Origin of the sequence: Paenibacillus sp. MER 99-2, from assembly GCF_023714095.1 — a bacterium.
GTDB lineage: Bacteria > Bacillota > Bacilli > Paenibacillales > Paenibacillaceae > Paenibacillus.
In genome coordinates this window covers 1,153,432-1,211,102 of the sequence record NZ_JAMAUZ010000001.1, presented here as the reverse complement: position 1 = coordinate 1,211,102, position 57,671 = coordinate 1,153,432, and the positions used below count along the sequence as shown (strand labels likewise).

Annotated in this window: 50 protein-coding genes and 1 other annotated feature (1 of these 51 running past the window's edge); of the genes, 12 read left to right on the top strand and 38 right to left on the bottom strand. The window is 43.8% G+C overall.

Translation table 11 applies throughout. The annotated features are described in order from the left end of the window. Positions 1-144: 144 nt before the first annotated feature. The 12 genes from M3636_RS05505 to M3636_RS05450 all read right to left on the bottom strand — a co-directional run bounded on the left by M3636_RS05505 (position 145) and on the right by M3636_RS05450 (position 15,422). Positions 145-381 carry a hypothetical protein gene (locus tag M3636_RS05505; RefSeq protein ID WP_251381498.1) on the bottom strand — a complete coding sequence of 79 codons (237 nt, stop codon included), beginning with the start codon at positions 379-381 and terminating at the stop codon, positions 145-147. 201 nt (positions 382-582) lie between these two features. Then, positions 583-1,533 (bottom strand): tRNA (adenosine(37)-N6)-dimethylallyltransferase MiaA, encoded by a 951-nt coding sequence (miaA, locus tag M3636_RS05500; RefSeq protein ID WP_483311500.1) that lies wholly within the window; start codon positions 1,531-1,533, stop codon positions 583-585. Continuing rightward, a complete protein-coding gene (locus M3636_RS05495) occupies positions 1,514-2,299 on the bottom strand; it encodes a class I SAM-dependent methyltransferase (RefSeq protein WP_251381497.1) in 786 nt (261 codons plus the stop codon). The genes miaA and M3636_RS05495 overlap by 20 nt, the downstream gene beginning before the upstream one ends. 17 nt (positions 2,300-2,316) lie before the next feature. Then, positions 2,317-4,500: a DNA mismatch repair endonuclease MutL gene (gene mutL / locus M3636_RS05490; protein ID WP_251381496.1), complete on the bottom strand. Its 2,184-nt coding sequence runs from the start codon at positions 4,498-4,500 to the stop codon at positions 2,317-2,319. A gap of 22 nt (positions 4,501-4,522) precedes the next feature. Continuing rightward, on the bottom strand, positions 4,523-7,315 hold the full coding sequence (mutS, locus tag M3636_RS05485; protein ID WP_251381495.1) for a DNA mismatch repair protein MutS: 2,793 nt from the start codon (positions 7,313-7,315) through the stop codon (positions 4,523-4,525). 234 nt (positions 7,316-7,549) lie between these two features. Then, on the bottom strand, positions 7,550-8,806 hold the full coding sequence (locus M3636_RS05480; RefSeq protein ID WP_251381494.1) for a putative amidoligase domain-containing protein: 1,257 nt from the start codon (positions 8,804-8,806) through the stop codon (positions 7,550-7,552). A 194-nt stretch (positions 8,807-9,000) separates the two neighbouring features. Then, positions 9,001-9,561 carry an outer spore coat protein CotE gene (locus M3636_RS05475; RefSeq protein ID WP_145411226.1) on the bottom strand — a complete coding sequence of 187 codons (561 nt, stop codon included), beginning with the start codon at positions 9,559-9,561 and terminating at the stop codon, positions 9,001-9,003. Positions 9,562-9,636: 75 nt separating this feature from the next. Beyond that, on the bottom strand, positions 9,637-10,614 hold the full coding sequence (locus tag M3636_RS05470) for an aromatic acid exporter family protein (protein WP_145411227.1): 978 nt from the start codon (positions 10,612-10,614) through the stop codon (positions 9,637-9,639). Between the two features lie 471 nt (positions 10,615-11,085). Beyond that, positions 11,086-11,883 (bottom strand): ABC transporter permease, encoded by a 798-nt coding sequence (locus M3636_RS05465; protein ID WP_128104433.1) that lies wholly within the window; start codon positions 11,881-11,883, stop codon positions 11,086-11,088. Positions 11,884-11,921: 38 nt separating this feature from the next. Beyond that, entirely contained in the window at positions 11,922-12,716 is a 795-nt protein-coding gene (locus tag M3636_RS05460) for an ABC transporter ATP-binding protein (RefSeq protein WP_251381493.1), read from the bottom strand. A gap of 30 nt (positions 12,717-12,746) precedes the next feature. Beyond that, positions 12,747-13,751: an ABC transporter substrate-binding protein gene (locus tag M3636_RS05455; RefSeq protein ID WP_251382490.1), complete on the bottom strand. Its 1,005-nt coding sequence runs from the start codon at positions 13,749-13,751 to the stop codon at positions 12,747-12,749. Between the two features lie 156 nt (positions 13,752-13,907). After that, positions 13,908-15,422, bottom strand: a complete 1,515-nt coding sequence (locus M3636_RS05450) for a carboxypeptidase M32 (protein ID WP_251381492.1) — start codon at positions 15,420-15,422, stop codon at positions 13,908-13,910. A 236-nt stretch (positions 15,423-15,658) separates the two neighbouring features. Between M3636_RS05450 and M3636_RS05445 the strand changes: the two genes are divergently transcribed. From M3636_RS05445 to M3636_RS05430, 4 genes are all read left to right on the top strand, one after another. Further along, positions 15,659-16,222 (top strand): beta-class carbonic anhydrase, encoded by a 564-nt coding sequence (locus M3636_RS05445; RefSeq protein ID WP_251381491.1) that lies wholly within the window; start codon positions 15,659-15,661, stop codon positions 16,220-16,222. Between the two features lie 187 nt (positions 16,223-16,409). After that, positions 16,410-16,976: a PadR family transcriptional regulator gene (locus M3636_RS05440; protein ID WP_145411232.1), complete on the top strand. Its 567-nt coding sequence runs from the start codon at positions 16,410-16,412 to the stop codon at positions 16,974-16,976. A gap of 102 nt (positions 16,977-17,078) precedes the next feature. Then, positions 17,079-17,579: a hypothetical protein gene (locus M3636_RS05435; protein ID WP_128101708.1), complete on the top strand. Its 501-nt coding sequence runs from the start codon at positions 17,079-17,081 to the stop codon at positions 17,577-17,579. A gap of 5 nt (positions 17,580-17,584) precedes the next feature. Beyond that, on the top strand, positions 17,585-17,866 hold the full coding sequence (locus M3636_RS05430; protein WP_128101707.1) for a YxcD family protein: 282 nt from the start codon (positions 17,585-17,587) through the stop codon (positions 17,864-17,866). Between the two features lie 77 nt (positions 17,867-17,943). Here the strand turns inward: M3636_RS05430 and tyrS are convergent, their stop codons facing one another. The 4 genes from tyrS to M3636_RS05410 form a co-directional block, all read right to left on the bottom strand. Beyond that, on the bottom strand, positions 17,944-19,203 hold the full coding sequence (gene tyrS / locus M3636_RS05425) for a tyrosine--tRNA ligase (protein WP_251381490.1): 1,260 nt from the start codon (positions 19,201-19,203) through the stop codon (positions 17,944-17,946). A 121-nt stretch (positions 19,204-19,324) separates the two neighbouring features. Continuing rightward, positions 19,325-19,546, bottom strand: a binding site (T-box leader). A 185-nt stretch (positions 19,547-19,731) separates the two neighbouring features. After that, on the bottom strand, positions 19,732-20,172 hold the full coding sequence (locus tag M3636_RS05420) for an Imm63 family immunity protein (protein ID WP_128101705.1): 441 nt from the start codon (positions 20,170-20,172) through the stop codon (positions 19,732-19,734). A gap of 210 nt (positions 20,173-20,382) precedes the next feature. After that, positions 20,383-21,852 (bottom strand): protein adenylyltransferase SelO, encoded by a 1,470-nt coding sequence (locus M3636_RS05415; RefSeq protein ID WP_145411236.1) that lies wholly within the window; start codon positions 21,850-21,852, stop codon positions 20,383-20,385. A gap of 336 nt (positions 21,853-22,188) precedes the next feature. Continuing rightward, complete coding sequence (locus tag M3636_RS05410) at positions 22,189-22,494, bottom strand: Dabb family protein (protein WP_145411237.1); 306 nt, start codon at positions 22,492-22,494, stop codon at positions 22,189-22,191. 161 nt (positions 22,495-22,655) lie between these two features. Between M3636_RS05410 and M3636_RS05405 the strand changes: the two genes are divergently transcribed. Next, positions 22,656-23,504 (top strand): AraC family ligand binding domain-containing protein, encoded by an 849-nt coding sequence (locus M3636_RS05405; protein ID WP_251381489.1) that lies wholly within the window; start codon positions 22,656-22,658, stop codon positions 23,502-23,504. Next, a complete protein-coding gene (locus M3636_RS05400; protein WP_251382489.1) occupies positions 23,504-24,445 on the top strand; it encodes a DMT family transporter in 942 nt (313 codons plus the stop codon). Before M3636_RS05405 ends, M3636_RS05400 begins: the two co-directional genes overlap by 1 nt. On the opposite strand, the gene M3636_RS05395 is transcribed toward M3636_RS05400, so the two are convergent. Next, the gene (locus tag M3636_RS05395) at positions 24,437-25,129 is read right to left on the bottom strand and encodes a pseudouridine synthase (RefSeq protein WP_128101701.1); all 693 of its coding nucleotides are present in this window, start codon (positions 25,127-25,129) and stop codon (positions 24,437-24,439) included. The two genes, M3636_RS05400 and M3636_RS05395, sit on opposite strands and share 9 nt — an antisense overlap. Before the next feature lie 162 nt (positions 25,130-25,291). On the opposite strand from M3636_RS05395, the gene M3636_RS05390 reads away from it, so the two are divergent. Next, complete coding sequence (locus tag M3636_RS05390) at positions 25,292-26,176, top strand: hypothetical protein (RefSeq protein WP_251381488.1); 885 nt, start codon at positions 25,292-25,294, stop codon at positions 26,174-26,176. Positions 26,177-26,247: 71 nt separating this feature from the next. Next, positions 26,248-26,883, top strand: coding sequence for a YwqG family protein (locus M3636_RS05385; RefSeq protein WP_251381487.1), 636 nt, complete (start codon positions 26,248-26,250; stop codon positions 26,881-26,883). A 148-nt stretch (positions 26,884-27,031) separates the two neighbouring features. Here M3636_RS05385 and M3636_RS05380 read toward each other — a convergent pair whose 3' ends face one another. Further along, complete coding sequence (locus M3636_RS05380; protein WP_251381486.1) at positions 27,032-27,211, bottom strand: YjfB family protein; 180 nt, start codon at positions 27,209-27,211, stop codon at positions 27,032-27,034. 172 nt (positions 27,212-27,383) lie between these two features. On the opposite strand from M3636_RS05380, the gene M3636_RS05375 reads away from it, so the two are divergent. Next, positions 27,384-28,484 carry a hypothetical protein gene (locus tag M3636_RS05375; protein WP_251381485.1) on the top strand — a complete coding sequence of 367 codons (1,101 nt, stop codon included), beginning with the start codon at positions 27,384-27,386 and terminating at the stop codon, positions 28,482-28,484. A 213-nt stretch (positions 28,485-28,697) separates the two neighbouring features. Here the strand turns inward: M3636_RS05375 and M3636_RS05370 are convergent, their stop codons facing one another. From M3636_RS05370 to M3636_RS05355, 4 genes are all read right to left on the bottom strand, one after another. After that, entirely contained in the window at positions 28,698-28,961 is a 264-nt protein-coding gene (locus M3636_RS05370; protein WP_251381484.1) for a hypothetical protein, read from the bottom strand. Between the two features lie 84 nt (positions 28,962-29,045). Further along, the gene (locus M3636_RS05365) at positions 29,046-29,921 is read right to left on the bottom strand and encodes a Cof-type HAD-IIB family hydrolase (RefSeq protein WP_251381483.1); all 876 of its coding nucleotides are present in this window, start codon (positions 29,919-29,921) and stop codon (positions 29,046-29,048) included. Positions 29,922-29,971: 50 nt separating this feature from the next. Continuing rightward, a complete protein-coding gene (locus M3636_RS05360) occupies positions 29,972-30,424 on the bottom strand; it encodes an SMI1/KNR4 family protein (protein ID WP_128101695.1) in 453 nt (150 codons plus the stop codon). 51 nt (positions 30,425-30,475) lie between these two features. Further along, positions 30,476-31,009, bottom strand: a complete 534-nt coding sequence (locus tag M3636_RS05355; RefSeq protein ID WP_251381482.1) for a GNAT family N-acetyltransferase — start codon at positions 31,007-31,009, stop codon at positions 30,476-30,478. A gap of 217 nt (positions 31,010-31,226) precedes the next feature. Between M3636_RS05355 and M3636_RS05350 the strand changes: the two genes are divergently transcribed. Next, on the top strand, positions 31,227-32,387 hold the full coding sequence (locus M3636_RS05350) for a S8 family peptidase (protein ID WP_251381481.1): 1,161 nt from the start codon (positions 31,227-31,229) through the stop codon (positions 32,385-32,387). Between the two features lie 139 nt (positions 32,388-32,526). Here the strand turns inward: M3636_RS05350 and M3636_RS05345 are convergent, their stop codons facing one another. From M3636_RS05345 to M3636_RS05310, 8 genes are all read right to left on the bottom strand, one after another. Beyond that, positions 32,527-32,925: a RidA family protein gene (locus M3636_RS05345; protein ID WP_251381480.1), complete on the bottom strand. Its 399-nt coding sequence runs from the start codon at positions 32,923-32,925 to the stop codon at positions 32,527-32,529. Between the two features lie 343 nt (positions 32,926-33,268). Next, complete coding sequence (locus tag M3636_RS05340) at positions 33,269-34,711, bottom strand: 6-phospho-beta-glucosidase (protein WP_251381479.1); 1,443 nt, start codon at positions 34,709-34,711, stop codon at positions 33,269-33,271. 49 nt (positions 34,712-34,760) lie between these two features. Then, the gene (locus tag M3636_RS05335; protein ID WP_251381478.1) at positions 34,761-36,674 is read right to left on the bottom strand and encodes a beta-glucoside-specific PTS transporter subunit IIABC; all 1,914 of its coding nucleotides are present in this window, start codon (positions 36,672-36,674) and stop codon (positions 34,761-34,763) included. 443 nt (positions 36,675-37,117) lie between these two features. Next, a complete protein-coding gene (locus M3636_RS05330) occupies positions 37,118-39,058 on the bottom strand; it encodes a beta-glucoside-specific PTS transporter subunit IIABC (protein WP_145408954.1) in 1,941 nt (646 codons plus the stop codon). A 168-nt stretch (positions 39,059-39,226) separates the two neighbouring features. Further along, entirely contained in the window at positions 39,227-40,066 is an 840-nt protein-coding gene (licT, locus tag M3636_RS05325; RefSeq protein ID WP_056689838.1) for a BglG family transcription antiterminator LicT, read from the bottom strand. A 404-nt stretch (positions 40,067-40,470) separates the two neighbouring features. Beyond that, the gene (locus tag M3636_RS05320) at positions 40,471-40,773 is read right to left on the bottom strand and encodes a hypothetical protein (protein WP_251381477.1); all 303 of its coding nucleotides are present in this window, start codon (positions 40,771-40,773) and stop codon (positions 40,471-40,473) included. Between the two features lie 227 nt (positions 40,774-41,000). Continuing rightward, entirely contained in the window at positions 41,001-42,095 is a 1,095-nt protein-coding gene (locus M3636_RS05315; protein ID WP_251381476.1) for an acyltransferase, read from the bottom strand. A 176-nt stretch (positions 42,096-42,271) separates the two neighbouring features. Then, positions 42,272-44,962 carry a glycoside hydrolase family 78 protein gene (locus M3636_RS05310; RefSeq protein WP_251381475.1) on the bottom strand — a complete coding sequence of 897 codons (2,691 nt, stop codon included), beginning with the start codon at positions 44,960-44,962 and terminating at the stop codon, positions 42,272-42,274. A 133-nt stretch (positions 44,963-45,095) separates the two neighbouring features. Between M3636_RS05310 and M3636_RS05305 the strand changes: the two genes are divergently transcribed. After that, positions 45,096-45,968: an AraC family transcriptional regulator gene (locus M3636_RS05305; RefSeq protein ID WP_251381474.1), complete on the top strand. Its 873-nt coding sequence runs from the start codon at positions 45,096-45,098 to the stop codon at positions 45,966-45,968. 74 nt (positions 45,969-46,042) lie between these two features. Here the strand turns inward: M3636_RS05305 and M3636_RS05300 are convergent, their stop codons facing one another. From M3636_RS05300 to zwf, 8 genes are all read right to left on the bottom strand, one after another. Continuing rightward, positions 46,043-46,609 (bottom strand): 5' nucleotidase, NT5C type, encoded by a 567-nt coding sequence (locus M3636_RS05300; RefSeq protein ID WP_145408949.1) that lies wholly within the window; start codon positions 46,607-46,609, stop codon positions 46,043-46,045. A 122-nt stretch (positions 46,610-46,731) separates the two neighbouring features. Next, complete coding sequence (gene ascB, locus M3636_RS05295) at positions 46,732-48,195, bottom strand: 6-phospho-beta-glucosidase (RefSeq protein WP_251381473.1); 1,464 nt, start codon at positions 48,193-48,195, stop codon at positions 46,732-46,734. Positions 48,196-48,215: 20 nt separating this feature from the next. Beyond that, a complete protein-coding gene (locus M3636_RS05290; RefSeq protein WP_251381472.1) occupies positions 48,216-50,132 on the bottom strand; it encodes a beta-glucoside-specific PTS transporter subunit IIABC in 1,917 nt (638 codons plus the stop codon). Between the two features lie 163 nt (positions 50,133-50,295). Beyond that, positions 50,296-51,138 (bottom strand): BglG family transcription antiterminator LicT, encoded by an 843-nt coding sequence (licT, locus tag M3636_RS05285; protein ID WP_145408946.1) that lies wholly within the window; start codon positions 51,136-51,138, stop codon positions 50,296-50,298. 413 nt (positions 51,139-51,551) lie between these two features. Then, positions 51,552-52,655 carry a metallophosphoesterase gene (locus M3636_RS05280; protein ID WP_251381471.1) on the bottom strand — a complete coding sequence of 368 codons (1,104 nt, stop codon included), beginning with the start codon at positions 52,653-52,655 and terminating at the stop codon, positions 51,552-51,554. Between the two features lie 302 nt (positions 52,656-52,957). Beyond that, the gene (gene gndA / locus M3636_RS05275; protein WP_056689810.1) at positions 52,958-54,376 is read right to left on the bottom strand and encodes an NADP-dependent phosphogluconate dehydrogenase; all 1,419 of its coding nucleotides are present in this window, start codon (positions 54,374-54,376) and stop codon (positions 52,958-52,960) included. A 59-nt stretch (positions 54,377-54,435) separates the two neighbouring features. Beyond that, positions 54,436-55,101: a fructose-6-phosphate aldolase gene (gene fsa, locus M3636_RS05270; RefSeq protein WP_056689807.1), complete on the bottom strand. Its 666-nt coding sequence runs from the start codon at positions 55,099-55,101 to the stop codon at positions 54,436-54,438. Between the two features lie 98 nt (positions 55,102-55,199). Next, positions 55,200-56,723, bottom strand: a complete 1,524-nt coding sequence (gene zwf / locus M3636_RS05265; RefSeq protein WP_251381470.1) for a glucose-6-phosphate dehydrogenase — start codon at positions 56,721-56,723, stop codon at positions 55,200-55,202. Positions 56,724-56,834: 111 nt separating this feature from the next. Between zwf and M3636_RS05260 the strand changes: the two genes are divergently transcribed. Beyond that, positions 56,835-57,671: the 5' portion of a LysR family transcriptional regulator gene (locus M3636_RS05260; protein ID WP_128101682.1), read on the top strand. 48 nt of this gene lie beyond the right edge of the window; only the first 837 of its 885 coding nucleotides appear in the window; it begins with the start codon at positions 56,835-56,837; its stop codon lies beyond the right edge, outside the window.

Genomic DNA, 57,671 nt, shown 5'->3' with positions numbered 1-57,671 from the left:
TTATATCATGAACAGTTTCATATAATCCACAAAAACCCCTTGTCTGCTATTTTGCACCTTGTTACAAGCACATTAATAACTAGAAGACTTATCCATTATACACCGCTTGTCAGTTTTACAAAAGAGGGACAAATCCTTCGATTATTAACGCTTTTCTTCTGGATTCCAATGTTCTTCTTTCAAACTTGTCGCATGCTGATTCTGCGAACTATCATCTCGCTTTCTTCGATCCTCAATAAGTAGTTTCAAATATGTATTGGTCTTGGATAACACAATAATTGCCCAGATTAGAGCAACCAAGCCTGCTATTGCAAAGCTAATCCCAAATAAACCTGAGAAAAATATATATAAGGTTGTCACATCAGATGGCTCAAAATCCATTCGAATCATTCCTTTCACACCGGAGGAAAAAGCACCTCATTTAATTGTAAACTATGTCCATTTTATTATTTATGTTATTATTTTACAACCAATTTAATAATTACATCTCGTTATTAATCATAAAAATAATAAAACCTCCCTCTTTTTATCAAAAGAGAGAGGTTCAAAAGCCCTACTTAAAAACCCGTAATTTTCCAAAAATCAACTAAATCTCTGCTTAATCAATCCAGACACTTGCTCAAGATTACCTGCAAAATTTTCAGTATCTGTCACATCGACCCACTCGATATCTTTCATGTGACGGAACCAGGACAATTGGCGTTTGGCGAATCGACGGGTGTCCCTTTTCAACCATTCCACCGCTGCTTCCCAGCTCACTTCACCTTGCAGATATGCAGCAATTTCCTTATAGCCAAGCCCCTGCATGGAAATATGCCCTCTGGCAACACCACGATCTAACAAGGATTTCACTTCATCGACCAAGCCCTGCTCAATCATGAGGTCGATTCGTTCTTCTACCCGGCTATACAGCTTCGCACGATCCATCGTAAGTCCTATGATACTTAGATCGTATGGTGACTCTTTCTTTTGAGCAGCAAGCTGATCTGACCATTTCTCACCCGTTAAATGATGGATCTCCAACGCCCGAACGATTCTTCGTTGGTCATTCATGTGCAAACGATCTGCACTCACAGGATCGACTGCTCTTAATTTATCGTGAAGCGCCTGAGGCCCATGTTGGTCCGCATAACGAAATTGTTCTTCGCGAAATACTTCGTCAGAGCCGCTTTCCGAGAACTGAAATCCGTAACATACCGATTCCACGTACAGCCCGGTTCCGCCTACAATGAACGGAAGCTTGCCACGTCCTTGAATTTCTCCAATTAAACGTGCAGCACTTTCCTGAAACTCTGCCACAGAGTAAGGATATTCCGGTTCATGTATATCAATTAGATGGTGGGGTATGCCCTGCATCTCGTCTTCGGTAATTTTAGCCGTGCCAATATCCATTTCGCGATATACCTGCATGGAATCTCCTGAGATAATCTCACAATGAAACGCCTTGGCAAGCTCAATGCTCATTCTTGTTTTGCCTACTGCTGTTGGTCCAACCAATACAAGCAATCTCGGCTTAGCTTCCACTTTCAACATTAATCACTCCGTACAGTGTTTTTGCATTAGCTCGATCGAGTACCTCAAATCCAAGCCTCGTAAACTCAACGCTGCCGCGCTTTTCTTTCATAACAACCCGCTTACGCGCCACTCGCTTTGCTTCAACAATGCTCTCTTCCGCTAAAGCATTTGCGTTCGCATACTCTCGTAGAGGCTGGATGGCACTGGAGTCCATCATTGGCTCACGAAACATCGGATCAAAGTAAATCGTATCACAGCTTCGGTCAGGCAGCGAACGGAGTAATTCCAGATGATTCGCATGATGGAGCTCAATACGTCTGAAGGCTTCATCTACCGCGGGCTGATTGCTCTCATAATGAGACATGCCTTCCACTAACAATGCGTAAAGGGCTGGTGAGCTTTCGCATGCAATCACACGTCCACTTTTGCCAGCAGCAACAGAGAAAACCATCGCATCCGTACCTAAGCCTGCTGTGCAATCTAGAATGGTATCTCCTTCACACACCAATCCTGCTTCAAGCATAGGGTCAGGCTCTCCCCTTAGCACACGCTTCGCACGAACAAACCCCATACTTGGATGAAACTCCAGTTGGGGTGCGTCCTTGCGAAATAAACGCGCTCTACCTTTCAGTACAACAAGAATCTCATTGACTCCGTACCGTTCTAGCATTCTTGCCAATGATGTTCTGTTGCGTGGCACATAAGTTCCGCCTGTTGATTGTGCGAGCTTACGTGCCCGTTCCACGAGAGAAGTAGCCTCCGTGTCACCGGTTGTAATATACATAACTTCCTCCTAAATGATTACATTACCCGTTTGAATAGTTTTTCCAGATCATAGGTTGAAAATGAAACTACAATCGGTCTACCATGTGGACAAGTGTACGGTTGCCGGCATGAACCCAGCCGCTGAATCAACACTTCCGCTTCCTGATCAGTCAGCTTTTGATTCGCCTTAATGGAAGCCTTACACGAACACATAATCGAGGCAGCTTCCCTCATTTTCGCCACATCAATGCTTCGTTCACTCAATACCCATTCGGACATTTCCTCAATGATGTCCTTTTCATCCCCTTTAGGAAACCAATAAGGATGCGAGCGCACTCGGAAAGTCTGTCCGCCAAAGTGCTCTAAATAAACACCTGCCTGTTCAAACCATGCCAGTCTTGTTTTCAGCTTTTCCGTCTCCGATGGCGTAAATTCCAGCGTAATGGGTAACAACAACTCCTGTGAAGCTGTTGCTGGATTGCCAAATTTCTCATAATAATACTCGTAATTCACTCGTTCATGTGCAGCGTGCTGATCGATCAGATAGAGTCCATCTTCGTTCTGCGCTATAAGATACGTGCCATGATGCTGCCCAATCAGACTAAGATCAGGAAATGCAGGCATGGAGCTATTAGATTGAATGGCAGAAGCCAGTTTAGCCGTATCCGGTAGACTGGAGCTTCTCCAGCTCCGTTCTCCCTTAGCAGTATTACTCGGAGTGTAGGATGAACGCGTCTCTCTAACAGAATAATCTGTAGAGCGATGTTGATTAACAGATGGTTTATCATTTGGATCATTTTGTAATGGTGGTGAACTAGAATTAACGTCTCGCTTGTGCTTTTCGCTCTCCTGCTCCAGTACAGCACCTTTCGAACTTAACGAAGCATATGGGTCATATGAAGCCTCCTGTTCAGGTGGTGCCTCAGGCAGCGGAGCTAACTGGTTCACGAGTTCAGTAGCCTCACCAGGTTGAACATCAGCTGGAGCATCTAGATCATCCTCCTCAGAAGGAATGATTGTCCCCGAGATGGGCTTTGAGATAGTCCCCGATCCATTGCCTGATCCAAGCTTCGATTCGTGTGCAGATGCATCTCCTGCGGTTCGTTGCTGATGATGCCCTTCTGTATCTCCGTATTCCTTAACCGGTCCTCTTGGGAATAGGAACTGTTCCTGAATAAAAGAGCTATCGTCTCCACGTCTAATCTGTTGCTTCTTGACCTGGGGAATAAGAACTTCCTGCCGTAATATACCACGCACCGTTGCTTCCACAAATTCGTATAATTCCGCTTCTTTACTGAAACGCACCTCAAGCTTGGCTGGATGCACGTTCACATCCACTAGTGATGGATGCATCTCCAGTTGAATAACCACGAGTGGGAAACGATTAATAGGTAGCAAGGTATGGTATGCCTTAAGAATGGCCTGATTAAGACCATAATTTCGAATGAAGCGCCCATTCACAATCGTTGACATCCCACCACGATTAGCACGCGTCCACTCTGGCAGACTGATTAATCCGCTCACGCGATAGTCCAGATTTTCTCCTTCAATCGGTAACATCGCCTTAGCTGCACTTGTTCCATAAATGGCGGCAACGACCTGCAGCAGATCGCCATTACCTAGCGTTTGCAGCAACACATTGGCATTGTGCCGCAACGTAAATGAGATATGAGGATGAGACATCGCCATACGATATAATACGTCTGAGATATGTCCCAGCTCGGTCTGAATGGTCTTCATATATTTTAATCGCGCTGGTGTGTTATAAAATAACTCCTTCACGACAAATTCCGTGCCTTGTGGTGATGTCGCATCCTCATGTGAAGTGAGCTTTCCGCCCTCAATGATAATGCGACGTCCTCGACCATCATCTCCACTCGCTGTCAGTACATCAACCTTAGAAACAGCCGCGATACTGGGTAAAGCCTCGCCGCGGAACCCTAAGCTGGTAATCTGAAATAGATCACGCCCATGGGTAATTTTGCTTGTAGCATGACGGTAAAAAGCAGTCTCTAGATCATCAGGCTCTATGCCTGATCCATTATCCTTAACGCGAATGCTGAGAAGTCCACCTTCTTCGACTGCAACCTCGATTTTGGTAGCTCCGGCATCCACCGCATTTTCCAGCAACTCTTTCACCACAGAAGCAGGACGCTCAACAACCTCACCTGCTGCTATCTGGTTCGCAATATGTTCATCCAATACATGTATTTTCGCCACAGGTTTCTCCCCTCCCGTATTCTCAGGATAACTGCTGCGCCTTTAATTTGAGTTCATTCAATACTTGCATTGCCTGAAGTGGCGTCATATTCATGACATCAATGTCTTTCATATGGTGAATGAATTCCTTCGTAGATTGATCCATCTCCTGGACAACTGGAGTCTGAGCTACACTCGGTTCTTCATCCCCGAAAATAGACAGTTGCACAACCTCAGGAGACTTATGACTAGATTGCCCCTTATTACCTCTTTTGTTCTCCTGTTCGGTTCGTTGATTAGACCCTTCGACAGATTCGTTTAGCTCCAAAGATGCTTTTTCCTCACGGATGATCGAAGAAGTATCGATCCGTGCTGTGTCCTCTCTGGAGAAAACCTCACGCTCACTGAGCTTGACTATAGTCTCACTTCCTACAGCGACCTGAGCGGCAGCATGTTCAAACCCATGAAGCAGTCCATTGGCTCTATCAATAATGCTGTCCGGCAGACCTGCCAACCGTGCGCAATAAATCCCGTAGCTGCTGCTTGCCGCACCAGCAATGAGTTTACGCAGGAAGTTGACTTTGTCACCACTTTCTTGAACTGCCATGGAGTAGTTCGCCAGCTTGTCTAAGCTTTCCTCCAGATGAGCAAGTTCATGGAAGTGAGTCGATACAAGCGCTTTACATCCTATCACATCATGTACATATTCGATAACCGACTGGGCAATAGCCATACCTTCGCTTGTGGAAGTGCCTCGTCCCAACTCGTCAATAATAATCAAACTTCTTGGTGTTGCTTTCTCCGTCATGACCTGAATATCAGCCATTTCCACCATGAATGTACTCTGACCACCGATCAGATCATCCGCTGCACCAATTCGAGTGAAAATCCGATCCATTATGGGTACTTCCGCCTGTCCAGCAGGAACGAAGCATCCAACTTGCGCTAGAATGGATATGAGTGCCACCTGTCTCATATACGTACTCTTACCAGCCATATTGGGACCAGTAATCAACAGAATCCGAGCCTCATCCTTCTTCATCGCGGTTTGGTTGGCGATAAACGCCCCGTCTCGCATTACTGCTTCAACCACTGGATGTCGACCTTGTTCAACGACAAGATCATACCCATCCGTTATTGTAGGCTTAACAAAGCTACGCTCCGCACTGATGGCTGCGAAGGATTGATACACATCAATCTCGGCCACCTGTTCAGCCAGCTTCTGCAATCTGGCAATTTCTAAATTGAGCTTGTCCCGTAGTTCCGTAAATAGAGCATACTCGATATCAACCATCTTATCCTGCGCTTCGAGAATTAAAGTTTCTTTCTCTTTCAGTTCTGGTGTGATATAACGCTCCGCATTCGCAAGAGTCTGCTTCCGCTCATAACGCCCCTCTGGCAGGGCAGCAAGATTCGATTTGGTAATCTCAATATAGTAGCCAAACACTTTGTTATATCCGATCTTAAGTGAACGAATGCCGGTAGCTTCACGCTCTCTCGCTTCCAATTCCGCAATCCATTGCTTACCATTCACTGAAGCTTCTCGCAGCTCGTCTAGCCGCTCATGATATCCTGCTCGAATTAATCCACCGTCTCGTACCGATACGGGTGGCTCATCCACAATCGCCTGCCCGATGATATCACGCAGATCCTCACAATCGTCCATCACCTGTGCAATTTGTTGAAGAGTACGAGACGGCGAGTCTGCACAGTGCTGACGCAAGCGCGGTACTTTGTCCAAAGAGTGCTTCAGTGCATTCAGATCCCGCCCGTTGGCATTGCCAAACGCAATTCGCCCGACTAGACGCTCCAGATCATAGATATCCTTAAGCTCCGCACGAAGGTCTTCACGTAAAATAAACTGGTTATATAGCGTATCCACCGCTTCAAGCCGCTCATTAATTTTGCCTTTTTGCAGCAACGGTTTATCAATCCAGCGACGTAGCATACGTGCACCCATCGACGTTTCTGTCCGGTCTAGTAGCCACAGCAATGAACCTTTTTTGGATCGTTCCCGCACCGTTTCTACCAACTCCAAGTTACGTCTGGTGAACGGATCGAGGATCATATAATGCTCTGGCTCATACGTCGAAATCTGTGTGAGCTGACCCAACGAACGCTTCTGCGTTTCACTTAGATAAGAGAAGAGGCGGGCAATACATTCCTGACGCTCTGGCTCCAGACGAGCCCATACCGCTTCACCGAATTGCTGTCGCACCAGATCCCCTTTGCTCTTCACCCATGGCGTATATACTACCGGCCGACCAATTGGTGAAGACTGGGCTGCAACGACATCAAGCAAGGCAGCATCCCCCACGAATTCCGAAGGTTCGTAGATACCAATCTCATCCTTAAGCCACTCTGCAGAGTACGGAACGGATGTGACGTACAACTCCCCTGTTGACAAGTCACACGCCGCCAAAGCCAGCGTATTGGCATTTCCCGTTAAACACACCATATAGTTATTCGTTTTATCACCGAGTGTTTTACCTTCCATAACAGTACCGGGCGTAATGACACGCACAATCTCACGGCGTACCATCCCTTTTGTTACGGTTGGATCTTCCATTTGTTCACAGATTGCTACTTTATAACCTTTTTCAATCAAACGCTGTATGTAATTGTCAGCCGAATGATAGGGTACGCCACACATCGGAATTTTATCTTCTGTACCGCCATTCCGTGCGGTTAATGTTATTTCAAGCTCACGAGCTGCATTGATTGCATCATCGAAGAACATTTCATAGAAATCACCTAATCTAAAAAAAAGAAAAGCATCCTGTGCTTCAGCTTTAACTTGCAAGTATTGTTGAATCATTGGCGTATACTGAGCCATGAATATCCTCCATCCGTTTGCTTTTACTTGTCAGGGTGAGCACCGATCCTTACAACGCGTATTCTTTTGGCACACTTTGAACGACCTCTTGAAGGAACAATAAGGCGGTAAAGCATCTAATCATGCCTCCGCCTTGTATTTTGGTTTGCTCCATAACCCTGTAAGTTGCTTCCATGCCTAATCTTCCGTAGCTAAATCCGAACCTGATCGAATCTTATTATAACAAAAAAATATTCATTCTTCATGATTTGCTCGAATATTCCAGAGTTTGCGAATATCTCGACTCTCATCCCATGTATTGCCTTCTCTCAATTGACGAATGAGGGGCGCTGCGTATCGTTCTACCTTTTCGTATCCAGGCAGTCTTGTCAGGTCATCCAGAAGCGTAGGAATATATCTCTGCATCACATCCCGGTCTCCCTCATAAAAAGCCGTGTGAACATGCGCTTTAGCCAGGGGGCGCTGAAGTAAATTCAGAAAGTTGCCTGCAATGAGACGAGCTAGAGCAACGACCCCTTTTGCAACTAACGGAGACACCAAGAAACTTGGGAGTGTACGATACTCGAAACCACCATAGGACTTTACACGAAAATCCCCAAGAACTCCGTAACGTGGACGCCGCCCATCTCCCCGAGGATCCTGTAAAAAAGCAAGCGGTAGCGCTAAGTAATTATCCAGAGTGCGTAACAACTGTCCGCTTAAGGTAATCCCACTGAAATGAATATGTCCTCCAAGCGGTAAACCTCGTTGCGGCATCCCCCCAGCCTGCCATATCAACGAGTGATCGGTTATGCTGCGTGAGGCTAGATTGAAGGCTCGAAGCAAATGGGTCAGCAATTCACGTGGCTCGGCGCTTGGAGATGGACGCAGCTCTGCGACAGGATAGATCCGTCGACCACCGATTGTCACTGAATCACACCCGGCAAGCCCTGAACGCTCTAGAAATCGGGAGGCAGGAACGATTTTGGATTCTGGCATCTGTACAAGCAAGAACTCTGGATCCATCCCGAGTACCGGAACGACCTGATTACGGCGTTCTTCATCCAACGCTGTCTGAAGCTCGTTCCAACCTGCACGATACAGGGTTGTGAGATCTGTCATCCCTTTCCATGGACGGGGATCAATCGAGATTACTGCACAGCCGCTCTTACCAGAGGCCTCAAGCCTTACAGAGCCATGATCTAATCCAAGCGTATACAATGTTTTGACCGCTAACCGTTCGATGCGTTTGTACAATGTGGATGCTGCGTCACGATCAAGCACACTTTCCTGCGAACTGTTCATACCACTTGTATCTTTTCGTTTAATTTTAATAGCCTGAAGACAGCATATCTCCACCTCATAACGAGCGCGTAGTCCAGACTTAAGCCTTTGCTTTTCTTGTGACGAAGCCACTTCTATGCCTACTTGTTCCAGCCGCCTGATGCGTTCACTAGAGAGCATCTCCTGGTACCGCCTGACAGCCTCCTCCGCTTCCTCAAGCACATTCATCCTGTCCCCTCCCTTCAACAAGTTTTATGATAAATTTTATCGCGCTCAATAGTACATTACATTCAACGTTTATTTGACCTCGCCAAGATTCATGCTGCCATCATATTAAAAATAAAAAAAGAGGGCTTACGCCCTCTTCGTTGCCGCTTCCGGCGCATATGATACCTTAAAGTTGCACAACAGGTACGATGAACTTACAGCTCATCGTCCAGCAGATCGGGATCGAGATCGTCATAATCTCCATCGCTGCTGCCATAGTCGTAGTCCTTATCCTCATAATCTCCACAACCGTCCGTGCACACTTTCACACAAACTTTAGTTTCAGCTACCAGCTCAACAGCGAATTCCCGTTCCACCCGGATAATTACGCTGCCTCCACCTGCTGATACTGTGGCTTCCACACAACTTGGTTCCTGCGTTGATTCCGCAGATACCTCTACCGTGGAAGCCCGGTGCTTCGGATCCAGGTAAGACAGAGGCACATGTTCTACATACGACACTGTTTCTTTGGCTACATCAGTCTGCGAGTTTTTGTCATAGGAATACCAAATGTTGATATCGTAAGTACCAATAACTTCAATCCCATCTCCCGCTGATACGGCTTCATATTGGTGGTTGATAATCCAAGCCCCCAAAATACTGGTCGGACCATTTGGCGGAGTCACGGTATGTGTTACGGTAGAGAACTTACGACCTTTGCCGCAGATCGCCTTCGTGATGATCTCTCTACATTGATGTTTATGACTCAATGACATCTTTAAACCTCCTCCATACAATCATTCACTACAAGTGTATGCAGGGCATCCGTCTAGGGTGACAACTATTTTCTATTATTCATTTGTAGATTGAGAACGATCCGAAATTGGTGACGGCGCTTTGTCCTTCTTCGCGATCTTAAGATACAGCGCGAGTTCGCGGCATAGCTGGAGAATTGCAGAACGAATCTCGAATTCTTCCCTTGTATCTGGCAGTTCCATACGCCTGAATTCTTCTTGCACATCTGCAAGAAGTTTTTCGGTTCGTCCAGTATAAGACTCTGTCAGAACATCCTGACTGAGCTGATCGAACAGCTCTGACACCATCTCCGCATGAGGCATCTTCTGATATATCTGAGATACGAGATGCATCATATGCTGGATCGAGTCCAGCTGCGTTTTCCGCATATAGAAATATACACTCCATTCCTCATTAGGATGGATCACTTGATTTTCGAGCGAGCGCTTTGCTGCTTCAATACCACCGAGAACGGCCTTGTCAGCTTCAATAAGCTCCTTACCTGCCCATACTTCATTCGGATTACGAAGTGTAGCTGCAAATTCTTGGAAAATGACTGAGAACAGTTCATCGATTCGTTTGCGAATACGTAACATCTGCGGATCCGCAGCAGGCATATAAGCCAGATTAACGATCATCGCAGAACCCAGACCAATCATTAGCAGTGCGACTTGCACTAGAATAACGTGCACATCCATTTCTCCACCGCTAAATACACGGAACACGACGACAGAACCTGTCACAATGCCTTCTTTGAATCCGGCACGAACAATGACCGGAAATGCAATTAATATGTATACCGCCAATACCCAGTAATGGAAGCCGAGAAAATGAAAAAGCACACTGGCAAACAGCAAACCCACGACTGAAGCGAAGAATCGCGCCGATATCGTGCGAATACTTTTTTTTCTGGTTACATCCACGCCTAGAATAGCAAGCAATCCTGCTGATGTCGGACCAGGCAGTCCGCACCAATCCGCAATCAGAACAGCCATTAGCGCTGCAATTGCGGTTTTTATTACCCTAAAACCCATTTAACATTCCATCTCCTCTAAGCTGAAAAAAATTCATAGCCAGCTCGTCTCCCTCTGGAATTCAACGCTTGCACGCTGATAAGCGTTCAATCCCCTGTCACAACAGATCCCGCTGATGGCATGCATAACGATACAGACGATAATGTCTAGTATTACACAACTTGCAACAATCCATTGCTTTTCCCAAATAAAAACAAGGAATGATACATAACCCGGTTATAATTGAAATGACAAACGACATCAACCGACATGCACAGGCATGCCGGTCACAACAACGCGCCCTCAAGAGGACGCTGGCTAATCCATGCGACGGAACCATCAGGCTCTCTATCCCAATTGTCACCTGTATTCCGGACTGTGCGGAATATCGTAATTTTATGGTACTTGATTTTGTCTGTTCGGGCAACGTGACACCTCTTGTGAAATTGTATACATATCATTACGCAGTCTAAATAAACCTTTGAACAACCTCTATAACGATCTGCGTCCTGCTATTAATTTACGTTCAACATATACCACCAGTTGGTACATCGCAGTGGCGACAACAGCAATAATTAATAAGCTGGACAGTACCAACGTGAAGTTAAACACCTGGAATCCATAGATAATCAGATAGCCCAGACCCTGTTTCGCAACCAAAAATTCACCTACGATTACGCCCACCCAAGCCATGCCGACATTCACTTTGAGTGTAGACACGATGGCTGGAAACGACGCAGGCAGTACCACTTTGGTGAAAATTTCAGTACGATCCCCACCAAATGTGCGAATCACTTTAACATAATTGCTATCCACCTCATTGAAGCTGTTGTACACCACAAGGGTCGTAATAATGACTGTAATGGATAACGTCGTCATCACGATGGCTGTAAAACCAGCACCAAACATAACAATAAAAATCGGCCCCAGCGCTACCTTTGGCATACTGTTGAACACAACCATATACGGATCAAGCACCTTGCAGAGAAAAGGAGACCACCAGATCAGGACAGCAAGTAGTGTTCCTACGAGCGTCCCCAGCAAAAAACCGACTGCCGTCTCCCCTACAGTAACCCCAACATGCGCCCAAATCTCCCCACTCGCAACATCCTTGCCAATCTGACTGAATATTTTACTCGGATAACTGAACAGCAATACATCAATCCAGCGCATCCTTCCTGCAAGCTCCCATAAAAGAAACATACCTACCAGCAGGGATAACTGAACCGCAAGCACCTGACGACGCCATCTCGCTACCTGCTGGATATGATTTTGATACAACTCTTTCATCCAGACATCGCGGTTTTCCAGCTTTCGTTTTGCCTGATTCACTCGATATTCTCACCTCCTCCGGACTGTTCAAGCTCACTCCATAAAGCTTGAAAAAGTTCGTTGAATCCTTCCTGCTCCCGAGCAAAAAAAGGCTGAGCCTCCCGAATTGACGCCGGAACAACAAACTCCTTGCGGATGCGACCCGGATTGCGATCAAGTACAATAATCCGATCACTTACAGCAATAGCTTCAGATAGATCATGGGTTACAAGCACTGCCGTTTTCCCTGAGTCCTTCAAAATATCAGATACCAGATCTTCCAATTGAAGCTTGGTTTGGTAATCCAACGCGGAGAATGGTTCATCCAACAGTAATAATCCAGGATCCGTCGCAAGTGTGCGTACAAGAGCAACTCTCTGTCGCATACCACCAGACAATTCGGAAGGATACTGATTCTCCGTACCCGCAAGCCCCATATCTGAAAGCAACTCCCGCGTCCGTATTCGGCTTCGATCATCCAATCTGCCCGTAAGTTCGAGTCCGAGTAGAGCATTGTCCAAAATGGTTCGCCAAGGGAACAGATAGTCCTGTTGCAACATATAACCTACCTGGGAAGACGGGCCTTCAACCAGTCTTCCTTTGACGCTAACCTCACCAGCAGTCGGCGTAAGCAGACCGGCGATGATCGATAATAAAGTCGTTTTGCCACAACCACTCGGGCCTACCAGGCTGACAAATTCACCTTGATTCACGTAAAGGCTCAGATTCTCAATCACCAAGGAAGCTTCACGTTCACTAACATACACTTGCGAGATTCCTTCCAGTCGAATTACCGTTTCGGATTCAGGCATTAACGTTCACTTCCTTTCCTGAACACCTTCTTACTTCGATGCCGCAGCTTGCTCTGCAAACGCATTATCCACAATGACTTCTGCACCTACGCGCTCCTTCAACTCTCCTGCTGCACTCATGACGTCCAGTAGATTATTCCACTCGTCCTCATCAATAATCGGATCAGTCGCATACGTACCTTGTTCCTTGTAACGATTCACGCTGCTGATCAGGATCGCTGGATCAATATCCTTGAAGAATGGAAGAATGACCTCGGCAATCTCTTCTGCGGTATGAGAATCAACCCATAGCTGTGCTTTGTGCAATCCATTGGTAAACTTCTGAACCACTTCTTTGTTCTCGTTAATGAAGCTTTGTTTGGTCATGAACACGGTATAGGGCAGCTTCCCACTCTCCGTTCCGAATGATGCCACGACTTTTCCGCGTCCCTCTTGTTCAAAAATAGATGCCTGTGGTTCGAACAGCTGCACATAATCTCCCGTACCGGATGCAAAAGCAGACGCAATATTCGCAAAATCCACATTTTGTATCAGTTCCAGATCCTGATGTGCATTGATTCCATGTTTGCTCAAGGCAAACTCTCCTGCCATTTGCGGCATGCCGCCTTTTCTTTGTCCTAAGAAAGTGCTCTGTCTTAATTGATCCCAGTCAAAGGTATCCGCTGTATCCCGGGCAAACAGAAACGTTCCGTCGGTCTGGGTCAGCTGTGCGAAGTTAATGACCCGATCCTCAGCACCTTGCTGATACACATAGATGGACGTTTCTGCTCCCACCAGGGCGATGTCAACAGAGCCAGCAAGCAATGCCGCCATCGTTTTATCTCCGCCAGCCGTCGTTTGAATATCCACCTCAAGCCCTTGTTCTTCAAAAAAACCTTGAGCCACAGCAACATATTCTGGTGCGTAGAAGACTGAACGCGTAACCTCGCCTATTGTAATTTTGGACTCATTTTTTTCTTGGTTACAGCTGGTGAGTGCAACGATGACAATGAGCAAGATAACAATCGCTCGGATGAACCAGGGCGTGTATTTCATCATATTCCCCTCCTTATCGGGCTTTCATTGTTTCTCTACTAACCATATGCGGGAGCCCAGCAAAAGGTTAAGAAGTTGCACACAAAAGAAGAGCGAGGCTTGTTCGCCCCGCTCCTGCAGATTTCATATGGTTGTTGCCTCTGAATTACAGCTATATTACAGCTTATATATTTCAGCGTATTTCTCTTCCAAATAATCAGCCAGATAATCAGGATTCAATTCTTCTCCCGTTACGGCCATGATCAATTCAGAAGGTGTACGTGTTCTGCCATAACGATAAATTTTGTCCGTCAACCATTCCTTGATTGGAATGAGATTGCCTTCAGCGATGTGGGCATCAAATTCGGGCATCTCTTGACGCAACGTATGTAGAATCTGTGCAGCATACATGTTACCAAGTGAATACGATGCAAAATAACCGAAATCCCCACCGGACCAGTGAACATCCTGAAGCACACCTACACCATCATTCGGCGGCGTAATCCCAAGATACTCCTTGTATTTCTCATTCCACGTCTCCGGTAGATCCTTCACTTCAAGCCCTTCATTAAACAGCATTTTCTCAATCTCATACCGGATAATAATATGCAGGTTATAGGTCAGCTCATCTGCATCAATCCGAATTAACGAACTCTCTACACGGTTAATCGCCCGATAGAAATCCTCCAGCTCAACTTCGCTAAGCTGCGGGAAATGTTGCTGTAGATCCTTATAATAGCGTGCCCAGAACGGACGACTACGACCAATCATATTCTCCCAAAGACGGGACTGAGATTCGTGGATCCCCATCGACGTTCCTTCTGCAAGTAGCGTGCCAGCTAGGCTATCATCTATATTTTGCTCATACAAGGCATGTCCACCTTCATGCAATGAACTGAAGACTGCACTTGCAACATCATCCTGCAAATAGTTCGTAGTGATCCGCACATCACCCGGGTTAAGCCCTGTAGCAAATGGATGAACACTCTCGTCCAAACGTCCAGCTTCAAAGTCATATCCCATCTGTTCCAAAATAAACAAGCTGAATTTTTCTTGTTGCTTGGTGTCAAACAACTGATTCAGGAAGGCAGTGTCCGGTTTGTGATTGGAAGCATTGATCTTCTCCTGTAGAGGAACCAGACGATCCTTAAGACGAGCGAATACCGCATCGACCTTCTCCACCGTAAGATCAGGCTCGTACATATCCAGCAACGTATCGTAACGTGTATCCTTGACACCCCAGTAGTCAATAAACTCCTGCTTGAGTTTAACAATATCGGTAAGATACGGAGAAAATCCAGCAAAGTCGCTGTTATGCTTGGCATCTTCCCACGCCGTTTCTGATTTTGCCGTCAGCACAGTGTAGGCTTGAACTTTCTCCGGAGGAACGGACTGACTGCGATCGTATTCCTTTTTGCAATCTTCCACTTGGCGGCGATCAAGATCCTCAAGTTGTTGTAATACGTCAGGCTGAGTCAATGTATCGAGGTATGACTTCATTTCAGCAGAAGTTTGCAACTTGAAAGCTTCGGTTGACAACATACCAAGGGTTTCGGAGCGTGTCGGAACACCTTTCTTAGGCGCACCTGTGCGCAAATCCCAGTGAAGCAATCCAATGGCTTCATGATAACTTTTGATTTTGCGAACTAAAAGACGAAAAGATTCTAAATGTTCTAGTGTTTGTTGATCCATTGTTACGCTCACCTCTCGAAATTTAATAGTTTTCCCTATTGATGATACTTTTTGAAATGGCTATAATCAACTTTTAACAGAGGCAAATTGAATTAGGCTTCTAAAATGAAGCAATAATGATAGATGCTGACGGTATTAGTAGTATAATGATTGAAGCAATACGGCTTACGCGAGGACAAGCTACACGTAATGTAAGTGGCCGTGCTCATCGTATTTAATCACAGGAGGCAATGGATATGAACAACATTCAAGAGATTCTGGAACACAACCAAACATTTGTCGAGTCAAAAGAATACGAAAAGTATACGGCTGGTAAGTTCCCAACCAAAAAAATGGTTATCATCACTTGTATGGATACCCGGTTGGTTGAATTGCTGCCCAAAGCCATGAACTTGAAAAATGGCGATGTAAAGATTATCAAAAATGCAGGCGCGATCATCTCCCAACCTTTTGGTAGTGTTATGCGTAGTGTTCTTGTTGCTCTCTATGAGCTTGAAGCCGATGAAGTTGTTGTAGTTGGTCATAAGGAATGTGGTATGGCTTCTCTTCATGCAGAAACGATGATTGGTCATATGCTCGAGCGTGGTGTATCGGAGGAAGTATTGTCTACCCTTGAAAACTCTGGCATCCGCCTGAACAAGTGGCTGCGCGGGTTTGACAGTGTTGAAGAAGGGGTAAAACATACTGTGGAAGTGATTAAGAAACATCCACTACTTCCACCTAACGCACCCGTCCATGGCTTGGTGATTGACCCACATACGGGTAAACTTGACCTTGTTGCTGATGGGTATAGCGTGTAGACATCTCTCTCATATGCTTTTGGGTGCGAACCTTCCAGGTTCGCACTCTTTTTTTGTCTAAATTAAGACAGTTTAGCTGTCAGGTTGTCAAACCATACAGTTTCAGTGTACACTTTTATGAAAGCGGTCAAAGATTACAATTGTATTGTTTTCTCTGGCTCAGCCCTAATATTAAGGAGACATGTGCATGAACATACTTTCCTACGGATTGCTCGGGCTGCTTACCCGCGAGGAGTCTTCAGGTTATGATCTGATGCTGAAAATTCAGCCACACTGGCAGGCTAAGCATAGTCAGATCTATCCCCTCCTGTCCAAGATGGAAAACGAAGAGTTATTATCTTCCCGCTGGGTGCAACAGTCTGACAAACCGGACAAAAAAATGTACGCAGTCACGGACAAAGGTATTGAAAAACTGCTTGGATGGATGATCACTCCCGTTACTGCGCCCGTTACACGCGATGAATTCAATCTTCGCATATTGTGTGTCGGTATTGCAGAGGACGGAAGCATGAGACGCATCCTGAATGAGCGTAAAAACTGGTTTAACGAGCGAATACGTTATTTTGAAGATTTGAAATCTCGCATCCCTCAGGATAATTTGCGTGTGGGGAGTCGAGAGTTCGGGAGCTATATTCTCGTGCAGAAAGGCTTAATGAACGCTCAAACTGGCCTTGAATGGTGTAATTGGGTTACCCAGTTACTAGATGGTCAAGCGGCGATTCAAGACCCGATCCCAGTCATTTCGGAAAATTAAAAAGAATTTGAAACGTTTCCGTGAGTTCACCGTATTACTTGAGTAAGGCTGTATTTTATGGAGAAATCCAACAACATTAATCGGGGGGTTACGATCTTTACAATGAAGAAAAAATTCGGTATTAAACATCTTATGATGGTGTTCATGGCATTTACATTACTGTTCGCAACAGTTGGTGTGGTTAACCCAGATTCAGCCGATGCAAGACGTGGCGGCGGTTTCAAATCAGGTACGAAAAGTTATAGCAATACTCCTAAGAAATCGGATTCCAATAACAATGTAAGTCAATCGAACAGCAACAATAACTCAGGTACAGGAGCAGCTGCAACAAACCGTGGTGGATTCTTCGGCGGTGGCGGCGGATTCATGAAAGGCATGATGCTTGGTGGTTTGGCTGGTTTGATGTTCGGTGGATTGTTCGGTGGCATGGGAGCACTGGGTAACATCCTTGGATTGCTCGTAAACGTAGCTGCTATTATGTTGATTGTTATGCTTGCGATGACACTCTTCAGAAAGCTCACCAACCGTAAACCAGCGGCAGACGGACGTTATGATCGTCGTGACGATCGTGATGATGACCGCAACAGAAACGGACGGTACTAATCCCTATGGTTCTGAGCATGGATGAAATTGTGAATGCGATTTGCCTTCACATGGCAGAACGTAAAGGTGTACGACCAACTGATGTTAACGTTGAATTGAGCTGGGAGGAAGATACAGGATATTCCGCTGAAGTCTGGATTCAAGGCCGAAGTCAATTTTTGGTTGAATCCAACATGATTGAAGCGATTCTGCGTTATCTCCACAGTGAATATAATATTCGAGCTTATCGTGAAGATGTGCGACTGGATCTTGATGAAGAGATTACAGCGATTGTAAATCAACACTAATTGAGCTCAAAGCAACGAATTAAACCGCCCCCCTTTGATCTAATCAAAGGGGGGCGGTTTTGTGTTAATGTCGCTTTTTACTTCAATTTCACCAGGCTGTAGTTCTTCTTCCCTTTACGGATAATGATGAACTTTCCACCGATGGCTTTCTCTGCAGAAACGGTGAACTCCAGCTCTGTTACTTTCTCACCGTTCAAAGAGATAGCACCTTTGGTAATATCCTCACGCGCTTGACGTTTCGATGGCTCTAGACCAAGATCTACCAACCAGTCAACGATATTTTTGGCTTCGCCTTCCGTTTCGAAGGTAGGCATTTCTTTGAAGCCCTGCTCGATCTCATCTGCCGTCAACGAGCGAATATCTCCACTGAACAAGGCTGCTGTAATCCGTTTAGCCTGCTCCAGCATCTCCTCACTATGGACGAATCTCGTCATTTCTTCAGCAAGTGCTTTTTGCGCTTCACGTTTATGTGGCTCTGTCTCTACTTTTTGCGCCAAGGCCTCGATCTCCTCTTTGCTCAAGAACGTGAAGTATTTCAAGTATTTCACAACATCACGATCATCCGTGTTCGCCCAGAACTGGTAGAACTCAAATGGTGTTGTTTTGTTCGGATCCAGCCAGATGGAACCACCTGCTGATTTACCGAACTTCGTGCCATCTGCTTTGAGCATAAGCGGAATCGTCAGACCGTACGCTTTAGCCTCAGAGCCTTCTTTTTTACGAATGAGATCAAGACCACTCGTGATGTTACCCCATTGATCCGAGCCGCCAATCTGCAATTGTACGTCTTCATTCTTGTACAGGTGCAGGTAATCGAGGGATTGGAGAATCTGGTAGGAAAATTCAGTGAATGAAATTCCGTCTTCGAGTCTGCTCGCCACGACGTCTTTTGCAAGCATCGTATTCAGGTTAAAGTTCTTGCCGTAGTCACGCAAAAATTCAATGACATTGATCTGGTGTGTCCAGTCATAGTTATTTACCATGCGCACCTGATTGTCGCCTTCGGTCACAAAGAGCTTTTTCAACTGAGCCGTCAATGCATTCACATTGTCTTGAACCTGTTCCAACGTTTGCAAAGAACGCTCGGACTGACGTCCACTCGGATCACCAATCGTACCTGTCGCTCCGCCAATCAAAATGACTGGACGATGTCCTGCCTGCTGGAAACGCTTGAGCATCATAAAAGGAATCAAATGCCCGATGTGCATACTGTCTCCTGTAGGATCGACACCACAGTACAAGGAGACCGACTTCGACCCAATCAGTTCACGCAGTCCTTCCTCATCCGTCTGTTGATTAATGGCTTCGCGCCATTCTAGTTCATCAATAATATTCACGAATATACAACTCCTTCTCCAGTATCATAATCCTCAACTCATGAGTTACGTGAGTCAGCAAGAAACACATCTGGGCAGCTTTTTTGGACACAAAAAAAATCGCCTCCTTGTCATCTGTTGACATAGGGACGATTCATAACCGTGGTACCACCCAACTTGCACAGACATCCGAAACCGAACCTGTCTGTACCGCTTATAGCGAAATATCGTTCGCCATCCCGCTTGGCATTACCCAAGATACTCCAGAGTGTAATTCGCAGCCCTTGTATGTATCAGGTTCCATCAACCCCTGACTTTCTGTAACAGGGACAAAGCCGCTACTGCGCTCTATCATCGTAGTTCATGTATTAGATTATAGCCAGTATAGCGGAACCTTAGAGCCAATGCAAGACCAAGTAACTTCTACCTTACATGCTTTACACACCTATCGTTACTTACCAGCAATATTTTCCAGATATTTTATTACAAATGTGCTTTGGAAACAACGCTCGTCCATATTTTACATAAGTAGATAAGGGCTTATGCTCTTCAGCTCTGTTCAAGCTCCTGTCTTTTACCGCTCTCATGCCAACGCAGATAGACTCCACCAATCTGTTGGAAAGCTTTCTGAACATCCGCGTTCAGTTCTGCATAAATAGCTTCTGTGTATTTCAAATATGTATGTACATTATCTACTCCATGCCGTTTCATCAGTTCAACATGCGCAATCGTAAAAATAATATCTGCCAGTAACCAGTATAGAACTTCGTCTGTCTGCTTCAATCGCTTCTTCAACATAGGCATTCCTCGCTCATAGATCGTGACCATATAAGCAGTTTTGCCCACCTCTACATAAGGCACACCCTCCCATTTAAACTCTTCAAATAAACGATTAACACTACGCGCTACCTGTTCTGGCGGCAAGGATGTGCGATTGAGTAGTTCAGTTAGTGCAGCTGCAATTTCTTGTTTGTTCAGCAAATGTGACATGTTCACGCTCCTATGGCTGTCGATTTAATACACGATTGCTCTCCATTATTCAAGGCTCATCAGCGACATTGATTCACTTTTTATATATTAACCTCCATTCGTACACTATTCCATTAAAAAAGCTGCCCTTAGGCAGCCTTAATTTTTTCATTTCGGAATAATCGCTAGGTATGGTGCGACGGTACCATTTTTCAAATCTTATTGTTAGGCTTAAGTACCGCAGAATGTCCGATAGGATGTGTCACATGTGGCCGGGACTTCGGTGTACTCTGAACGTTCAATTGAATGGTCGAATGGATTCGACAGCACCTGAACTAACTTTTCCACCAAACTTAAATCCCCGTGATTTTCCGCACGATCCAATGCTTCCTCCACTCGATGATTCCGCGGAATGACCGCTGGATTGTGATTGCTCATCTGCTGTTGTACTTCATCTCTAGATTGAGGCTGTCTCTCCAATCTTGCCTGCCAGCGTGTATGCCACTCCTTGAATTGAGCAAGGTCAGCAAGATTAGAATGATGAGTCTTATCAAAAGTTAGGGCCAGGAAGGTATTGGTATAATCTGCTCCGGCCTGCTCCAGCGTTTCCAAGAGATCCTTCACCAATGTTTCGTCCTCCGGCTCCGCATTGAACAACCCAAGTTTGGCTCTCATGCCAGACAACCACGCTTGATGATACAGATCGGAGTATTGGGCGATGGCATCTTGGGCAATTTGCACAGCCTGATCCTCATCCTCATGTAATAACGGCAATAGCGACTCCGCTAAACGCGTTAGGTTCCATCCTGCAATGTAAGGCTGATTGCCATAGGCATACCGTCCTTGAGTATCAATTGAGCTAAACACAGTCCCAGGTTTGTATACATCCATAAAAGCACATGGCCCGTAATCGATCGTCTCGCCGCTTAACGTCATATTATCCGTGTTCATGACTCCATGTATAAAACCAACCAGTTGCCATTGAGCCACTAGCGATGCCTGGCGTTTGATTACTTCCTCAAGCAGGGAGCGATAGCGATGTTCATCCAGCTTAATATACGAATAGTGACGCTCCAGCGTGTAATCTGCCAGTGCTCGTAATTCCTCTACCGTTCCCCATCTTGCAGCATACTGGAATGTACCTACACGCAAATGACTGGAAGCCACACGGGTCAAGATCGCACCTGGTCGCTCCGTTTCACGAGTAATTGTCTCTCCTGTTGATACTACAGATAGAATTCGCGTTGTTGGAATGCCTAAGGCATGCATCGCTTCACTAATAATATATTCACGAACCATCGGTCCAACAGCCGCACGTCCATCTCCTCCGCGTGAATACGGCGTTCTGCCCGATCCTTTTAGCTGAATGTCTACGCGTTCTCCGTCAGGCGTAATCTGTTCACCTAGGAGCAGTGCCCTTCCATCACCCAGCATATTGAAATTACCAAATTGATGACCTGCATATGCTTGAGCTAAGGTCTCAGCTCCTTCAGGTATGAGATTGCCCGCCAAAATCGCCGCCCCTTCATCACTGTTCAGCGCTTCAGTATTTAAACCAAGTTTCCTCGCAACCGTATCATTAAAAATAATTAAGTGAGGGGATTGCACATGTCCCGCTCCCTGCTTCGTATAAAACGTCTGTGGCAATCGTGCATAACTATTATCAAAATTCCAGCCTGTCGCAAGCTTTGCTGTTGGCATGATATCACTACACTCCTTTTCCTTGAAAACAAGGTTCCTGTTGTATTATTGTTGCCTAACCAAACAATGCTCATTTATGTAGTCGCATGAAATTCATTGATCGTGAACATGGCACTCATGTTCTTGTAGAAACTGTAGCATATCTAGTTTAATTTTGCATGCTTATCCCGTAAATACAGAGCTGTTAACTATGATAAATAGTATAAAGATGAACCTAACTATCGTCCAATCACAATTATCAATAAGTGAACGATTCAACTTTTCTAATGACAACACAAAAACAGCGAATCCATAGTCTACACCATAAATTAGCTGTTTCTGGCTTATCTTTATTAATTAATTGGACAGCGGGTAGTCTGATACGATGACGTTCTCAATCCATCCATTCAAGGATGCTACAAATGCTTGATGAGCAGGATGTGGACCGTAGGCGCGCAATGCCTGCTGATCTTCAAATGTTACTCTTAAACCAATTGTATAGCCTTGAATTCGGTCTGTCTCTTCCGTCTGGTTAATCCCTGCTGTCAGTTCAACAATGCCTGGAATCTGCTCTTTTAGCGCTAATAATTGATCTACAAACTCCTGTTGCTTAGCTAATGTGGTCTGATCGTTAAACTTAAAAATAACTAAATGTTCAAACACGTTATTTTCCTCCTTTGTTTGCCTTGAAGCATAGCATGTTAGATGTTAATCGTTTACAATCTAAGATGCTCAAATTGTAATTCATACAGCAATATCATTCAAGAAAATTCCTTCTTCTCCCTTTATACTATCAATAACTTACTAGAAAGAAGGTGCACCATATGACGCGTGAAGTCCGAACCGTCGTTTACGATACAGAACTACAATTGGAAGCCTATCAGTTCGAAGGTATTATGCAGAAATTCCCGAATCACTTTCATGACTATTACGTCATTGGTTTTATTGAGCAAGGCAAACGCTATCTCGCGTGCAATAACAAGGAATATATGCTGAACAGTGGTGATGTCATTATTTTCAATCCGCAGGATCCTCATGCCTGTGAAGGGATAGACGGTAGAACTCTAGACTATCGATGCATCAATATCCAACCTGACGTGATGAGAAAATATGTGCAGGAAATTACCGGACAAGCCTACCTTCCCCGGTTTACAGAGCCTGTGCTGTATCAGAGTGATCTCTGCACGTCATTACATGAATTACATTTGATGATCCTGGAAGGTCAATCAGATTTTCATAAGGAAGAAGCATTGTTAATGCTACTAGATCAATTGATAAGAGATCATGCAGATGCCCTGCCTCCCTTAGCGTCACAGGATCTCACAACCGAGATCAGACGTATCTGCGAGTACATGGAAGCCCATTATATGGAGCCGATTATGCTGGATCAGTTTGTCGAGATGACTGGTCTGAGCAAATACCACCTGTTACGTTTATTCACGACCCAAAAAGGCATATCACCCTATCGCTACCTGGAAACGATTCGCATCAGTCATGCCAAGAAGCTGCTTGAACAAGGTGCACTGCCCATTGAAGTTGCTACGCGGACAGGCTTCAGTGACCAGAGCCACTTTACGAATTTTTTCAAAAAACTGATTGGGCTCACCCCCCGGCAGTATAGACGCATTTTCAATCATGAAGCTAGCGCCAGCGCTACCAAAGATAGCATATGATGACACATGAACGTCAGCTTTCAACTGGACATATGCTTGCACTATTTACAATACTCATCTGGGGAACAACATTTGTCTCTACCAAACTCCTGCTGATCGATTTCACTCCTGTGGAGATATTGTTCTTTCGTTTCGTCATCGGATATGTTGTTTTGTTGCTGCTGTATTCCAAACGTATACCCTTGGTCTCATTAACAGAAGAAATGTTATTTGCAGCCGCAGGTTTGTGCGGGGTAACGCTTTATTTTCTCATCGAAAATATTGCCTTAACATACACACTTGCATCAAATGTAGGGATCATTGTCAGCATTGCTCCATTTTTCACAGCTGTGCTTGCACACTTTTTCCTTCATGGAGAGCGTCTAAATCGCTCCTTTGTGCTAGGGTTCGCAATTGCACTATCTGGCATCATACTCATTAGCCTGAATGGCAGTTTTGTGCTGAAGCTGAATCCGATTGGAGATGTTCTCGCCTTTCTCGCCCCTATGGTCTGGGCAGTCTATTCCGTTCTCATGCGCAAAATCGGCGCTTTACCCTATCATATGATCGGTGCAACACGCAAAGTCTTCTTCTATGGCTTGGTATTCATGCTGCCAACCTTGTTTATGTTTGATTTTGATCTCAATCTGATGCGGTTCGCCGACATGAACAATCTTGCCAATCTCCTGTTTCTAGGTATAGGAGCCTCTGCACTCTGCTTTGTCACTTGGAACCGAGCTGTACGGGTACTTGGTGCCGTGAAAACGAGCATTTATATTTATCTTGTTCCTGTAATCACAGTCGTTGCATCTGCACTCATTCTAGATGAAGCGCTGACTTGGGTAACCGTGCTGGGGGTTGTGCTAACCTTGGTTGGATCTTATCTATCTGAAAAAAGAAGTACCGGTCATGTGGACAGTTCAAGTCATGTAGCTGTGCAATCCACTAGTCGATCATTGTAACAGGGAAAATAGCTTGTCCAGTTCTGCTGGCTCTAAATGTCTCCATTTGCCTCGTTCCAGATGATCCAGCGTAATATTCATAATACGTACTCGCTCCAGCTTCAGCACCCTGTATCCCAGTGCTTTGCACATGCGGCGGATCTGCAAATTAAGCCCCTGTGTCAATATGATGCGAAAAACAAATTCATCCTGGCGATACACCTCGCAAGGCTTCGTAACGACATTTAAGATCTCCACACCCACCGACATGGCATGGATAAACTCTGCGGTTAGAGGCTTATCAACAGTTACGGTATACTCCTTCTCGTGATTATGCTCAGAGCGCATCATTTTGTTAACGATGTCTCCATCATTGGTTAATAAAATCAAGCCCTCTGAGGCTTTGTCGAGTCTACCCACAGCAAAAATTCGTGAGGGATAATTGACGTATTCGATGATATTGCCCGTAACACTCTCGGCAGCCGTACAGACAATGCCAATAGGCTTATTCAGTGCTATGTATACACGTTCACGCTCTTCTCTAGGAATTTCTTGTCCATCGATGAGCACGATATCACTTGGCTCAACGTCAGCACCCTTTTCACAGACTTCTCCATTGATCGTAATTCGTCCAGCTGCAATCAAGCGATCGGTTTCTCTGCGTGAACAGTAACCCGTCTCACTGATGTATTTGTTAATTCTCATGTTCCACCATCCTTTGCAATCAAAACGAACTTTATAAACAACTCCATTTAGTACCTTGTACTGATTTCCATTCCTGTCTTATCCTTATATAATTTAGAGAAACAATACAATCCATCCTTATGTATAAGAACGCTAACCTAATGTTCAGTGAGAGGAGATTTTATGGACAAGAAGTTACTTAGGACTCTGAAGAAATTATATCATTACTCGAATGGAGTATACGACCGTGAACGTCAAGTTACATTGTACCAGGTTGATACACTGACTGCTGCAGAACAAGAACTCTTGCAAGTTCACAATTGGAATGTGAATGACATCGTACAGATCGAACATGATGAAATTATAGACAAGCTGATTGCTCTACAACAAAATGAGAGCCTCTCCTGGCGTACAATTACCGATGCTTTTATTGCAGGAGTAGGCGGCAGTTATCCGAGGGGCATATCGACACTTGCAAGCTATCATATGATGATTCATACCATTCCCCATACTTACGAAGAAGCCGATAAGTTTCTCATGTGCAAAATCTGCGGGTTTAGCCACAACGACCAAGGCTGGGAGAACATCTCCTGGATTCGTTATGCGATCCACTTGGGGAATTATTATGGAGGCACTAGCCGCGGTGCTTATGTGGATCTGTATGAATTCATACACCTGCTGGAGACTACACCGATTACACCTACAGCAGACGATATCAACATTTTCAACCAACTGCTTGTCAGCCTAGATGAGGCCACCGATGATGAATTTCCGGGAAAATATGAGAAGCGTCTCACCTCGAATAAGTTAATCAAAGGTACGCCTGGTATCCGTCGTGGCATACTGCAATCTCTCGCTATGGTAGGGATTCTACCCAATCAGGTGCTGAGCCTCAGCCCAAACCATTGGACAAATGTCGAGGATCTTCACCTAGCGGGGTTACAATTAAACAATACCAACGGCCGTTCAGATATGGAAATGCCATGGGCTGGCTGGAGAGGGAATTACGGTGTCGATTGGAACCATGCGAAGCAGATTTTCGGATATGTTATTCAAGATCAGTCTTAAATCTCTTCATTTTCTCACTCAACACTGAAAGTAAGACACTCGAAGCCATAGCATTAACAACTAAGGAGCTTATGATGAACCAAGTTACGAAAATGACATTTGAACCCAATCATGCCAATAAAGAATCAGGGATATGGATCGGCGGTGACAAAGCATATGTACAAGAGTGGCCCCTTAATCCAGAGGGTGATCCTTTAATTCATCTCTTTTCAATCGATTGTAATCAACTTGCCAAGCATATTCATACTGCCACTTTGCCAGCAGATACGCTCATCTCGGTATTCTCCACCTATTCGGCAACAGATTATTTTCTAGATCAAGTAACATATACCGGCGATGAGCTGGAGTGGAATGAGAACATAGTGGGTGGGTGTACATTTGTCTCAGTAACTACCTCGCCATATATGTCCCATAGCCCTGGTGCGTGTATACCGTCGTGCGGAGTAGCGTTCTCGGAAGTTGAATTAGACGAGCAAGAATTCCCTGCATTTTCCTTTCTTACTTCAAGTCCACCTAATGGTATACACGGGATTACACATCTATTAGACCAATACGGTATCGTATGTCAGATCTATTCAGGAGATTTTCCCGCACCGTATCAAGATATATTAGGACTTACCGATGCGAATGGATACTTATTTTTGCGTAACGATATAGAGGCATCCGAAGTACCACTAGCAGGAATTTTCTTTGTACAGACTGCTTAGATTTGGATTCTCCGATGCACGTTTACGATAAACTCAACCCTAATAATAAGAACAACCCAAACGGCCTCAATTCTTACGAATTGGAGCTGTTTGGGCTTGCTTGCTGCAGGTTGAACCAATTGGAATACATCATACGCTGGAGCACCGTCTATACAGAGATATCCAATGTTCCTCCCAGATTGGGATGTGGAGCTGCTGATTTCAACATTTCAGCCATTTGTTGACCTTGCTGATGCGCAAGATCTTTTGTCATTGACATCACTTGCAAGCTCGCGGATTGTGCAACCGATGCTTGACTCATGACTACAGACAATGCTGCGATATCCATAATCCACACTCCTTTCGTCTATAGGCTTTGGACGTACATCATATATATCGGACAGAGGTGTCGAAATGATGAAGAAATAAACTTGTTATGTTGTTCTTTATTATGTTTTCGCTGTTGCTAGATCCGTTCTTCATGCTATAGTTTAAAATACAATAAAATAAAGGAGAATATTATGACGATTCAACGTAAAGGGTTACTGGCCTTCATTGTGTTAAGTTTAGTATTGATCCTTCTACCCCATCACTCGTTTGCAGCCAAGAACGCGCTCGAACAATCCTACAAAGATGTACGTTACACTACATTTATTGATGGAAATCTGGCCAGCCATAAGGATCAAGCCTATTTAGCCGACGGTGGCACGGTATATATCCCGATTAAAATGTTTAAACAGATCGGTTCAATTGTCGCTTCAGGTAACGGTTTTCAAGTAAAAACAAAACTTAAAGAGCAGTATATTGATAAAAAAGATACGATTTTGTACAAAGGAACAACATACATATCATTAGAAAAATTTAGGGCTGCATCTGGATATTCCGTCAAAAATGAAGAGAACCTAATGGTAGCTTTCTTATGGGGTGACGAAAAGGGATCAGCTAAAACCGAAAAGATTATGAAAGACTTATCTAATGTACCGAAAGAACAGCGTAGCGACTTTGGAGAGAAAATATATTCCTACAAGGCGGATCAGGTCGGTTGGATCGTTGCGATGTCACGTTCTAGTATCATAACCGATGTAACCATTCAATTCGTTAATGGCAAAACGATTCAGGAATCCATATTTGGTAGTGAAGCTCCAAATTACTGTTATTATTATCAATACGAAAGATTTATTTGGTTATATCAAGGAGCCGAAAGATGGGCTGACAAAAATGCATTACCTTCATCCAACCCCTTGTATCATTTAGAAAAGATAAAGATTCGTTCTGTTGAAATCAAGAGCCATAAAGTCATTGTAAAAGCTACACGTGCAAGTGGGAAGTCAGTTTCATTCCAATTACCCTTAACAAACGATCCAAACGATTTTTTGGATGGTCAGTTTTATTACACAGACCCTAGAGAAGACTACCCCAAATGGTCATCATCTATATGGAAAGCCATTACTAAACAGCAGATACAGATTGGTATGACATTTAATCAGGTGTTGTTGTCATGGGGTGGCCCGTCACGCACGAGTGAATACACCAGTGCATTAGGTTCCATTGAAGTATGGGTATACGGAAACACATATGTCAATTTCCACAACGGAAAGGTACATTCTTGGTCAAGATATTAATGAAAAACATGTTAAATAGAGAGCAGCGCTTCTGCTCTCTATTTAACTAAAATTCATCTCTAAAGTTCAAAATATGTTACACTCACAACAGGGAGGGATAGATATGAATGGCAAAAAATTTACGCTCATATTCACGGTAGTCAGTATTATCATTGTAGGAGCAATGGTTGGCGCATTAGTTGCAATTGTTCGGATGATGTCCAATTAATGAATTCACCCTAAATACTTCAATTCTCCATTATCGCTTTTCACCCTCAAAACGACTTTGGCATTAACGTATTCTGGTGGCTGAATGAATTCCTGACGGATCTCTGCCATCAGTTCCTTAATGACCACTTCGACTTCCCCTAACGTGGTGTCTCTCGATACCAGTTTTGTGCGGACAATCTCATTCTGGCGATAAGCCTCGGAATACCCCTCGTGACCTTCTAATCCAAAGGCCGTAATTTCGAATTCCATTTTCATCAGATCCGACATTCATTCATCAACCGTCCTTTCACCATATATGGGTGCACTTAGACTTCAATGGTCTTTGTTTCCTCCACACCCACAAAGCTGGAGCTACCCTATAATTAACCCGTACTTCACAAAGCTATGGTATACCCCATCCTCTTGGACGGTTCCCGTGACATCGTCTGCAATCGCTTTTAGTCCAGGTTTTGCATTGCCCATTGCAATGCCTACATGACAGAATTCTAACATCTCCACGTCATTCATCCCATCACCGATAGCAATGGTGTCTTCTCGGCTTATCCCTACATGATCGATCAGATCAGCGATCGCGGCAGCCTTGTGTACACCTAGTATCGAGAGTTCTCCACTACCTTCTCCAAAGATGGGCACAGTGCATTGAATGACACCGAACTTTCCATCAAACTCCTGTTTAATCCGTTCAAACGGTACTGAAGGACTCTCCAGAAAACAAACCTTGTTGACGTCCTGCTTATACAGATCTGTTTCACCATAGGTGATCCCTGCAATAAAAGGATGAGGCTGGTGCTCTTTTTTGGCTCGTGCTAATGGATCATTATCTATGTCGCCATATATGCGTCGCTCAAGGTGACCTTGCAGGTTCCGGCTGCCATAAAGTGCGGAGTTCGATTCCAGAAAGAAGTCAATGTCATGTTCGTTGAAAAAATCAACCATCTGGCGTACAGCTTCGACTGTAACCTTTTTGTGATATAACACCTGTTCGCCAAATTCCACATAACCGCCGCCTGCACCAATCAGGCCATCAAACCCCACTTCCCAGATCGCATCATAGACCTCAGCCTTGGAACGACCTGTACAAAGATAAAGCAAATGCCCATTCTCGCGTGCTTGTTGACAAGCTTGTCGTGCTGATAACGGAATGTTCCCTTCATCATCTACCAACGTACCATCAATATCAATAAACACCATTTTAGGTTTCACTGTGTTCTGATTCGTTCTCTTCATCTCGTTATCCCTCATTGTGTAAGTCTATAGTCTGTGAATACGATAATGAGTTACCTTGGCGTACGTTCGTCGATTAACCTCTCCAAAAATGCAGCAAAAGAATCTGCATACACTTCAGGTTCTCCATTTAAATAGTCAAGCCTAATTACCTTGTATTCCCCATTGGCATCTGCTGTTCGAACATCGAAATAATATATTTCATCCTCATCCGGGACAAAAAGCTCCAGCTTCCCTTCCCGCTTCGCATCTTCATCAGCAAGACGATACATATACAAAATATCCGTATCGGCGTATTCTCGGTGTTCGGGAGGAGATATCGTAAGAATACCTGTCCCACTTAGGAGAGCTACACCATAATTCAGCAGCCACCAGCGATAGGAAGGAGGTAATGGAAAACCAAGCTCCTGTTCAATTTCAACAATCCAGCTCTCTTGAACCTGACGATTCGGAAACCAACGTAAGACTTGGGTATGCTCCAGTTTCTCAATTAGACTCGTATACACAGATAACTCCCCCAATTCGTGATATTAGGTAATAAAGAAAGTTCGTAAACATTAAGTCAATTCGATCTTGCCTGCTGGCTTATCCATATGTACAGTCTGCCAGTCATCATTCTGTTCCGTAATAATGGTAAACCCTTGACGTTTCCAAAAATCTACGGCGCCAGGTAAAAAGTGATGTGTATGTAAGTACAGCGTTGTGTACCTCATGTCAATCACCCTGTTTTCCAAGGCTTGCAACATCATCGAACCAATACCATATCTGCGATATGCAGGATCGACATAACATTTCACGATCTCGGCTGCGGACTCTTGTGGATATCGCCCCTGTATCGCTTCAATTCGATCATCATATGGCAGAATTCCGATAGAACCAACGATCTGACCTTCACCCACCGTAGCTACCAAGAAAATAGCATCTTTGGACTCCATATAATGTGCACTGAATTGCTCAAGATCTAGAGGTAATCTCGTGTGATCCAACATTGTAAACACTTCACGACGTACTCGCATGGCAAAATCAATGGCTTCCTGAATCTGGTGCACCTGAACAGGCGATACTGTCGGTTTAATCAGAAATTGTGTCAAAACATTCCACGTTCCTTATCTCTGTATTTGGAGCTTATTGCTGGCACTTCTCAGCATACTGTTCGTGCCGATCTGCTCTTCCATCCATCTTACCGAATTCCCGTCATCCTATCAATCTATCTGCACATCTAACCAAATTGGTAGAGCACCCAAGCCATCTAATAGATTCTGCATACGATAAGTCGTATCACAATCCAAATTAGAGGGGGTATCTTCCATGTGGTTATGGATTAGCATCAGTGCAGTAACGATCATGATGATAACCTGGTTCGTTTATCGTTATGTGGATCATATGGCAGAAAGTAAGTTTCATCCTCACGCTCCCAAGCAGCTCTTAGTCAAATTTAGAGAGGGGACAACCCCCGACGAGATGCATACGCTTCACCGGAAAGGTAGATGTAACGTTGCTGAAACGTATGAAGATATGGGCTGGTTCCGTCTGGAATCTCGTAAAAACATGCATCGTATGCTCAAACATTACAAGGATCATGAACTGATTGAGCATGCGGAACCCAACTATTACGTTAATGCCTCTTTCACGCCTAACGACCCTTTTTTCCCTTACCAGTATAACCTACCAAAAATCAATGCCCCTGCTGCCTGGGATATTAATCAGAGCAACAGCACGATCAAAATCGCCATCATTGATACAGGCGTGCAACTGAATCATCCCGAACTTGCCGCCAAGCTTCTCCCTGGTTACGACTATGTTGATTATGATAATATTCCTGAAGATGGCAACGGTCATGGTACCCATGTAGCCGGCATTGCTGCATCCATCACCAATAACGGTGTCGGGATTGCAGGCGTTGCACCACTAGCTTCCATCGTTCCACTTCGCGTACTGGATAACAACGGACAAGGAACAATGGGCAATGTCGGTAACGGGCTTGTTTTTGCAGCCAACAATGGTGTTCAAGTGATCAATCTAAGTTTGGGTGGTCCGATGGGTGAAGCATTCCTTCAAGCTGCCGTACAGTATGCTTGGGATCGAGGTGCCGTCATTATCGCTGCAGCAGGCAATGACAACACTTCATATCCAATCGTGCCTGCCTCCTATCCCAACGTTATTGCGGTTGCTTCAACAGACCCTTCTGATCTAAAATCTAATTTCTCCAATTATGGCTCTTGGGTCGATATGGCTGCACCAGGAGACACCATCTTATCCACATATCTCGGCGGCTCTTATGCTTACCTTAGTGGAACATCAATGGCGGCTCCGCATGTAGCCGGAGTAGCTGCTCTACTCGCTGCCAAGGGTAAGACAAACGCACAGATACGTGACGCACTCTGCTTCGCCTCCGATCCTGTATCGGGTTCAGGCATTTACTGGCAGTATGGACGGTTGAACGCCTACCAGAGCCTGCAAGTACCTTAATTCAACTACGTTTGCCCATTTACCGCTAACATAATTGGTTGAACCGTGTTGACTTATATTTCATCGTTAATATGCAAATAAAACGATAGAGCTTCTACAAGTTAGAAGCTCTATCGCATGTATAGAAATATATTTGGTTTTACAGTTTTGCAGCCCAAATTTCAATTTCAATCTTAATCTCAGGCAAACCTAACTCTGTAATATATCCAATGGTCATTGCAGGATAATCATGATCGAATAATTGCTCCCATTCGCCGTACAGGTAATCCCAATCTATTTTCTCCGTTGCCCATACATTCACTTTTATAATATGTTCAGCATGCAAATCTTCGGATTGCATAACGGTTTTGATATTGTGAAATGTATTGGTGACTTGTTCATTCAACGTATTCGGAAATTGACCATTCACATCTACGCCAACCTGCCCCGATGTCACAAACAACTCTGCATTCCTCGGAATTTTTGTGATATGCGTATAATTCCCTACAGGGGACGGCATATTGGTTGGGTTTTTTCTCGTAATTTTTTTATTTGTCATGTTCATTACCTCATCATTCCTAAGATTTTTCTACGGTTTTTCATTATTTTGATCTCCATTTGGGCAGACTTCTCCCGAGTTTTGGATTCTAGAAAAATACCGCAGTGGAGTATCCATATCCTGAAGATATAAACGCAAGTGATTTTTTCTTCATGGCTGATTACTCCCCCTTCTTAGTTGACAAGATTTTCTACATTAATACATTATAATCAACCTCATATCACGCGTCAAACGGAGCTCAGGTCAATAATTCCTTATCTATTAAAAAACAATCCCGTGTGAACGGGACTGTTCTTGGTCTACTTTTATTTGTATAATAACTTACTTTTATGAACACCTGGAATCAGAAATATTGTGCTCCATTACTTGCAATAACGTCTTTATACCAATGGAAGCTTTTCTTTCTTACACGACGAAGTGTTCCGCTTCCGTCGTTATTTCTGTCTACATAAATGTATCCGTAACGCTTCTTCATCTCACCAGTACCTGCGCTGACCAAGTCAATGGGTCCCCAGCTTGTATAACCAAGAATCTCAACGCCATCCTGAATGGCCTCTGCCATCTCCGCGAAGTGGCTGTTCAGATATTCAATCCGGTAATCATCTTCTACGGTATCGTTGTCTAATAAGACATCTGTTGCACCGAGTCCATTTTCAACAATAAAGAGTGGCTTGCCATAACGGTCATGCAACTGATTACATGTAATGCGTAGTCCTTTCGGATCAATGGTCCATCCCCACTCGGAAGCTTGAAGATAAGGGTTCTTCACAGAACCAAAGACGTTACCTTCAGTTGAATTTTTCAGCACTTCTGGATCAGCACTTGTACAACGGCTCGCATAATAGCTGAATCCGATGTAATCTACCGTGTTTTGTTGAAGAATATCTGCATCTTCCGGTTGCATCTCAATCTGAATGTTATGTTCTCTGAAGAATCGCTTCGTATACCCTGGATATGCACCCTTCGACTGTACATCAATGAAGAAGAAGGATTCTCGATCTAACTCCATTGCTTTCCATACATCATCGGGGTTGGACGTGTACGGATACACCATACCTGCCGCGAGCATACATCCAATCTGTGCACCTGGAATAATCTCATGACAAGCTTTAACAGCAAGTGCGCTTGCAACCAATTCATGGTGTGCTGCTTGATATAATAGCTGTTCTTTGTTTTGCCCTTCCTTAAGTACAATTCCCGCACCGATATATGGAAGATGCAGCAACATATTAATTTCATTAAAAGTCATCCAGTACTTCACTTTGCCCTTATAACGGTTGAATAACGTCTTTGCATATTTCTCAAAGAAACCAACCATCTTACGGTTTGTCCATCCACCATACATTTCAACCAGATGAACTGGCACATCAAAATGACATATCGTCACAACCGGTTCAATGTTATATTTCAACAATTCATCAAAGACATTATCGTAGAATTGTAAGCCTGCTTCGTTAGGCTCAGCCTCATCCCCATTCGGGAAGATCCGTGCCCAAGCGATGGAGAGTCTAAGACACTTGAATCCCATTTCGGCAAATAAAGCGATATCTTCCTTGTAACGATGATAAAAATCAATCGCTTCATGCGAAGGATAAAATTCTCCAGCTTGAGGTACAAAAGAACTTAGATTACCCAGTGCAATGTTCATTCGATTGGCTCCCGTTGGGATCAAATCTACGGTCGTCAAGCCTTTGCCATCTTCTTGGTAAGCACCTTCCAGTTGGTTCGCTGCGGTTGCTCCTCCCCAGAGAAAATTCTCTGGGAAGGCTGTCAACTTCTCAAACATTGCGTAGCCCTCCCATATCATTGTGAAATTTGGCTTATTTAAATTTGCTTTAATTTAATACAGTAATCAACTTATCTTTTTCTTGAACTGATGCTTCTTTGGTTCCTACAACATCCAGATAGCTTGAAGTGTTCGTGATGATAATAGGTGTCACAATCTCATATCCTGCATCCTTAATCGCTTGCAGATCGAATTCCATAATCAGATCACCTACATTAACGCGATCTCCATCCTTCACATGTGCTGTGAAATGTTGCCCTTTCAGTTGTACTGTATCCTGTCCGATATGGATGAGCATCTCTACACCATCATCAGTTACAAGACCAATCGCATGTTTAGTCCGATACACCGTTTGTACTGTACCTGTAATTGGAGACACCACTCTACCACTCGTTGGACGAATTGCAATCCCTTTACCCATGTGCTCTCCTGCAAACGTTACATCATTGATTTCTTTCAGTTGAACGATTTCACCAGCCATTGGGCTCATGATTTCATATCTGCTGTTTGGGTTTGGATCAAGTACTGGTGCTGGAGCAGCCACTTTTTCTGCTGGCTCTTTGAAGCCTACAACATAAGTCAGAATGAAGCCTAGGATAAATGCGATAATTGTAGCGGCAACCGTCCAGAAGAATACAGAATCCATTCCTCCCTCAGGGTTGATATAGCTTGGGAATCCGAAAATACCAAGTCCGCCGATAATGTATCCTTTTGTTCCAACAAAGCCGAGAATACCGCCACCAATTGCTGCAGCTATACAGCTCATAATGAATGGTTTTTTCAATGGGAGCGAGATACCATAAATGGCTGGTTCAGTTACCCCAAAAATACCTGATATCACTGCCGGTGCGCCTAGCGTTTTATACTTCGCGTTTTTCGTTTTGAGCGTTACTGCAAGCACGGCTCCTGTTTGAGCAAATGATGCTGCGAAAGACAAGGCCAGAATCGAGTCATATCCAAGAGTTGCAAGGTTAACAAATACTAATGGAACAAGTCCCCAGTGAAGTCCGAACAGTACGAATACTTGCCACAAACCACCAATCACGATACCTGTAAGCAGTGGGCTCAAACCGTAAATCGATGAAGTGAATGCTCCCAACAGTTGACCTGCCCAAGTAGCAACTGGACCAATAACCAAGAACGTAAGTGGAACGATGACTAGCAATGTGCAGAAAGGAACCAAGAAATTGCTGACCACTTTAGGCATAATCTTTTTGAAGAATCTTTCAATTTTCACTGCAAAGAATGTGGCAATAATAATCGGGATAACAGATGAAGCATAATCCATCAAAATAACCGGTATACCTAAAAACTCAATCCGAATAGGTGATTCGAACAACGTTCCTGCAAACAATGTATATAGCGGTTCTCCAGCTCTAATCCCTGCAAGCGTTGGATATACTAGTGATGCACCAATCGCCATACCTAGGAAGGGACTTCCACCAAATTTCTTAATTGCCGTATATCCAAGGAAGATTGGGAAGAAGTAAAATAAGCAATCTCCCACTGCATTTAGCAATGCATACGTACCTTCCGTATTATTAATCCATCCGAATGCCACAAACATCGCCGTGAAACCTTTGATCATCCCCGTTGCTGCTAGCAAACCGAGAACTGGAGTGAACACCCCGGAGATCATATCTACAAAACGGTTAAAGAGATTCCCTTTAGGGCCAGAGTCTGCTTCGTTCTCATCGATCTGACCTTCAGCGGATAAATTTCCTGCTTTTACTACGGCTTTATATACATCCGGCACTTCATTGCCGATGACAACTTGATATTGTCCACCACTCTGCATTACGGTAATAACACCAGGCAGATTTTTAAGTTCTTCCGTTTTGGCTACGCTTTCATTTTTCAGTTTAAACCGCAATCTTGTTACGCAATGGAATACGCTGTTTACGTTCTCGCGACCCCCTACACGTGACAGAATATCCTTGGCCAATTGATCGTAGTTACTCATTGTATTTCCCCCTCTAAGTGTGTCTCATCCATGCCTTTGAAACAAAGAAAACCTGAACTACTGAACATACACAACGTACCGGATCATCCGGAAATAAGTCGTGTTATTCAGCAATTCAGGTTTTGCCCTTAACGGTTGCAACCCTGTAAGGCTGTACACATTGGTATTTAGTTATCTTAATAACTAAAGTAAGTTGCGATCAATCTTCACTGACCAAGGTTGGTCGGAATTGCCTGATTGAACAGTTACAATCCGATTGATGTATGCGCTTACTTCTTGAATTCATAATAGTACATCTGAACTACATTTGCAACAGTTATTTTTAAAAAATTCTAATATTTATTTCCCGGTATCTGGAAAAGAAAAAGACAACTTCGAAAAGCTCGAAGTTGTCTTTGAAAATTATTCTATTTTCCAATAAATGATTGCACAATAAACTAGATTTAACCAATTACGGTGATCAATTTATCTTTCTCTTGCACGTTCTGAGCAGTCGTACCTACCACATCCAGATAGTCCGCTGTGTTTGTTACGATAATAGGCGTGACAATCTCATAACCTGCTTCAACAATGGCTTGCAGATCAAACTCAACAATTAGGTCGCCAACACTCACACGGTCTCCATCCTTCACGTGTGCTGTGAAATGCTGACCTTTGAGCTGTACTGTATCTTGACCAATATGAATCAGAATCTCTACACCTTGATCATCCACAAGTCCGATCGCATGTTTAGTACGGTAAATCGTCTGCACCACACCGTTAATAGGGGATACTACTCTACCACTTGTTGGACGAACAGCAATCCCTTTACCCATATGCTCACCCGCGAATGTAGCATCGTTAATTTGTTGCAGTGGAACAACCTCACCCGTCATTGGGCTGGAAATCTCGTAACGATTGTTCGGATTAGGCTCAAGAGCAGCTTTTTCTTCTTTTACTGGCTCTGGAGCCTGTTTAGCAGCTTCCGGATTAGCAGGATCATTGAACCCAATCACATATACCAATACAAATGCCAGTACAAAGGCAACTACAGTAGCGATCATAGCCATCCAGAATTCATAGTTAATTCCTTCTGTTGGGCTAATTAGAGCAGGAATACCGAAAATACCTGAAGCGAATACAAACAATTTGGAACCTGCGAAACCAACGATACCACCTGCTGTTGCTGAAGCAATACAGCTCATAATAAATGGTTTTTTCAGTGGCAACGTAAGACCATAAATTGCTGGCTCGGTTACACCGAAGATCCCTGATACAAAAGCAGGTACACCCAATGATTTAAGTTTAGTATTTTTCGTTTTCAACATGACACCAAGAACCGCACCAATTTGTGCAAATGAAGCAGCAAACATCATAGCCAAAATAGGGTCTGCTTTTAATGTGGACAGATTCAGAAGCATGATCGGCACAATTCCCCAGTGAAGACCGAAGATAACCAATACTTGCCACAATCCACCAACAACAATACCTGTTACCAAAGGACTCAAGTCATAAATACCTGTTACACCTGCACCGATCAACTGACTTGCCCATGTTGCGATTGGACCGATCAAAAGGAACGTTACGGGTACAACGATGAGAATAGTGAAGAATGGCGTGAGGAATGTTCTCACCACAGACGGAATAATTTTCTTGAAGAATGCTTCTACTTTGGAACCAAAATAAGCAGCAATAATAACTGGAATAACGGATGTAGAATAGCTCATCAAAATAACTGGAATACCTAAGAACGTAATATGAATCGGTGATTCAAACAACGTGCCTGTAAACAACGTATACAGCGGATCTCCAGTGCTTAATCCGGATAGCGTCGGATACACCAGTGATGCACCGAATGCCATACCAAGGAATGGTGATCCACCGAATTTTTTCATAGCTGTGTATCCCAAGAAGATTGGGAAGAAGTAGAACAGACAGTCACCTGCTGCATTCAACAATTGGTACGTACCGGAAGCAGGATCGATCCATTCAAGTGAAGTAAACATGGACAGGAAACCTTTGATCATCCCTGTTGCAGCAAGCAAACCTAGAATTGGCGTAAATACACCTGAGATCAAATCAATAAAACGGCCAAGCAAGCTTTCTTTTTTGCCAGATGAGTCACCATCATCACTTGCGCTCACGGGTTCATCAGCACTCATATTCCCAACTTGAAGCAGTGCTTTGTAGACATCAGATACTTCGTTACCTACGACGACCTGATATTGTCCTCCACTCTGCATAACAGTGATAACACCGTCGAGGTTTTTGAGCTCGTCCGTTTGGGCATTGTTGTCATTTTTCAATTTGAATCGCAGTCTGGTCGCGCAGTGTACAACACTATTAATATTTTGTTTGCCACCAACACCAGTTAGAATGTCTTTGGCTAATTGCTCGTGTTTCATGTATTATTCTTCCTTTCTGATTAAACACGGATTAAAGGTATATTGGAGAGAATAAAAAAAACCTGAACATCTGAATGTCAAAACATTTCCCTATTAGGGGTAGTGTTCTGCATTCAATCGTTCAGGTTTTGCCCTTGTGGTTGCAACCCTGCAAGCTGATCTATGGGATTATTCAGAAGTTGCGTTCACAACTCTCTCAATATGAATTGTTAAGTACATCATTTCTTCGTCAGTCAGTTGATACGTGTAGTTGCTTTCAATGAATTTCTTAATCTTCTCGGAACACTTATGTGCTGCTGGATACTTTTTCTGAATCATCAGGAACAGTTCATCATCATTGTTGCTCTTGTAATGTTTCCCCTTCACTAAACGTTGAGCGAAAAACTTCAAATGCGTCACAAAGCGATAAAATGTCAGTGAGTTCTCATCAAAATCAATCTTGAAATGATATTTGATGATTGTCAAAATTTCTTGCATGACCTGCGTCATACTCTTGATGTTCGGCATTTCTTCATTCAAAGCAGCATTTACGAAGTGCAGTGCCATAAAGCCGGCTTCGTCCTCAGGCAGAATTACACCAAACTGATCACAGATCATATTAAGTGCTTCCAAACCGATTTCGTACTCTTCCTTGTACAACTGCTTCGTCTCCCAGATTAATCCGTTACGTATAGGCAGGTTCTTGCGATACCGCTCAATGGCAAAGTGAATATGATCTGTAAGATGAAGATAGATGCTCTCATTCAATTTCTTGCCAAGTTTTAATTTGGCGTAGGCGATGATTTCCTCGGACACTTTCATGTACTCCAGAGGAATGCTTGAGATTAATGCCTTAAAGTTTTCCTGAATATCTTCATTCTGTAAAGTAAATATCTTATCGATATGCTGCTCGGAAACAATATCACCCGCCCGCTTCTGGTAAGCAATCCCCCGGCCAATGATAATAACTTCCTGCTCGTCATTCATTGCAACTACAGCATTATTGTTCAGCACCTTCTCGATTTTCACTTTATCACTCCAATATACAGAAAAAGACAAACCAATCCCTTTTCTCAAGGTATACGGCTTTGCCTGATTCAACAGTTACAACCCGATATGTTGTACGCGCTTCCCTCATATTATTACAAAATTCTACATAGTGCAACAAAAAGTTAATATTCCATGGTTATCTTTTGTAGGGCTTACGCTCCACTACTGTCGTCTTGGATGTTTAGAACCAGCTGTCTCTCTAGAAGGCATCGCACCTTAGCGATCTATAATCATAATATTGCCAGAATGAGCATGATCATGCCTGCCGTGTTACATTTAATTTTTATTGCCATATAGCTGCATCATACCGATCTAAAAGTCCGTGTTCAAAAAGGTAGTTCCATAATTGAACTTTTTGAACACACTTATAAGGACGCTAACGCTTATGTGTTCTTTTTGCTATCTCGCGCAAGCTCTGCCTCAATCTCCTGGTTTAAACTTTTCATCTCATCAGGGCTTAACTGACTTACATCTTTATTCTTACGCTCCATCTCATACTGCTCAGCTTCTTGTTTATTCATCAGTCCCAGATGGTTCTTAATCGCCAAAATATCCTCTCGCATTTTCATCGTTTGACGGTAGTTCTCTGCCACCAATGCTACTGCAATACCAATTAACAGAATCGGCCCAAACGGGACTAACACAGCAAGCACTGCTGCTACAATAAGTACCAAGAACATATACAATTTTCTCACTTCCTTTATTAATTTCCCTTCAGCGTAACCCATGAGTTCAACAAAATTTGCTTCGGAAGCAGGTCTACAGCAACTCTCTCGCCAATTCCAAAATATTGAATTTACTAAACATTAACCCATCATACATGCTCCAAGTAAAATAAAAAAGAGATTTCGAGCATTCCTCGTTAGGAAGCTTGAAATCTCTATCATTCAGTAATGTATTATATGATATAAATCTAACGGCCAATTAATACCCATCCCCAGTTCACTTTGCGAATACCAAGTGCAAGTAACCATGACAATCCTAGAGCTGCAAGATACGATAATATGATGCCCATACTAAAATGTGAGGCAAACACCGTTGTAAACTCACGTCTCCAGAATAACAATACCAGTGGATGAATGAGAAACACACCAAAGGCGACCGTTCCAAGCGAATTCAAAATTGCTCTAACCTTGAGTGGGCTTGAATGTTTTATTTTCCGAGTCCCTAATTGCTCACAGATTAGCATTAACAGTAAGCATGCCGTCAACGTAAATAGATTACGAAATACAAACAATAATGCATATGTAACAAATGGCATGTCTTCAAGTATTATTTTCACATATGAACTACCATAGATGAAAATGCCTCCCCCGGCAATTAGCGCCGCAAGAACAACAAATCGAAACGAATGTAATATTCGGAGAGCTTTCTCGAAATTCAGTCCCATCCAAGCTCCAAATCCAATGACGATAAAATAACTTGGCAACATACTGCCCATACGTTCAAAATGCACTTGAAGATGAATCATATAAAACACCGCCTGTGCGGCAATGAAGTATAGTGGCATATATTTGGTGAAGACAGCATGCCTCGTTAAGGACAACAATATAGGAAAGATAACATAAAATTGCAGAATAATCAGAAAGAAGTATAGATGTGTATGCGCAGTTCCCGTTAAGAGTTGCTCCGCAAATCGCTCCAAATGATCCACAGGCTGTTTACCTGCAATAACCTGCTTCACGACAAAGTAAATGAATGACCATACGAGATAAGGAACAAAAATATACAGCAAACGCTTCTTGTAAAAGGCCGGAACCCAGCCACGATCTCTCGCCTTAGAGTTGTAATTGTAGAATAGCACGAGCGAAGACAAAAATAAAAATGCCGGTACAGCAAATTGGAAAAATTGATTCCAAAAATAATAAAACTCTTGCTGGAACGTATTGTTCGCATAATGTGTAACTGCTGTAGAAGTAGCATGAATCGCAACTACTGCAATAATAGCAATGGCACGATAGAAATCCAGATAGCCAATATGCTTGGGCCGATTAACAGATTGATTCATACATAAAAACCTCGCTTATGCCTGATATAAAAGAAGATAGGTTCCGGCCGCAATCCAGATTCCATGCTTCATTTTAATCAGCGAGCGAGGCTAATACAATGGTGATACATATCATTTTTCGACTATATATTCCAACATACTACACAGTTCGACATTCATTTCAAAATACATGATCTTTACGCTTCCGTTAACTGCACCGGATACTGAAATGTATAACTTCCTGATCCCAACATCACTTGAAGCTGATCAGCCTTTAAATGAACGCCATTTACATCTGAAGCCTGATCCAACGCTGCCCCATCAAGCAGGACTGTATCAGATACTACATTGGGAAGCACAACTGTTGCTGTCGTATTCACCGGAACAACTACACGGAGCTGTATCTCGCCTTGTTCTTGTCGTGTCCAGCTGGAAACCACTTTCCCATACATCGTCTCCACACTAGCTTCTACCCATTCTAGCCCAGGCCCTGGTTGTGGTTCGATATGGATGGCTTGGAAACCAGGACGTTCTTCGTCTGCACGTATACCTGCCACATAACGATACAACCATTCGCCAATTGAACCGTATGCATAGTGATTAAATGAATTCATGTCAGCACTCCACATCCGGCCATCTTCCTTGATACCATCCCAGTGCTCCCAGATCGTAGTGGCACCTTGAGTGACCTGATATAGCCAGGATGGATAATCCTCATGAAATAGCAAGGTGTAAGCTAGTTCATGTTGTCCTGTCTCGCTAAGTACAGGATTCAGATAAGGCGTGCCTACAAATCCCGTGGTCAGATGATTATTCGCTTCAGCCATAAGTTTGCTCAGTTGCTCAATCGCTCGTTCTCGTCCAGACTCCTCCAATAGATCAAAGTGCAATGCCAGCACTACAGCCGTCTGAGTTGGTACCGCAATTCGACCCGAAGGTGTTACGAATTCCTCACGAAATGCTTTAACAATATGATCGTGTAATTCACCATAATGCGTTGCTTCTTCATTCTGTTCCAATGCCATGGCCGCTTTTCTAGTTAAAGATACAGAATAGGCATAAAAGGCTGTCGCTACATAATCCGAATCGGTCGCTCCAATGTAGCTATCTGGTTTGGAGTCTAGAGCTAGCCAATCTCCAAAATGGAAACCCGTATTCCAAAGATAAGGCTTCTCACCTTGATTATAAATATAGTCCACCCAGCGTTTCATACTTTCATATTGCTCAGCTAACAGTCGTTTATCACCGTACATTTCATACAGTGTCCATGGACAGATCACCGCCGCGTCTCCCCAAGCTGCTGACGAGTGAGCTGTATCTTGCATATCATTGGAGAAAATATCACTACTCGGATTAGGCACGTAAAAGGGTATTCCGCCATCCTCACGCTGGTCTGCTCCTAGATCACGAAGCCACTTCGTGAAGAATGGAGCCGTGTTCATGAGATAGGACGCTGTTCGGATAAACATCTGTGCGTCTCCCGTCCACCCAAGACGTTCGTCACGTTGTGGACAATCTGTCGGCACATCGAGGAAATTGCCCTTTTGCCCCCACAAAATGTTGTGATGCAGTTGATTCACAAGAGGACTAGAACACTTGAATTCACCGGTCTGCTCCATATGGGAATGGAGAACAACTCCCGTAAAATCTTGTAGATTAATCGCTTCTGGAAATCCAATCAACTTCACATAACGGAAGCCCTGAAACGTAAAGTGGGGCTCAAATGTCTCGGCCTCGCCTCCCTTGAGGGTATACTGAATTCGCTGCTTGGCAGCCCTCAGATTATCCGTGTAGAAATTACCGTCATGATCCAATATTTCGGCATGTAACAGCACAACCTCATGACCTGACTCACCTTGTATCGTGAATTTCATCCATCCCACCATGTTCTGACCCATATCAAGCACACGATCACCCTGCGGTGTGGTGAGTACAGCTATAGGTTGAAGATACTCCACTTGCGTTACGGGTACATTCTCTTGAGCAACGATGATATCTTTCGGGTGATCCAGTATTTCTACCGGCGACCAGGAAGACGGATCAATATCTGTCCATGCAGTTTCCAGCCTGGCATCATATGTCTCCCCCATATAGATATCAGACATCAGAATTGCACTTGAAGAAGACTGCCAGTGTTCATTCGTCAGTATATATTCCTCTGAACCGTCTGCATACAGGATGTGAAGTTCAAGTAATAAGGCTGTTCTTTTCCCATAAAATTGCTGTTCATTCTTCCATCCCAGATATCCCTTATACCATCCATCACCTAAGTAGGCGCCGAGTGTATTCTCACCGAGCTCTAAAGAGTCCGTAATATCGTACGTTTGATATTGTAATCGCTTACTATAACTCGTCCATCCCGGCGTAAAATACGCTTCTCCCACACGTTTATTATTCAAATGAAGCTCATATAACCCAAGGGCTGTGACATAAATTCTTGCTTTAGTTACGGGCTTACTCAGTTGAAATGACGTACGTAAACGCGAGCATGATTCATCCTTCTCCTCTTCTGCTGTCGATGGTGCCGAGATCCACTCTGCTCGCCAAGTATCCGCACTATCCATTAGCCCCATCTCGAAGAACGCGCTATCTGACCAGTCTGATTCGTTCTCGAAGTTATCCCAGACTTTAATTCGGTAATCATACCTTGTTCGCGCCGCTGGGAGCCAGCCATCTAATTCAACATGTATGGATTGGTTGGAGATCACCTTACCAGAGTCCCACACGATCTGCTCATAAGAATCCGGTAGAACTAATTGAATCTGGTAGGCGACCTGAACACAGTTTCGCTGGTCTGACTGTAGATGCCAGCTTAATCTTGGTGACCTCACATCCAGACCGATTGGATTTATTTTATATTCACAGCGAAGATGATGAACCGTCAACATAAGAGAAACATCCCTTTCCATCGTGGTTTCATATTCTGTCTTACGCTATAATTATATCGATCCTCTGAGAGATCATACCCGGTGATACAGACGAATTAACCCGGTAATTCGGCCATGAATTGAGGTGTTACATATGAGATCAGCGATTGAGCTATTTAAAAGTGAATTCTTTTTAAACAATAATCTAAAATTATTTGTGAATCGATGCTCGGAAAATTTTGATGCCCCGTTCCATGCACATGACTTCGTAGAGTATTGTTATGTTGCAGAAGGAAAGGGCTTTCATCATATTGGTGAAGACGTCATTTCTGTGCACAAAGGTATGCTGTTTGTTATCCCGATCGGTATACCTCATGTATTTCGGCCTTCCAGTCCCAACCTATCCGTGACTCCACTTATTATATACAACTGCCTGTTTAATGCTGAACTGACCTCAACGCTTAGTACAATCATTCAGGAGCAAGCGATATGCGATCACCTCAAGCATCTAGAACTTAATCAGATGCCTTACGTACATGTCGTAGATCATAATCAGCAGATTGAAGAAATAATGATTAGACTGTATAAAGAATCGTCCCTTCTGGACACCGGCTTTTCAACAATGTTATACACCTTGGTTAGCCAACTGGTTGTGACAACTTATCGACAATACCAACAGGATTATATGCAAACGTATTCGAGTACAGATGATTTTGAACACATCCTTATGTATCTGAGTCACCATATTCATGAACGGATTCGTCTACGTGATCTCGTGCGTATATCCAGCTGGAGCGAGAAACACCTCGGACGTTTGTTTCTTAAACATACAGGGCAGACGTTTGGTTCCTATCTTCAACATCTGCGCATACAAAAAAGTTGTGAACTCCTAAAGAGTTCACAACATAATGTCAGCCTAATCGCCGAATTGGTCGGCTACCGGGATGTAGATACTTTTTACGCCGTCTTCAAGAGAATTACGGGTATTACACCCCATATGTATCGCAAAAGCTATACATCAGATTAACCTGCAGCTCAAGACTTTTAAAACGAGTTCATTATTCATAAAGTTCGTTGTTTAAAATAAAGAAGATAATGCCGTCAGACGTTTACCGTTTCAAGCATTCTATCGATGTACTGCTTCGCCCCATGCCATGTGGACATCAATGGGAACCCATACTGCTCCCGTTCTTTTACATTCCATGGATGGGGAATACAAATGACTTTCTTGCCATCTTCATACGCAGGAATCAAATTATGTGCTCCGTCATCGATTAACAGATCAAAGCCGAGCAGATTTTTTCTTTTGCATGTAATAAATTGATCTGCGGTAATAAAAGGCATATGCTTTTGAAGCCAGTTCCACTTCTCTACCACTGTCCTTGGTTCCGCCGCCGTAACGATAATCAGATCATACGCCTGGTTCAGTTTCTCCATCTCTTCCACTACATATTCGTCATATAGCTCCAACTCTTCAAACAGACCCGGGCGACCGTAGAAAACATCATGGGTACTCTCTGGATGGCGCAAGTGAGAGGTGTCCCAATGAAGCATATCCTCGTATCGCAGCGGATGTGTTGGGAAGTTAATGTTGTTATGATATATAGCGCGTTTCACGAGCTGACATATGGTGTCGTCCATGTCAACTGCAATAATTGGTTTATTCATCTAGATCCCCCCGATACGAACACAGTATATCACCATACATGTTAGGAGGCTATTGTTTTTCAGCCATAATCAAAAGACGGCTCTTGCGCCGCAACATCGACATGCAAGAACCGCCCAGCATATTAATCTAAATCTTGACCGTTTGTAGCAATCACTTTCTTATACCATCCAAAGCTTTTTTTCTTCAAACGATTGAGCGTGCCTTTTCCATGATCGTCCTGATCCACATAGATTACGCCGTAACGCTTGGACATTTCCGAAGTAGATGCACTGATGATGTCAATAGCGCCCCAGTTGGTGTACCCCATAAGGTCTACCCCATCCATTACAGCCTCTTTCATCTGAGTAATGTGTCTTCTCAGGTAATCGATCCGATAATCATCGTTAATGGAACCGTCAGCCTCAAGCGTATCCTTGGCTCCGAGACCATTTTCAACAACGAATAACGGCAATTGGTAGCGATCGTACAGCTCCTTCAATGCAATACGTAGTCCGATGGGATCAAGTTGCCAGCCCCACTCTGTACGTTCCAGATTCGGATTCTTGATTGTGCTATAGAGATTGCCTCCAGTCACCCCATAATCTTCGGGATTCACTGCCGACACTAGTGATGTGTAATAACTGAACGAGATAAAGTCAACGGTATGTGCACGAAGGATTTCCTTATCTCCTGGTTCCATAACAACGGAAATTCCGTTCTCTGACCAATAACGATCCATATATGCGGGATAACTACCACGAACCTGAACATCTGTATGCAGCAAATTCAACTGGTTATCCACCTGTGCTTGCAGAACATCTTCTGGCTTCGATGTAGCTGGGTAATGAATCATACGAGCTAACATACAGCCGATCTGGAAATTTGAATTAATCTGACGTGCTTTCTCCGTAACCAGACTGCTGGCGACAAACTGGTGATGGAGCGCTTGGTATGAAGCTTGCATGGTGTTCTCCACACGATCCTCGATAATACCTCCGCCAGTGAACGGCTCGATAATGGTTGTATTAATCTCATTAAACGTTAACCAATACTTCACCTTGTCTTGATACCGCGTCATCACGGTCTCTGCATATCTCAGAAAATGTCCAATCACCTCGCGGCCTGCCCAACCGTTGTACTTCAATACAAGCCCCATCGGCATCTCATAATGCGAGAGCGTCACGAGTGGTTCGATATCATATTTGCGCAGCTCATCAAACACTTCATCGTAGAAGCGCAATCCCGCTTCATTCGGCTCAGCTTCATCACCATTAGGGAAGATACGCGGCCAGTTGATGGACAACCGGAACGTCTTGAAGCCAAGTTCAGCGAATAACGCAATATCCTCTCTAAAACGGTGGTAAAAATCGATTCCGTAACGCTTCGGATACCCTTCAGCACTGTGGTGAGCCATGGCCTTTTCAACCGTTGCACTCGTTACATGCATAAGCTCTCTTAGGTTCGTATAGTCTTTTTTCTCAAAATAAGGAACCATATCCGCCGTGGAGAACCCTTTACCTCCCGCGTCGAATCCTCCTTCTGCCTGGTTAGCAGCTATAGCGCCGCCCCACAAAAAACCTTCGGGAAAACCTTGTCGATTGCTCATCGTTATCCTCCTCTTCTCTTTTACAGTTCCGCTTTTAATACTTCCTGACCGATCTGAATGTCGCCCAATTGCACAGGCTGAACTGCACGATAATCGGCTGTATTGGTAACTACCATAGCTGTAGTGATGTCATATTCCTTCGCAATTTCATCAAGTTCAAATGTAAGCATAAGATCTCCGGCTTGCACGCGAGTACCTGATGTAACATGGGATTCGAAATACTGTCCACGCAGTTTCACTGTGTTGATTCCGACATGAATCAGTAATTCCATCCCCTCGTCACTGCGAACGACAATTGCATGTTTTGTTTTGAACACATTCATTACCGTTCCTGTAACTGGAGATACGAGTTCACCGATCGAAGGCACAAAAGCAACACCTTTACCCATCAATTCATCTCCAAAGGTAGGATCATTAACTTCTTGCAGTGGGATTGCTTTTCCTGTCATTGGTGCAACTGCTGTTGCGTTACTTGTAGGTGCTGGTGCACCCATGTCGTCTACGTCTACTGTTTCAGCATTTGCAGGTGTATTTTTGTTTGAAGCTGTGTTGCTCGGAGAGAATTGAGCCAATGCTTCAGCATCGCCTTCTTCCTCCTTAATACCGAATACGACAGACATGATCGTTCCTACAATAAACGCCAGCGCCATACCACCTAATGAATACCAGAAGGTTTGTCCGATCAACGATGGAAGTCCCGGAAGACCACCGTTACCTGCAAGGACATATGCTTTAGCACCAAATGCGAGAGCGAATCCACCACCCACTGCGCTACCAATCATCGCTGCAGCAAAAGGTTTTTTGTATTTCATGTTTACGCCGTACATTGCAGGCTCGGTTACACCCATGAGAGCCGTGAAGCTTGTTGACAATGCAACGGTTTTAAGTTTTTTGTCCTTCGCACGGAAGAATACACCTAATGTTGCACCCGCCTGACCCATATTGGAGATGAACGTCAGTGGCAAGAACTTATCGAAGCCCAATGTTGCAATGTTACTCAAGATGATGGGTACTAACGCATAGTGCATTCCCGTCATGATGATCAACGCCATGGCGCCGCCCAAAACAATACCCGCGATCAGACCACCTTCGTTCAGGAGCCAGTTAATACCTCCCGACAAACCGTTACCTACAAATGTTCCCAGAGGACCAATCGCAATTAACGTCACCGGAACCATCACAAGCAAGGTAATTAGAGGTACAAGCAGCAATTTCAGTGCTGCTGGGATGATGCGGTCAACCCATTTCTCTACATAGGACATTAGCCATACCGCAAGTAAAATCGGAATAACCGATGAAGCATAACTTACAGCTGTTACTGGAATACCGAGAAACGCAACCGATTCGCCACTAGATAGTAATGCTGTCATATCTGGATACATTAGTGCCGTACCCAGCGCAATCGCTACAAACGGGTTACTGCCGAATTTACGAGCAGCACTTACTGCGATGAGTAGCGGTAAGTAGTGGAATACCCCATCACCAATAGCTGAGAGAATCCGATATACATCTGTTCCCGCTGTCATCCAGCCCACAGATACAAATAGAGCAAGCAATCCTTTGAGCATACCCGCCGCTGTAATGGCTGGCAGCATTGGGGCAAATACACCCGCAATCGTCTCAAAAATGTTAAGAATGATGTTTTTGTTTTTATCTGGCTTAGGCTGTTTCGTCTCTGAACTTTGCCCAATGGCTGGATGATCCTTGACCATTGCATCAAATACTTTAGATACATCATTACCAATGATTACTTGGAACTGATCACCAGAGATATTTGTGCCCATGACTTTATCTAGTTGCTTTAGGGAACCGTTATCCACTTTGTCGTTATCTTTCAGATCAAAACGTAACCGTGTGACGCAATGATATACCGAGTTAATATTGTCTGTACCCCCGACGGCTTTGATGATTCCCTGTGCCGTTTCCTGATGTTTCATATGGAGCTCCTCCTCATTTTTCCAATAAAAAATACCCGAACGAATACAACGCAGATTTCTGACGTCATCTCATTCGGGTATTGCCTGATTGAACAGTAACAAGCCCAGTAATATTCAATTGTTGTTACTACAACTGGTGTATGGTGCAATAGATGTGAGTCATTTATCTATCTCGCTTGGTCTTCATCAACCGCTCCAGGTGGAGCGTCAGATATAACTGCTCCGAATGTGTCATGTCATACTGATAGTTCTTATGGATAAAAGCTTCAATCTTACCAATACATTTGAAGGTTTCCGGATAGTTTTTCCGAACGACCTCGTACAAATACTCTTCTGCATCATCATGTGACGAATGTGTAATGACCCGCTGACAGAAATATTTCAAATGTGTGATGAACCGGAAATAGTTAACACTATCTTCATCCAATTCTACATTAAAGTGATATTTGATAATATTCATGATCTCCTGAAGCAGCTGCATCAGGTGGGTGACATCATTCATTGAATCATTGACTTCTGCGTTAATAAAATGCAAAGCGATATTGCAGATTTCATCCTTAGGAAACTCGATATCCAGTCGTTCCTTAAGCAGAGTTAACGCTTCTCTAGCCACATCGTACTCTGCCTTATAGAAATGCTGCACTTCCCATGAGAGCGGATTACGCGTAATCATACCCTTTTCCATCCGCTGAACGGCAAAATGAATGTGATCAGACAGGGAGACGTAAATCCCGTCACTGATCGTTTTATTCAGCTGCGTCCGTGCAAGCGTCACGATATCATCCGTTGCCTGCAGAATTTCAATAGGCACTTCAGCCACGATGGACTTGAATCTCTCATAAATCGATGTATCCTGTAGGCGAAACACCTTTTCAATTCGCTCTTCGTCAATCTCATCGCCAGCTTTAAACTTAAATCCGATACCCCGGCCGAGGATCAGCAGTTCCTGATTTTTATCATCCACTGTGCTGACGATATTGTTATTAAATATCTGTTTGATAATCATAATGGACCCACCTGCTCTATTTTGAGACATAAAAAAGGGCAAAACCAAAACAGAAATAATAAAATCATTTCCATAGTGGTTTTGCCCGCTTTACCGGTAACAAGCCTCGGATATAATTTATCACAAGCTGAAAACGGTGTCAACAGAAATTCCTGCCACTGTCTGTACTTTTATAATATTTACATTTTGATGCAGGAACAAACACCTAAAACCCATCATTCTTAGAGAAGCCTCAAGCTCAGACCCACAGATTTTAATGGCGATCCATTGAAGATCTCGTCTAATTCAAAATATAGGTTGGACGATTGAAAGTCATGGAAAGTGAGTAAACAACGGATGATCGCCTTTACTGGTGTCCAGAGTCTAATCATCTTGAAACCACATAAAAGCCCTTCTCGCGAAGGGCTTTAGTACTATTGCTTAAACGTTACATTAATCTCTACAATCTCAGAGCGACTGCTTGTCCGAATTGGAGGTCCCCAGAAGCCATATCCAGAGGTCACAATGGAATGCATATCACCCTTTTGCAGATAACCCCAGTCATTCTCGTAGATCGCTGCTGTGATGAACTGTGCCGGCGCAATCTGTCCTCGATGCGTGTGACCTGATACAACGAGATCCACATGGTTTTGCTCCGCAATATCCAGATCATACGGCTGGTGATCCAACATGATCACCGGTTGACTTAGATCCGTATCCTGCATCAATGTCGCTACTTCAGCACGATCCTTCTCTGTTCGATCCTTACGTCCAATAAGCGTGATTTTATCATCTAACATAATCTTATCATCGTATAATACTTGCATATTACTCTTCTCTAACGCCGCGATGAGATCTTCAATCGGCCCATCAAACTTATCATGGTTACCCAAGGAAGCGTAGACTCCATAAGGTGCTTTGATGTCACGAATAATATCTGCAATCCCACTATTCAGATACATGTCCAGATTGTCATCAATAATGTCACCAGGGTATAACACCAGATCTGGCTGGAGCGCATTAATTTCCTCTACCATACGCTTCGCATGAGCTGGGCCTGATAACAGTCCAAAGTGCATATCTGCTGCCATCACGATCTTGAGTTTGTCCATACCCTCAACCTTTTTATCCACCTGGATACTATACTGTCTAACGACTGGGCTATACGCATTGAAAATACCGTATCCTAATGTAGACAGAAGCAGAATCAGCGTAATCACACCGCCCCATTTATGTGCGTGATGTCTTGGAATACGAGTTAAGCGTAGTAACCAAAGTACTAAATGGGCAACAGGCAAAATGATTAATAACAAAGAGAAGATGGCGAGCCAGTATGAACCGATAATGCTCAAAAATGAAATGTTACCAAACATTCTCGCCAAAATAAACGACAGTGACAGGAACACCAGTACAATGATGTACAGCAAACGGAATCTGGCTGCCACAACAGGCTTCATCCAGCTCCAACCGCTCCATCCTATGTAGAACACTAAAAGACCATATACAAGCAAAAACAATATACCTACAAGTACAAACATGCCAAGCTTAACCCCCACGTCAAATTAAGTATAAGTTGTTATTTGAATCAAATAGACAAATTTCACCTCTATACATGAGTATAACGTAGTTAATGGGGTCGACGCATCTATTTACCTCAAGTAGTTGCGTACATTTTATTACAATTTGATGATACTTAAATTCAAACATTCTTTAATCACAATATTAGACACAAAAAACACCCTAGTTCCTTCATGAGTCTGTACTCATAAAGGAACAGAAGGATGCCATTTTGAAATAGATATGGAGTTAATTCATTTTGAGTTCCATCTATAACATATATTTATTCGTTCGTGTCCATCCATTGGAAGTGGAATGAACCTTCTTTGTCCACGCGTTGGAACGTGTGTGCACCGAAGTAGTCACGTTGTGCTTGCAGCAGGTTTGCAGGCAAACGCTCTGTACGGTAGCTATCGTAGTAGGACAGTGCGCTGGAGAAACCAGGAACCGGAATTCCTTGTTGTACAGCGGCTGCTACCACTTCACGCCATGCGCCTTGGTAAGATTCAACGATGTTTTGGAAGTATGGATCCAAGAGCAGGTTTTTGAGCGCTGCATCTTTATCATATGCTTCTTTGATGTTTTGCAGGAACTGTGAACGGATGATGCAGCCACCACGGAAGATCATAGCGATGCTACCGTATTTCAGGTCCCAGCCGTATTCATCGGATGCAGCACGCATCTGAGCGAAGCCTTGAGCATAAGATACGATTTTACTTGCGAACAGTGCTTTACGCACATTCTCAATGAATGCTTTTTTGTCGCCAGAGAATGCTTCTGTCGCAGGACCATTCAGAATTTTGCTTGCTGCCACGCGCTCGTCTTTCATCGCAGACAAGAAACGGGAGAATACGGATTCGGTAATCATGGACAGCGGTACGCCGAGATCAAGCGCACTTTGGCTTGTCCATTTACCTGTTCCTTTTTGTCCAGCTGCATCCAAGATCACGTCTACCATTGGTTTGCCGGTTTCGGGATCGTATTTGGAGAAGATGTCTGCTGTAATTTCGATCAGGTAGCTATCCAGTTCTCCTTGATTCCATTCTGTGAAGATCTCATGCAACTCTTCTACAGAGACGTTCAATACGGATTTGAGCAAATGGTATGCTTCACCAATCAATTGCATATCTCCGTATTCGATACCATTGTGAACCATTTTAACATAATGTCCTGCGCCGTCTGGTCCGATATATGTGCTGCAAGCATCGTCGCCAACTTTAGCCGAGATTGCTGTCAGAATCGGTTCAACTAAGGCATACGCACTTTCTTGACCACCTGGCATAATAGCTGGGCCTTTTAATGCACCCTCTTCACCACCGGATACACCTGCGCCGATAAAGCGGAATCCTTTTTCCTCCAGCTCTTTGCTGCGGCGTTGAGTATCAGGGAAGTACGCATTACCACCATCAATGATAATGTCTCCTTGGTCTAGGTAAGGAAGCAATTGTTCAATTGTGGCATCTGTTGCTTTACCCGCTTGAACCATGATCAAGATTTTGCGCGGGGATTCCAGAGATGCTACGAATTCTTCAATTGAGAACGTACCGATTAGGTTTTTCCCCTCAGCTTCTTTCAAGAGATCATGCGTTTTCTCAGGTGAACGGTTAAATACCGATACGGAGAACCCTTTACTCTCGATATTGAAAGCCAAGTTTTTACCCATTACTGCCAATCCAATAACACCAATCTGTTGTTTACTCATTATGTCCTCCCGAAGTCCATGTTTATATTTTTATCTCAATCTAACATTCCTATCAGACCTTATTGTACTGTTTTTTTCCAGTCTGCTGCGAATTTCTCCATACCTTGATCTGTCAGTGGGTGTTTGGAAATCTGCTCAATGACAGAGAAAGGAACTGTAGCGATATGAGCACCAGCCATTGCTACACGTGTAACGTGATCCGGATGTCTAACAGACGCTGCAATGATCTGTGCATCCAAGTTATGTGTACGGAACAACTCAGCAACTTTGGCAACCAGTTGTACTCCATCTTCTGAGATATCATCCAGACGTCCCAAGAACGGAGATACATATGTTGCGCCGGCACGAGCCGCCAGAAGCGCCTGGTTAACAGTGAAGATAAGTGTAACGTTTGTTTTTACACCTTTCTCCGTCAAATAACGGCAAGCTTCCAAACCTGCGAGTGTCATTGGCAGTTTAATTGTTATGTTTTTGTCGTTATTGTTGATTTTGATCAATTCATTCGCTTGTGCAATCATTTCTTCTGCAGTAAGAGCATCTGGAGTAACCTCAGCAGATACGGACTCAACCGTTGGCACTTCACGCAAAATCTCTTCAATGCGATCCTCAAACTTAATGCCTTCTTTGGCAACCAAAGATGGGTTAGTTGTTACGCCTGAAAGTACACCAATTTTATACGCTTTTTTGATATCCTCTAAGTTTGCTGTATCGATGAAAAATTTCATGGTTAATTCCCTCCATTAAGATAATTTTAAGTGTCCAACAGAGCCATTCCAACCTATCCTTCGAAGTGGCTCGTTGGTTGAATACATGTGGTTAGGTATTACAGGTTGCCATTCACTGCCAAAGGAACATCCGTTACGGATGTTGTATCCTGATCAGTCGGCTCGTCAAACCACCAATGGTGGCCTTCAGCCGCAAGCATCGCATCCGATTCTGCTGGACCGTAACTTCCTGCAGGATATAAGTGAAGAGGTAACAGATTCTCAGTAAAAGCATCCAAGATCGGTTGCACCCAAGCCCATGACAACTCAACTTCATCCCAGTGTGCGAAGAATGTTGGATCGCCATGCAATGCATCATGAATCAAGTTCTCATACGCTTCAGCTAGATCTTCGCGGTCAGGAGAAAGATCAATGTGTACTGGCTTGAAGTCTCCCTTATTCTGCGGATCACTTGCATTCAGTTGCAATGTCATACTTTGATCAGGACTCATCTCAATGACAAGCAAATTAGGTTTGGAGCCGTTGCTCTTGACTCCATGAGCTTGACCGGATGGTTCTTTGAATTCAATGACGATGCGAGTGGATTTCTCCTTCATTCTTTTACCCGTACGGATGTAGAATGGAACACCACGCCAGAAGAAATCATCAATTTGTAGCTTCGCAGCTATGAACGTATCGTTCATGGTGTTCTCAGCTACACCTGGTTCAGCAGTATAAGCATTAACAGGTTTGCCTTGGATGCTTCCCTCTGCATATTGTCCACGAATTACGCTCGCTCCAACCGTTTGTTTTTGCAAAGGTAAGATGGATTCCATAATATGCTTTTTCTTCAAGCCTACTTTTTCCGGTGTGCTGTTGTATGGAAGCTGGATCGCCATCATCATCAGCAATTGCAGCATGTGATTCTGGAACATATCCCGCACTGCACCTACATGATCATAATAGGATGCGCGTTCCTCTACACCTACTGTTTCGTTTGCTGTAATTTGCACATTGGAGATGTATCGATTGTTCCACAACGCCTTCATGATTGGATTACTTTGATGCAGTGTCTCCAAGCGTTGTACCATCGGTTTACCCAGATAGTGGTCAATCCGATAAATTTCTTCCTCAGTGAAAGACTCGCTCAAGTTGCGATTAAGATCACGAGCAGACTGGAGATCATGTCCGAATGGCTTCTCAATAACAAGACGTTTCCAGCCTTCTGTTGAGCCTAAGCCGCTCTCTTGGATATTCTGCGCAATTGGCTCGAAGAATTCCGGTCCAACGGAGAGGTAAAACAAACGGTTGGAAGGAATGCTCAGCTCAGCTTCTCTCTTCTGAACAAGATCTAACAACTTTATATAATCTTCCTTATGGCTTATATTCAATACACTGTAGCGAAAAGCTTTTACAAAAGACTTCACTTGTACCGGATCAGCCTGGCGTCTGGAAAACTCATGAAGCGACTTTTCCACTTGTGCCTGAAAGAATTCATCAGACCATTCTCTACGACCTAAGCCAATCAAGGAGAAAGATTCTGGAAGCTTCTGCTCAATGTATAAATTATATAATGCAGGATATATTTTTCTTTTGGCTAAATCGCCAGTAGCACCAAACAAAATTAGGGATGTTGGTTCCATCTCACTATCTCCTTCCAAGTAACTCTGGTTTCTTTGCTGTAGTTACACTATAATACGTTTTATAGCCATACAAGTAATTAATATATTTCACAGGAGCTATAGACCATATCTATGACAACAAATTATGAATTATATAAGGTGTTTTATTGGGCTGCCAAAACGGGAAGTTTAACTCAAGCGGCAAAAGTACTATACATTACGCAACCAAGTGTCAGTCATGCGATCAAGCAGCTTGAAGAAAGCTTTGGTTTAACATTGTTTTACCGTAACTCCAAAGGTGTTGCGCTGACGCAAGAGGGCATGAGCCTATACTCTTACATTGAACAGTCACAGATTCTGATATCTCTGGCTGAGGAAAAGATGGCTGCATTAAAAAGCTTGGATAGCGGCGAGCTTAGAATTGGCGGTAGTGATTCCCTGTTTAAACATTACATGTTGTCTTATCTCGAAGAATTTCACGTTCTATATCCAAACATCAAGCTGCATTTAAGCCACGGAACCACGCCGGAAGTGATCACATTTCTAAAAGAGGGTAAGATCGATCTAGGCGTTGTCCGCATGCCAATTGTTGACCCTCAATTAGAAGTAAGAGAAAGTATTCAGCTCAAGGATTGTTTCGTCGCTGGGGAGCGCTATGCTGAACTTAAAGACAAGGTGCTGTCTCTGGAGATGCTGCTTGAACATCAGTTGATTCTCTTCTCTCGGAATAGCCGGGTACGGATGGCCATCACGGAATTGTTTAATTCCTATGGCTATACGCTTAAACCAGAAATTGAGGTAGGTAGTGTCGATCTCCTCATTGAGCTGGCAAGGCGGGGGCTAGGAATCTCATATGTAACTCGGGAGTTTATATCCAAGGAACTGGAGGAAGGCTCATTGTTCGAAATTCAGCTGGATGTGTCCTTACCTCCTTCCCACGTCGGAATTATGACCAAGCGCAATATGCCT

Excerpts from the sequence above, each read along its gene's own strand:
- M3636_RS05430 (WP_128101707.1), top strand. The coding sequence starts at position 17,585 with ATGGTTCTGAGCATGGATGAAATTGTGAATGCGATTTGCCTTCACATG.
- M3636_RS05370 (WP_251381484.1), bottom strand. The coding sequence starts at position 28,961 with ATGTCGGATCTGATGAAAATGGAATTCGAAATTACGGCCTTTGGATTA.
- M3636_RS05450 (WP_251381492.1), bottom strand. The coding sequence starts at position 15,422 with ATGGATCAACAAACACTAGAACATTTAGAATCTTTTCGTCTTTTAGTT.
- M3636_RS05435 (WP_128101708.1), top strand. The coding sequence starts at position 17,079 with ATGAAGAAAAAATTCGGTATTAAACATCTTATGATGGTGTTCATGGCA.
- M3636_RS05345 (WP_251381480.1), bottom strand. The coding sequence starts at position 32,925 with ATGACAAATAAAAAAATTACGAGAAAAAACCCAACCAATATGCCGTCC.
- M3636_RS05335 (WP_251381478.1), bottom strand. The coding sequence starts at position 36,674 with ATGAGTAACTACGATCAATTGGCCAAGGATATTCTGTCACGTGTAGGG.
- M3636_RS05400 (WP_251382489.1), top strand. The coding sequence starts at position 23,504 with ATGACACATGAACGTCAGCTTTCAACTGGACATATGCTTGCACTATTT.
- M3636_RS05290 (WP_251381472.1), bottom strand. The coding sequence starts at position 50,132 with ATGAAACATCAGGAAACGGCACAGGGAATCATCAAAGCCGTCGGGGGT.
- M3636_RS05315 (WP_251381476.1), bottom strand. The coding sequence starts at position 42,095 with ATGAATCAATCTGTTAATCGGCCCAAGCATATTGGCTATCTGGATTTC.
- M3636_RS05455 (WP_251382490.1), bottom strand. The coding sequence starts at position 13,751 with ATGAAATACACGCCCTGGTTCATCCGAGCGATTGTTATCTTGCTCATT.
- gndA (WP_056689810.1), bottom strand. The coding sequence starts at position 54,376 with ATGAGTAAACAACAGATTGGTGTTATTGGATTGGCAGTAATGGGTAAA.
- M3636_RS05280 (WP_251381471.1), bottom strand. The coding sequence starts at position 52,655 with ATGTTTGTACTTGTAGGTATATTGTTTTTGCTTGTATATGGTCTTTTA.
- M3636_RS05465 (WP_128104433.1), bottom strand. The coding sequence starts at position 11,883 with ATGAAAGAGTTGTATCAAAATCATATCCAGCAGGTAGCGAGATGGCGT.
- ascB (WP_251381473.1), bottom strand. The coding sequence starts at position 48,195 with ATGAGCAATCGACAAGGTTTTCCCGAAGGTTTTTTGTGGGGCGGCGCT.
- M3636_RS05395 (WP_128101701.1), bottom strand. The coding sequence starts at position 25,129 with ATGAGAATTAACAAATACATCAGTGAGACGGGTTACTGTTCACGCAGA.
- M3636_RS05480 (WP_251381494.1), bottom strand. The coding sequence starts at position 8,806 with ATGAATGTGCTTGAGGAAGCGGAGGAGGCTGTCAGGCGGTACCAGGAG.
- M3636_RS05505 (WP_251381498.1), bottom strand. The coding sequence starts at position 381 with ATGGATTTTGAGCCATCTGATGTGACAACCTTATATATATTTTTCTCA.
- zwf (WP_251381470.1), bottom strand. The coding sequence starts at position 56,723 with ATGGAACCAACATCCCTAATTTTGTTTGGTGCTACTGGCGATTTAGCC.
- M3636_RS05475 (WP_145411226.1), bottom strand. The coding sequence starts at position 9,561 with ATGTCATTGAGTCATAAACATCAATGTAGAGAGATCATCACGAAGGCG.
- M3636_RS05350 (WP_251381481.1), top strand. The coding sequence starts at position 31,227 with ATGTGGTTATGGATTAGCATCAGTGCAGTAACGATCATGATGATAACC.
- M3636_RS05440 (WP_145411232.1), top strand. The coding sequence starts at position 16,410 with ATGAACATACTTTCCTACGGATTGCTCGGGCTGCTTACCCGCGAGGAG.
- M3636_RS05470 (WP_145411227.1), bottom strand. The coding sequence starts at position 10,614 with ATGGGTTTTAGGGTAATAAAAACCGCAATTGCAGCGCTAATGGCTGTT.
- M3636_RS05445 (WP_251381491.1), top strand. The coding sequence starts at position 15,659 with ATGAACAACATTCAAGAGATTCTGGAACACAACCAAACATTTGTCGAG.
- M3636_RS05330 (WP_145408954.1), bottom strand. The coding sequence starts at position 39,058 with ATGAAACACGAGCAATTAGCCAAAGACATTCTAACTGGTGTTGGTGGC.
- M3636_RS05385 (WP_251381487.1), top strand. The coding sequence starts at position 26,248 with ATGATGAACCAAGTTACGAAAATGACATTTGAACCCAATCATGCCAAT.
- licT (WP_145408946.1), bottom strand. The coding sequence starts at position 51,138 with ATGATTATCAAACAGATATTTAATAACAATATCGTCAGCACAGTGGAT.
- M3636_RS05365 (WP_251381483.1), bottom strand. The coding sequence starts at position 29,921 with ATGAAGAGAACGAATCAGAACACAGTGAAACCTAAAATGGTGTTTATT.
- M3636_RS05420 (WP_128101705.1), bottom strand. The coding sequence starts at position 20,172 with ATGTCACATTTGCTGAACAAACAAGAAATTGCAGCTGCACTAACTGAA.
- M3636_RS05460 (WP_251381493.1), bottom strand. The coding sequence starts at position 12,716 with ATGCCTGAATCCGAAACGGTAATTCGACTGGAAGGAATCTCGCAAGTG.
- M3636_RS05390 (WP_251381488.1), top strand. The coding sequence starts at position 25,292 with ATGGACAAGAAGTTACTTAGGACTCTGAAGAAATTATATCATTACTCG.
- M3636_RS05405 (WP_251381489.1), top strand. The coding sequence starts at position 22,656 with ATGACGCGTGAAGTCCGAACCGTCGTTTACGATACAGAACTACAATTG.
- M3636_RS05380 (WP_251381486.1), bottom strand. The coding sequence starts at position 27,211 with ATGGATATCGCAGCATTGTCTGTAGTCATGAGTCAAGCATCGGTTGCA.
- M3636_RS05310 (WP_251381475.1), bottom strand. The coding sequence starts at position 44,962 with ATGTTGACGGTTCATCATCTTCGCTGTGAATATAAAATAAATCCAATC.
- M3636_RS05415 (WP_145411236.1), bottom strand. The coding sequence starts at position 21,852 with ATGCCAACAGCAAAGCTTGCGACAGGCTGGAATTTTGATAATAGTTAT.
- M3636_RS05305 (WP_251381474.1), top strand. The coding sequence starts at position 45,096 with ATGAGATCAGCGATTGAGCTATTTAAAAGTGAATTCTTTTTAAACAAT.
- mutS (WP_251381495.1), bottom strand. The coding sequence starts at position 7,315 with ATGGCTCAGTATACGCCAATGATTCAACAATACTTGCAAGTTAAAGCT.
- M3636_RS05375 (WP_251381485.1), top strand. The coding sequence starts at position 27,384 with ATGACGATTCAACGTAAAGGGTTACTGGCCTTCATTGTGTTAAGTTTA.
- fsa (WP_056689807.1), bottom strand. The coding sequence starts at position 55,101 with ATGAAATTTTTCATCGATACAGCAAACTTAGAGGATATCAAAAAAGCG.
- M3636_RS05300 (WP_145408949.1), bottom strand. The coding sequence starts at position 46,609 with ATGAATAAACCAATTATTGCAGTTGACATGGACGACACCATATGTCAG.
- miaA (WP_483311500.1), bottom strand. The coding sequence starts at position 1,533 with ATGTTGAAAGTGGAAGCTAAGCCGAGATTGCTTGTATTGGTTGGACCA.
- M3636_RS05495 (WP_251381497.1), bottom strand. The coding sequence starts at position 2,299 with ATGTATATTACAACCGGTGACACGGAGGCTACTTCTCTCGTGGAACGG.
- M3636_RS05340 (WP_251381479.1), bottom strand. The coding sequence starts at position 34,711 with ATGTTTGAGAAGTTGACAGCCTTCCCAGAGAATTTTCTCTGGGGAGGA.